This window comes from Streptomyces sp. NPDC043746, from assembly GCF_056436485.1.
The window spans coordinates 180264-236261 of the sequence record NZ_JBWKCM010000003.1; the positions used below are offsets into that span (position 1 = coordinate 180264).

General features: G+C 71.5%; 53 protein-coding genes (1 of these 53 cut by a window edge). 22 read left to right on the forward strand and 31 right to left on the reverse strand.

Features of this window, described 5'->3' with window-relative positions:
• Positions 1-148: 148 nt before the first annotated feature.
• The 7 genes from AC0682_RS04625 to AC0682_RS04655 form a co-directional block, all read right to left on the reverse strand.
• Positions 149-1051 carry a hypothetical protein gene (locus tag AC0682_RS04625; protein ID WP_478530905.1) on the reverse strand — a complete coding sequence of 301 codons (903 nt, stop codon included), beginning with the start codon at positions 1049-1051 and terminating at the stop codon, positions 149-151.
• Positions 1048-1581 (reverse strand): SigE family RNA polymerase sigma factor, encoded by a 534-nt coding sequence (locus AC0682_RS04630; RefSeq protein ID WP_478530906.1) that lies wholly within the window; start codon positions 1579-1581, stop codon positions 1048-1050. The genes AC0682_RS04625 and AC0682_RS04630 overlap by 4 nt, the downstream gene beginning before the upstream one ends.
• A gap of 29 nt (positions 1582-1610) precedes the next feature.
• The gene (locus AC0682_RS04635; RefSeq protein ID WP_478530908.1) at positions 1611-2765 is read right to left on the reverse strand and encodes a right-handed parallel beta-helix repeat-containing protein; all 1155 of its coding nucleotides are present in this window, start codon (positions 2763-2765) and stop codon (positions 1611-1613) included.
• A gap of 240 nt (positions 2766-3005) precedes the next feature.
• On the reverse strand, positions 3006-4376 hold the full coding sequence (locus AC0682_RS04640; protein WP_478530910.1) for a hypothetical protein: 1371 nt from the start codon (positions 4374-4376) through the stop codon (positions 3006-3008).
• On the reverse strand, positions 4366-4938 hold the full coding sequence (locus tag AC0682_RS04645; RefSeq protein WP_478530911.1) for a DUF6114 domain-containing protein: 573 nt from the start codon (positions 4936-4938) through the stop codon (positions 4366-4368). Before AC0682_RS04645 ends, AC0682_RS04640 begins: the two co-directional genes overlap by 11 nt.
• A 96-nt stretch (positions 4939-5034) precedes the next feature.
• Positions 5035-5676 (reverse strand): DUF6230 family protein, encoded by a 642-nt coding sequence (locus AC0682_RS04650; protein ID WP_478530912.1) that lies wholly within the window; start codon positions 5674-5676, stop codon positions 5035-5037.
• A 621-nt stretch (positions 5677-6297) separates the two neighbouring features.
• Positions 6298-7266 (reverse strand): tetratricopeptide repeat protein, encoded by a 969-nt coding sequence (locus AC0682_RS04655; RefSeq protein ID WP_478530914.1) that lies wholly within the window; start codon positions 7264-7266, stop codon positions 6298-6300.
• 501 nt (positions 7267-7767) lie between these two features.
• Here AC0682_RS04655 and AC0682_RS04660 point away from each other — a divergent pair.
• Positions 7768-8394, forward strand: a complete 627-nt coding sequence (locus AC0682_RS04660; protein WP_478530915.1) for a TetR/AcrR family transcriptional regulator — start codon at positions 7768-7770, stop codon at positions 8392-8394.
• A gap of 186 nt (positions 8395-8580) precedes the next feature.
• Positions 8581-9945, forward strand: coding sequence for a diacylglycerol/lipid kinase family protein (locus tag AC0682_RS04665; RefSeq protein ID WP_478530917.1), 1365 nt, complete (start codon positions 8581-8583; stop codon positions 9943-9945).
• Between the two features lie 96 nt (positions 9946-10041).
• Here AC0682_RS04665 and AC0682_RS04670 read toward each other — a convergent pair whose 3' ends face one another.
• The 3 genes from AC0682_RS04670 to AC0682_RS04680 form a co-directional block, all read right to left on the reverse strand.
• Positions 10042-11742 carry an acyl-CoA mutase large subunit family protein gene (locus tag AC0682_RS04670; protein ID WP_478530918.1) on the reverse strand — a complete coding sequence of 567 codons (1701 nt, stop codon included), beginning with the start codon at positions 11740-11742 and terminating at the stop codon, positions 10042-10044.
• An 89-nt stretch (positions 11743-11831) separates the two neighbouring features.
• Positions 11832-12158 carry a DUF3817 domain-containing protein gene (locus tag AC0682_RS04675; protein WP_254811653.1) on the reverse strand — a complete coding sequence of 109 codons (327 nt, stop codon included), beginning with the start codon at positions 12156-12158 and terminating at the stop codon, positions 11832-11834.
• A gap of 56 nt (positions 12159-12214) precedes the next feature.
• Entirely contained in the window at positions 12215-12724 is a 510-nt protein-coding gene (locus AC0682_RS04680) for a MarR family winged helix-turn-helix transcriptional regulator (protein WP_254811654.1), read from the reverse strand.
• 317 nt (positions 12725-13041) lie between these two features.
• Here AC0682_RS04680 and AC0682_RS04685 point away from each other — a divergent pair, with 317 nt between their 5' ends.
• Positions 13042-14082: a glycoside hydrolase family 6 protein gene (locus AC0682_RS04685; RefSeq protein ID WP_478530920.1), complete on the forward strand. Its 1041-nt coding sequence runs from the start codon at positions 13042-13044 to the stop codon at positions 14080-14082.
• 58 nt (positions 14083-14140) lie between these two features.
• Positions 14141-14428, forward strand: a complete 288-nt coding sequence (locus AC0682_RS04690; RefSeq protein ID WP_254811656.1) for a hypothetical protein — start codon at positions 14141-14143, stop codon at positions 14426-14428.
• A gap of 25 nt (positions 14429-14453) precedes the next feature.
• Here the strand turns inward: AC0682_RS04690 and glxA are convergent, their stop codons facing one another.
• The 4 genes from glxA to AC0682_RS04710 all read right to left on the reverse strand — a co-directional run bounded on the left by glxA (position 14454) and on the right by AC0682_RS04710 (position 19089).
• Positions 14454-16409, reverse strand: coding sequence for a radical copper oxidase GlxA (glxA, locus tag AC0682_RS04695; protein WP_478530921.1), 1956 nt, complete (start codon positions 16407-16409; stop codon positions 14454-14456).
• Positions 16410-16412: 3 nt separating this feature from the next.
• Positions 16413-18275, reverse strand: a complete 1863-nt coding sequence (locus AC0682_RS04700; RefSeq protein ID WP_254811658.1) for a glycosyltransferase family 2 protein — start codon at positions 18273-18275, stop codon at positions 16413-16415.
• 173 nt (positions 18276-18448) lie between these two features.
• The gene (locus tag AC0682_RS04705; RefSeq protein WP_018492224.1) at positions 18449-18742 is read right to left on the reverse strand and encodes an MTH1187 family thiamine-binding protein; all 294 of its coding nucleotides are present in this window, start codon (positions 18740-18742) and stop codon (positions 18449-18451) included.
• Positions 18739-19089, reverse strand: a complete 351-nt coding sequence (locus AC0682_RS04710) for a DUF3817 domain-containing protein (protein ID WP_478530923.1) — start codon at positions 19087-19089, stop codon at positions 18739-18741. Before AC0682_RS04710 ends, AC0682_RS04705 begins: the two co-directional genes overlap by 4 nt.
• Before the next feature lie 301 nt (positions 19090-19390).
• Here AC0682_RS04710 and AC0682_RS04715 point away from each other — a divergent pair, with 301 nt between their 5' ends.
• From AC0682_RS04715 to AC0682_RS04735, 5 genes are all read left to right on the forward strand, one after another.
• The gene (locus tag AC0682_RS04715) at positions 19391-20023 is read left to right on the forward strand and encodes an AIM24 family protein (RefSeq protein ID WP_254813188.1); all 633 of its coding nucleotides are present in this window, start codon (positions 19391-19393) and stop codon (positions 20021-20023) included.
• The gene (locus AC0682_RS04720; RefSeq protein ID WP_254811659.1) at positions 20023-20673 is read left to right on the forward strand and encodes an AIM24 family protein; all 651 of its coding nucleotides are present in this window, start codon (positions 20023-20025) and stop codon (positions 20671-20673) included. Before AC0682_RS04715 ends, AC0682_RS04720 begins: the two co-directional genes overlap by 1 nt.
• A 46-nt stretch (positions 20674-20719) precedes the next feature.
• A complete protein-coding gene (locus AC0682_RS04725) occupies positions 20720-21472 on the forward strand; it encodes an AIM24 family protein (protein WP_254811660.1) in 753 nt (250 codons plus the stop codon).
• 170 nt (positions 21473-21642) lie between these two features.
• Complete coding sequence (locus AC0682_RS04730) at positions 21643-22119, forward strand: MarR family winged helix-turn-helix transcriptional regulator (RefSeq protein ID WP_478530925.1); 477 nt, start codon at positions 21643-21645, stop codon at positions 22117-22119.
• A gap of 447 nt (positions 22120-22566) precedes the next feature.
• Positions 22567-22833, forward strand: coding sequence for a hypothetical protein (locus AC0682_RS04735; protein WP_478530926.1), 267 nt, complete (start codon positions 22567-22569; stop codon positions 22831-22833).
• A gap of 107 nt (positions 22834-22940) precedes the next feature.
• Here the strand turns inward: AC0682_RS04735 and meaB are convergent, their stop codons facing one another.
• On the reverse strand, positions 22941-23909 hold the full coding sequence (meaB, locus tag AC0682_RS04740) for a methylmalonyl Co-A mutase-associated GTPase MeaB (protein ID WP_478530927.1): 969 nt from the start codon (positions 23907-23909) through the stop codon (positions 22941-22943).
• 36 nt (positions 23910-23945) lie between these two features.
• The gene (locus AC0682_RS04745) at positions 23946-25151 is read right to left on the reverse strand and encodes an acetyl-CoA C-acetyltransferase (RefSeq protein WP_254811661.1); all 1206 of its coding nucleotides are present in this window, start codon (positions 25149-25151) and stop codon (positions 23946-23948) included.
• Positions 25152-25296: 145 nt separating this feature from the next.
• On the opposite strand from AC0682_RS04745, the gene mce reads away from it, so the two are divergent.
• The 7 genes from mce to AC0682_RS04780 all read left to right on the forward strand — a co-directional run bounded on the left by mce (position 25297) and on the right by AC0682_RS04780 (position 35224).
• Positions 25297-25725 carry a methylmalonyl-CoA epimerase gene (mce, locus tag AC0682_RS04750; protein ID WP_254811662.1) on the forward strand — a complete coding sequence of 143 codons (429 nt, stop codon included), beginning with the start codon at positions 25297-25299 and terminating at the stop codon, positions 25723-25725.
• Positions 25726-25922: 197 nt separating this feature from the next.
• Entirely contained in the window at positions 25923-29813 is a 3891-nt protein-coding gene (gene scy, locus AC0682_RS04755; protein ID WP_478530929.1) for a polarized growth protein Scy, read from the forward strand.
• A 304-nt stretch (positions 29814-30117) separates the two neighbouring features.
• Positions 30118-31056, forward strand: coding sequence for a coiled-coil domain-containing protein (locus AC0682_RS04760; RefSeq protein ID WP_018492210.1), 939 nt, complete (start codon positions 30118-30120; stop codon positions 31054-31056).
• A gap of 83 nt (positions 31057-31139) precedes the next feature.
• Positions 31140-32213: an ABC transporter ATP-binding protein gene (locus AC0682_RS04765; protein ID WP_254811664.1), complete on the forward strand. Its 1074-nt coding sequence runs from the start codon at positions 31140-31142 to the stop codon at positions 32211-32213.
• 5 nt (positions 32214-32218) lie between these two features.
• Positions 32219-32998, forward strand: a complete 780-nt coding sequence (locus tag AC0682_RS04770; protein ID WP_478530930.1) for an ABC transporter permease — start codon at positions 32219-32221, stop codon at positions 32996-32998.
• 223 nt (positions 32999-33221) lie between these two features.
• Positions 33222-34370 carry an ABC transporter ATP-binding protein gene (locus tag AC0682_RS04775; RefSeq protein WP_478530932.1) on the forward strand — a complete coding sequence of 383 codons (1149 nt, stop codon included), beginning with the start codon at positions 33222-33224 and terminating at the stop codon, positions 34368-34370.
• Positions 34367-35224 carry an ABC-2 transporter permease gene (locus tag AC0682_RS04780; protein ID WP_478530933.1) on the forward strand — a complete coding sequence of 286 codons (858 nt, stop codon included), beginning with the start codon at positions 34367-34369 and terminating at the stop codon, positions 35222-35224. The genes AC0682_RS04775 and AC0682_RS04780 overlap by 4 nt, the downstream gene beginning before the upstream one ends.
• A gap of 112 nt (positions 35225-35336) precedes the next feature.
• Here AC0682_RS04780 and AC0682_RS04785 read toward each other — a convergent pair whose 3' ends face one another.
• A complete protein-coding gene (locus AC0682_RS04785; protein WP_053559374.1) occupies positions 35337-35666 on the reverse strand; it encodes a hypothetical protein in 330 nt (109 codons plus the stop codon).
• A 236-nt stretch (positions 35667-35902) separates the two neighbouring features.
• Between AC0682_RS04785 and AC0682_RS04790 the strand changes: the two genes are divergently transcribed.
• Positions 35903-36937: an LLM class flavin-dependent oxidoreductase gene (locus AC0682_RS04790; protein ID WP_478530934.1), complete on the forward strand. Its 1035-nt coding sequence runs from the start codon at positions 35903-35905 to the stop codon at positions 36935-36937.
• Between the two features lie 131 nt (positions 36938-37068).
• Here AC0682_RS04790 and AC0682_RS04795 read toward each other — a convergent pair whose 3' ends face one another.
• Entirely contained in the window at positions 37069-37461 is a 393-nt protein-coding gene (locus tag AC0682_RS04795; protein ID WP_003966234.1) for an SCO5389 family protein, read from the reverse strand.
• Positions 37462-37732: 271 nt separating this feature from the next.
• Here AC0682_RS04795 and nucS point away from each other — a divergent pair, with 271 nt between their 5' ends.
• Complete coding sequence (gene nucS / locus AC0682_RS04800) at positions 37733-38404, forward strand: endonuclease NucS (protein WP_478530935.1); 672 nt, start codon at positions 37733-37735, stop codon at positions 38402-38404.
• Positions 38405-38468: 64 nt separating this feature from the next.
• Here the strand turns inward: nucS and AC0682_RS04805 are convergent, their stop codons facing one another.
• From AC0682_RS04805 to AC0682_RS04815, 3 genes are all read right to left on the reverse strand, one after another.
• The gene (locus tag AC0682_RS04805) at positions 38469-40997 is read right to left on the reverse strand and encodes an ATP-binding protein (protein WP_478530936.1); all 2529 of its coding nucleotides are present in this window, start codon (positions 40995-40997) and stop codon (positions 38469-38471) included.
• A gap of 345 nt (positions 40998-41342) precedes the next feature.
• Positions 41343-41666: an STAS domain-containing protein gene (locus AC0682_RS04810; protein WP_015611389.1), complete on the reverse strand. Its 324-nt coding sequence runs from the start codon at positions 41664-41666 to the stop codon at positions 41343-41345.
• A 237-nt stretch (positions 41667-41903) separates the two neighbouring features.
• Positions 41904-42752 carry a 3-hydroxyacyl-CoA dehydrogenase family protein gene (locus AC0682_RS04815; RefSeq protein WP_127469528.1) on the reverse strand — a complete coding sequence of 283 codons (849 nt, stop codon included), beginning with the start codon at positions 42750-42752 and terminating at the stop codon, positions 41904-41906.
• A 217-nt stretch (positions 42753-42969) separates the two neighbouring features.
• Between AC0682_RS04815 and AC0682_RS04820 the strand changes: the two genes are divergently transcribed.
• Complete coding sequence (locus AC0682_RS04820) at positions 42970-43542, forward strand: cob(I)yrinic acid a,c-diamide adenosyltransferase (protein WP_019762938.1); 573 nt, start codon at positions 42970-42972, stop codon at positions 43540-43542.
• Positions 43543-43550: 8 nt separating this feature from the next.
• On the opposite strand, the gene AC0682_RS04825 is transcribed toward AC0682_RS04820, so the two are convergent.
• A complete protein-coding gene (locus tag AC0682_RS04825) occupies positions 43551-44126 on the reverse strand; it encodes a hypothetical protein (protein ID WP_478530937.1) in 576 nt (191 codons plus the stop codon).
• Between the two features lie 160 nt (positions 44127-44286).
• On the opposite strand from AC0682_RS04825, the gene AC0682_RS04830 reads away from it, so the two are divergent.
• The 3 genes from AC0682_RS04830 (at position 44287) to AC0682_RS04840 (ending at position 48251) form a co-directional block, all read left to right on the forward strand.
• Positions 44287-45495 (forward strand): sensor histidine kinase, encoded by a 1209-nt coding sequence (locus AC0682_RS04830; protein ID WP_478530938.1) that lies wholly within the window; start codon positions 44287-44289, stop codon positions 45493-45495.
• Positions 45492-46154 carry a response regulator gene (locus tag AC0682_RS04835; protein ID WP_478530939.1) on the forward strand — a complete coding sequence of 221 codons (663 nt, stop codon included), beginning with the start codon at positions 45492-45494 and terminating at the stop codon, positions 46152-46154. The genes AC0682_RS04830 and AC0682_RS04835 overlap by 4 nt, the downstream gene beginning before the upstream one ends.
• A gap of 222 nt (positions 46155-46376) precedes the next feature.
• A complete protein-coding gene (locus AC0682_RS04840) occupies positions 46377-48251 on the forward strand; it encodes a glycosyl hydrolase family 18 protein (protein WP_478530941.1) in 1875 nt (624 codons plus the stop codon).
• Positions 48252-48623: 372 nt separating this feature from the next.
• On the opposite strand, the gene AC0682_RS04845 is transcribed toward AC0682_RS04840, so the two are convergent.
• The 9 genes from AC0682_RS04845 to atpB all read right to left on the reverse strand — a co-directional run.
• Entirely contained in the window at positions 48624-49070 is a 447-nt protein-coding gene (locus tag AC0682_RS04845) for a DUF2550 domain-containing protein (protein ID WP_030569125.1), read from the reverse strand.
• A 141-nt stretch (positions 49071-49211) separates the two neighbouring features.
• Positions 49212-49586, reverse strand: a complete 375-nt coding sequence (locus tag AC0682_RS04850) for a F0F1 ATP synthase subunit epsilon (protein WP_254811665.1) — start codon at positions 49584-49586, stop codon at positions 49212-49214.
• Between the two features lie 108 nt (positions 49587-49694).
• Positions 49695-51137 (reverse strand): F0F1 ATP synthase subunit beta, encoded by a 1443-nt coding sequence (gene atpD, locus AC0682_RS04855; protein ID WP_070202294.1) that lies wholly within the window; start codon positions 51135-51137, stop codon positions 49695-49697.
• Positions 51137-52054: a F0F1 ATP synthase subunit gamma gene (locus tag AC0682_RS04860; RefSeq protein WP_254811666.1), complete on the reverse strand. Its 918-nt coding sequence runs from the start codon at positions 52052-52054 to the stop codon at positions 51137-51139. Before AC0682_RS04860 ends, atpD begins: the two co-directional genes overlap by 1 nt.
• 3 nt (positions 52055-52057) lie before the next feature.
• Positions 52058-53629, reverse strand: coding sequence for a F0F1 ATP synthase subunit alpha (atpA, locus tag AC0682_RS04865; protein WP_254811667.1), 1572 nt, complete (start codon positions 53627-53629; stop codon positions 52058-52060).
• A gap of 134 nt (positions 53630-53763) precedes the next feature.
• Positions 53764-54579, reverse strand: coding sequence for a F0F1 ATP synthase subunit delta (locus AC0682_RS04870; protein ID WP_478530943.1), 816 nt, complete (start codon positions 54577-54579; stop codon positions 53764-53766).
• A complete protein-coding gene (locus tag AC0682_RS04875; RefSeq protein WP_019762944.1) occupies positions 54576-55112 on the reverse strand; it encodes a F0F1 ATP synthase subunit B in 537 nt (178 codons plus the stop codon). Before AC0682_RS04875 ends, AC0682_RS04870 begins: the two co-directional genes overlap by 4 nt.
• Before the next feature lie 41 nt (positions 55113-55153).
• Positions 55154-55384, reverse strand: coding sequence for an ATP synthase F0 subunit C (gene atpE / locus AC0682_RS04880; protein ID WP_006127588.1), 231 nt, complete (start codon positions 55382-55384; stop codon positions 55154-55156).
• Between the two features lie 87 nt (positions 55385-55471).
• Positions 55472-55998: the 3' portion of a F0F1 ATP synthase subunit A gene (atpB, locus tag AC0682_RS04885; protein WP_478530944.1), read on the reverse strand. The gene runs 307 nt beyond the window's last position; only the last 527 of its 834 coding nucleotides appear in the window; its start codon lies off the right edge, out of view; its stop codon occupies positions 55472-55474.

Sequence of the window (55998 nt, forward strand, 5' to 3'; positions counted from 1 at the left end):
ACGGATAGATTGGGCGGTTCCCCCCCGACAGTAGGGAACAATCACGAGGGGGAAAACCCCCCCCCCCCCCCCCCCCCCCCCCCCCGGCCTCCCCCCCCCCCCCCCCCCCCCCCCCCCCCCCCCTCGGGCGTCTCCCCCGGGCGAGAGGTCAGGGCGTGCGGGCGAAGTCGCCACCGACCTCGTACGTCGCCCCGTCGGCGGTCCGCGCCGTGGCCCGGTACGTGTCAGGTCCGGCGTCACGGCCGCCCGGGGCGTGGTCGTACTGCCCGGCGAAGACATGCGTCCCGGCCGGGACCGTGCGGCCCGCCCTGAGCGTCCAGCGGTGGACGAGGACGCCGTCCCGCTCGCGCACGGAGTGGTCGAACTCCCCGTCCGGCCGGGTCTGCCAGGTGCCGGTGGAGCGGACGCCGCCGTTCTGCGCCACGAACAACTCCACCGTGAGCGCGGTGAGCGGCTCCCGGGACTTGAGCGTGACCTCGCTCTGGGCCCAGTGCGGATTGTCCTCCGGGGCGATGGACCCGTCCGCCCAGAGCGGCCCGTCGGTGGTGGAGAGCCCGGTGCCGCCGGGGGCGGGCGGGCGGTCCCCGTCGCCGGTCCGGCTGCCGGGAGGGGCGTCCCCGTCGGCCGACGGGGAGGGCGGCGGGGCGGGCGAGGCGGCACGTGGCGCCCCGGAGGGCGAGGGGGCCGTGGCGTCGGGGCCGCCGGTCGGGGCGGGGGACGGCGGGGCGGGGTCCGGGGGTGACGGGACGGGGTCGACGGGCCTGGGTGCCGGGGGCGTCTCGCGCGGCGCCCGCTCCCCCTCCCGTACGACAGAGGACCCCGGTGCGCCGTCGGGCCCCTGGACCACCGAGGCCACGGCGAAGCCACCGAGCACGCACGCCCCGGCGGCGGCGAACCCGGCGAGCGCCACCCGTGGCCAGGCGAATCCGGTCCGGCGGGCTGGGGCGCCCCGGGTCTTCGGCCGGGCCCGCTCGATCCGGGCGAGCATCCGCTCCCGGTCCGGCCGGTGCGAGCGGGCCGCCTCCCGCAGTTCCTCGCGCAGGTCGCTCATCGTTCTCCCCTTCCCGCGAGTTCGAGCGAGGCCCGGCCCTCCAGCAGCCGTTCCAGCTCCGCCATCCCCCTGGAGGTCTGGCTCTTGACCGTGCCGACGGATATCCCGAGGGCCAGGGCCGTGTCCTTCTCCGACAGGTCGAGGGCGTGCCGCAGCACGACACACGCCCGCTTGCGGAAGGGCAGCTGCCCCAGCGCCTGCCGCACATCGAGGACCGCCGCCACGTCAGGGCCCTCCGTCCGCTCGCCGCCCCGGGGCCAGAAGAGGGCGATGCGCCGGCGCTCGCGGACGGCCGCGCGGGCCCGGCCACGCGCCATGTTGGCGACGACCCCGCGGGCGTACGCGAGGGGGTGCTCGGCAGCGCGGACCCGGTCCCAGCGGTCCCAGATGGCCACCAGCGCGTCCGCCGCCAGGTCGTCGGCGGCGGACGCCTCGCCCGTCAGCAGGTGGGCGAGGCGGGCCAGTTCGGCGTAGTGGCGGTCGAAGAAGTCATGGAACTCCGCGGAAGCGTCGTCAGCCACGCTCGGCACCCCTCACTCGTACGTGCGACTCCCGCCGCCTACTTCATCCCCGCGCCGATGTCCGGCGTGCCGGTGACCAGGAAGGTGGTGGCGGGGAGCGAGCCGTCCGCCCGGCGGGGCCCGTACGCGGTGGCCGGGTCGGTGTTCCGCAGACCGGCGGGGCGCGCCCCGCCGGTGTCCCAGGTGTTGGCGGCCGAGACCACACGGGAGGAGAGCTTCACGGCACCGGACGCGTTGTCCAGCGCGAGGTTGCGGGAGAGCCGGGAGGGCGAGGTGGCGAAGAAGTAGCCGGAGGCGCCGTTGGCGTAGGCGGTGTTGCGGTGCAGGCGCAGGGCACCGGGGTTGCTGTTCTCCGTGAAGCCGTGCTTGCTGTTGCCCCAGGCGGCGTTGTCGGTGACGACGTGCGCGGCGCTCGCCCCGCCGCCGCCGAGCTTGAAGCCGTTGCCGTTGCCCTCGAAGGCGGGATCCTTCCAGCGGTTCACCCCGTTCCCGTACGCCCAGCTGCGCTCGATCCGGACGGGGCTCGCCCACTGCCACAGGTCCACGCCGTCGTCGGCGTTGTCGTAGAGCCGCGCGCCGACGACCCGGTTGCCGGTGCCGGAGCCGAACTTGATGGCGAGGCCGTCGGCGTTCTGCCCGTGGTTCTTCGCGTCGTAGTTGCCGTACGAGTCAAGGTTCTCGATCAGGTTGTCCGTCGTCCCCTCCCCGCGCAGCGTGAAGCCGGAGTCGCCGTTGCCGTGGGTGGTGAGGTTGCGGAAGATCCCGCCGACGGACGAGGTCACGACGACCCCGTGCGCGCGCGAGTTGCGAAACGTCAGGCCGGACAGGGTCCAGTGGTCGCCGCCTATCGCGACCAGCCACTCCCCCGCGGGCAGCTTCGACCCGTCGACCACCGCCTTCTCCGACCCGTGGGCGGTGACGGTGATCCGGCGCTGCGCCGTCCCGTCCGCCTGGCTCTTGAGGCTTCTGGCCGGGTAGTACGTACCGCCGCGCAGCTGGATGGTGGTGCCGGGCCCGGCAGCCGCGAACGCCTTCTCCAACTGGGCCGTGGTCGAGACGACGACGCTCTCGGCGGCACCGGCGTCTTCGGGGGCCGTGGCCGCCCAGACGCCCACGCCCCCCGCGCCCACGGCGACGGCCACGGCGGCCGAGAGCGTACGGGTCCTGCGGTGTCGTCCTCTGCTGCTGCTCACGTGCGTGGTTCCTTCGCTCGGCCGGCCGGGGTGCCGGAATGGGGCGGGCGGGAAAGGCAAGTGCCTGTCCCTGTGCCCCTTGGTTGCCGCCGCTCGCGAAAAGGTTGCCGAAGACGGCGGGAAAGTCGGCACGACGTGGGGAGCGTGCCCGTGGCCGTACGACGCCGGTGGCCCGCCCCCTCGGTCCGACGGGGGCGGGCCTCCGGCTTGCGGCTCCCGGACGGGATCGGGGTGCGGGGCCTAACCTCGGCCCGGCTCCAGGTAGTTCTGCAGGCCCGGGACCCTGAGCGAGCCGCCGAACTGGCCGGCCTGGACCACCGTGACCTTGGTGAAGAAGGCGAAGGGGACGTTCAGCGGGGGCGGGGTCTGCGGGTTGAAGGTGATCGGGATGAGGCCGAACAGATTGCCCTTCAGCTCCTCCGTGTACATCGTCACCGTGCCGTTGCGGATGGTCGATGTGGAGCCGGGACGCGACTTCACGTGTCCGGTGGTGCCCGCCGGGCCGACCGTGAGCTGGTGGAGGTCCTTGATGTCGATCGAGCCGGCGGTGAACTTCAGCACCTTCTTGGTGGAGCCGTCCGCCTTCTTCACCTCGACGATGCCCTTGTAGTCCAGGCCGTTGAGGGTGAGCAGGGTGGACTCCAGGACCCACGGGTCGGCCGGGAGCAGCGGGATGCCGGGCTCCGGGGACGCGGCGGCGAGCGCCTCCGGGTCGGGTACGGGGCAGGGGAAGCGGGGCTTCGCGCCGTCCGGGATGTCCTCGTCCTTCTTGGGGTCGAGCCCCTTGGCGTCCTCGGGCAGTTCCTCGACGCTCCGGCCCGCCTTCTCGGCCGCCTCGCGGATGGCGTCGGCGGTCGGTCCGGCCGCGTCCCTCGCCGGGGACTCCTCCGGTGACTTCTCCGGGGACCTTTCGGCGGTCTCCCCGTCGGCCTTCGGCCGGTCCGCCGGCTTCGGGGATTCCGTCGTGGGGCTCGGCGACGGGCTCGCGGGTGTCGCGGGCTTCTCCTCGGGCTTCTCCTCCGCCTTGTCCCTGTTCGGGTCGAAGAAGCCCCTGAGGGCGTCGCCCAGGCCCAGCGGGTCGAGCGGGTTCGTCGACCGTGTGGGCGTCGGGGTGGGGCTCGGCTCCTCGGCGGGCTTCTGCGTGTCCGGCTTCTGTGCCGCGTCGGGCTTCTGCTCGTCCGGCTTTCCCGCGGCCGGGTCCTCGGTGGCCTGGGCGGTCTGGGTGGGCTTCGGGGCGGCGCCGTCGTCCTGGCCCGGCTTCCCGCCCTCGTCCGGCCCGTCCGTGGGCGTCGCCGACGGGGTCGGGGAGGCGGAGGCGGAGGCGGAAGGGGACGGGGACTCGGAGGGCTCCGGCTCGTCGGACCGGGTGACGCAGGGGCCCGGGGCGAAGGGGATGTCGGGGTTACCGTCGGCCATGGCGAGCTTGGGCGTGAGACCCATGCCCACGAAGACGGCGGTCGGCATCGCGGCGAGCGCGAGCGCCTTCTTGCCGCTCGGCATGTGCAACTTGGTCAGCAGTGACTTCTTGGGAGCCGCGTGACGCGGCCCTCTGCGGACGGGGAGGCCGTCGTCCGCGTACGCCTTCGGCTGCTGTTGCTCATCACCCCGCACGGTGTGTCCCTCCGTCGTGGCCGGAGGCCGCGTCGTGGTCACCCACCTGCTGCTGCGGAACGGTCGCGCCGTGCAGGACGGACCCCGTCCGGCCGCTCTCCGGGTGCCGCTCGTCCAGCGGGAGGGGGGCGGGGGTGCCCTGCGGGGCCTCCTCCTCGGCCTCCGGCTCGCCCGGCGCCCAGGAGACGGACAGGGCTCCGCCGATGAGCGCGAAGAGGAAGCCGAGGACGAAGCCGCCCAGGTTGGCGAGGGGTATGGAGATCAGCGCGAGGAGGATGGCAGCGACACCGGCGAAGACCCGCACGATGTGGTGGAACCACATGGTCAGGCCCAGCGTGATCAGCAGGGCCCCGATGATGAGGGCTGCGGAGCCGGTGGTGGTGGACATCGCCAGCGTCATATTGCCGAGGTGGAGATCGGCGTACGGGAAGTAGGCGATGGGCATACCGCCCAGCATGGTGAACAGACCCGCCCAGAACGGCCGGTTACCCCGCCAGGTACGGAATCCCCGCCGGTAGACGGTGAGGTTGTGCTTGTTCTGCCCTGTGGACTCGGGGCTCATGGAATACAGCTCCCTGGAACCGGTACTGCTGTGAGAGGAGAAGGGGTGGGCGGCCGGAATGCCCCGCCGGGGCGCCCCGGCCACCCGGGCGAGTGCCTAGAAGCACTCCTTGACGCCCTTGTGCAGCTTCAGGCTCAGGTTGCTGAGCTTGAAGGTACCGGCGGTGGTCGCCCACGCCGTCTGCTTCACGTCGGTCAGGGTGGCCGACTTGGCCCGCTGCGCGAAGCCCGCGCCGTTGACCCCCTTCTCGGTCCCGGGCTGGATGCCGGGCGCGCCGACGGACTCCGCCGCGACACCGATGTCGATGTTCTCGAAGTACGCGTCGGCGTCGAGCTGGGCGACGTCCAGGTAGAGGTTGGTCGCGACGACCGGGTTCTTCGGGTCCGTACCGGCCTTCAGTTGCAGGCTGACGTTGCCGATGCCGAAGGGCACCTTGGGCGTGACCACCGACTGGCACATGTTGTTGATCGTGGCCTTGCTGAAGCCGGAGACCGCGACCGGGTGCGCGGCTTCCTTGCCTTCAAGGTCCTTGCCGACGGCGACGCTGCCGTACTGGACGAAGTTCTCGCCCACCAGCTTGTCGGTGCTGACCTTGAAGCTCTGACCGGACACGGCGAAGGACGCGGCCAGGGCGCCCTGGGCGAGACCGACACCGACCGCCGCCGTCGCGACGACGCTCGGCACCATGACCAGAGCGAAACGCTTCCATCTCGTCCCACCGCGAACCTGGGAACTCATAACTTGCTCCTTCTTCTCGGACGTACATCTCCGGTCGGGTGCGAGACCCGGCCTGGGATGGGAGAAGTGCTACGTCCTCGGGAAGGAGAGCGCCCGCGGACGGAGGCGTCTACCGCATCCGCCGCACCGGCGTTCACCCCCGAGCGACAACCACCGGCCGCACGGTGTGCGCAGCCGGCCGGACAGGCCCCGTCTGTCGGCGGGAACCCCCCTGTCCACGGCCGGCGCCACTGCCGCCGGCCCACTCGGTGGGGACCCAACAGACCCTCCCGCACCGGCTGGCGGCCGGACCGGAGGTATGGGACCGAGCGTGGCCGATCGTGGTGCATTCGGGGCCGTGGCACAAGGGGGGTCGTTACTTGCCAGTAACGGCCCGATAACCGAGCCGCGACCGGACGGCACATTGCGGCCACACAGGGTGGCACGAAAGGGACATCCGAATACCGGAAAAACCAACAGAACCAGGACAGAGCAGCCACCTGGACTTACTCCGAGTAACAGCACGTCGCTTTGTTAAGATTTGGCAAAACGACGGTGCCGTTCGGCACCTTGACGTCAAAACGGCCGCGATACCCGAAGGGCATCACGGCCGTCCTGTCACATCGGAACAATCGGTCGGAATCAGAAGAGGACGCGCGCCAGCGCGGTGCGGGCCTGGGTGACCCGCGGGTCCTCCGGGCCGATCACCTCGAACAGCTCCAGCAGCCGCAGCCGGACGGTGTTCCGCTCGTCGCCCGTGGTGCGGCGGACCGCCTCGACGAGACGGCCGAAGGCGTCCTCGACATGACCGCCCACCAGATCCAGGTCGGCGGCGGCGATCTGGGCGTTCACATCGTCCGGCCTCTCCGCCGCGTCCTTGCGGACCGCCTGCGGGTCCAGGCTCTGGACGCGGCCGAGCAGCTCCGCCTGAGCCAGACCGAGCTTGGCCTCCGGGTTGCCCGGGTCGTCGGTGAGCACGTTCTTGTACGCCTGCACGGCGCCGCCGAAGTCGTTGGCGTCGAGCGCGGAGGCGGCGGCCTCCAGCAGGGCGTCGTACGGGCCGGCCGGAACCTCGGCCGGGGCGGCCTCCGCGGAGGCGGTCGGGTCGACGGCGATCCCGGTGAGGCCGAAGCGCTGCTCGCCGACCTGGATCAGCTGGTCCAGCGTCTCGCGGATCTGGGCCTCGGGGGCCGCTCCCTGGAAGAGCGGGAGGGCCTGACCGGCGACCACGGCGAAGACGGCCGGGATCCCCTGGATGCCGAACTGCTGCATCAGCATCTGGTTGGCGTCGACGTCGACCTTGGCCAGGAGGAAGCGGCCGTTGTACTCGACGGCCAGGCGCTCCAGCAGAGGGCCCAGCTGCTTGCACGGCTCGCACCACTCGGCCCAGAAGTCGATGACGACCGGGACCTCGGCCGAGCGCTGGAGGACATCGCGCTCGAAGCCTGCTTCATCGACGTCGATCACCAGGGCGGTGGGCGCCACGGCAGCGGTGCCCCCCGTTCGGGCGGCCTGTGCACGGGCCTGCTCCGCCTTGGCCTTGGCCTCGCCGGCCGCCTTGACAGCGGCGAGGTCGACGACGCCGCTCATGGACATGTTCCTAGGCTGCATATGTACATCCTCCCCCCTGGAGACACCGTTCCGGAAAGCGATACGGGAACCGGGCCTGTCCGCGACACCGGCCGGTGTGCCGGGCGGGCGGACAGAGGCGGTTCCCGGAGGCCCGAAGACCCCCGGCGGGGCTCCGGAAAGCCCCGGCCCCGCGCGGACCGGCCGGTCGGATCCCCGCGGACCCCTCCCCGGAGTCCGACGGACCCTGGCGGAGTCCGGTGGAACTGGTCGGGTCCCTGAAAGACCCGGTGGACCTGCCGGATCCCCATCCGGCCGGTCCGTGCGGCCCCGGGTCCCCACCCGGCGCCCGGGTCTCCGCAAAGACCCTGGTGGCTGTCGCTCGTTCGTCCGTGGCGCAGGGGGCGGGCCCGCCGCCTTCCTTACGCTACGACCCGTAGCGTAACTGCCGATCGCCCCCATGGGACAGGGCGTCCCGGTGATCTGCCTCACGGGCCCCGGGACGGAACGGTCATCCCTACCGGCCGGTATGGTCGCCGCATCATGAACCCCACCGACCCGCACCCCACCCGGACCGGCCGTCCGCGCTCCACCGAGGCCGACGCCGCGATCCTGGAGGCGACCCGCGCCTCCCTCGTCGATCTCGGCTGGTCGAAGCTGACCATGGGCGACGTGGCGGCCCGGGCGGGCGTCGCCAAGACGACCCTCTACCGGCGGTGGGCGGGCAAGAACGAGCTGGTGGTGGACGCGGTGGCCGTCCTCTTCGACGAGCTGGAACTCCCCGATCTGGGCAGTCTGGCCGCCGATGTGCGGGGCGTGGTGCTCCAGTTCGCCGCGCTGCTGGAGCGGCCGGAGACCCGTACGGCGCTGATGGCCGTGGTCGCCGAGTCCACCCGGGACGAGTCGCTGCGCCGCCGCATCCGCTCGGCCATCGTGGACCGCCAGAAGCGGCTGGTCCTCCTGGGACGGGAGCGCGCCCAAGCCCGCGGTGAGCTGCGGTACGAGGAGGACGCCTCGGTCGCCGCCCGCAACGCGGACCTGATCTTCGACGTGATCGCCGGAGCCGTGGTGCACCGGACGCTGGTGAGCGCCGAGCCGGTGGACGCCGAGTGGGCGAGCGGCTTCACCACGCTGCTGCTGCTCGGCCTGGCGGGCGCGCAGGACGCCTGACCGCCCCGGAGCCCCCGTAGCCCGCCCGCCCGCCGGTCGGCCGCTCGTGCCTCCTGGCCGGGGGGCCCTCGGGCCCCCCGGCCGGAACGCCCCCGGTCGGCCCGCCCGCGATGCCCTTCCGGCCGGAGGCAGGCAGCGTTGGAGGGTGAGGTGACGGGTGGTCCGGGAGCGGAGAGGGGTCGAGGCGTGGGAGACGGCGGAAGCGGCCGGGGCCGGGCGGCGGCCCCCGGCGGTGACGGGCTCGCGCGGCTGCTGGCCCGGCTGGCGGTGCTGGGGCTGGTCGCTGACGTGCTCGTCCTGGCGTTCGCCGTCGGGGAGGGCAGCCTGGTGGTCCTGGGCGGCGGGCTGCTCGGCCTGGTGCTCTGTGTCGTCGGGCTCTGGTGGTTCGTGGCCCACCGGGGGCTCGTACGGTTCCTCGGGGCCCTGCTGGCGGTCGCGGCCCCGGCCGCCGTGCTGGTCCTCCTCACCTTCGAGGGGCTGTGGCTGCTCGCACTGCTGCTGGCGGTGTGCTGGGCCGCGACGCTGGCCTGTGCCCGGGCGGCGCTGCGCAGGTCGCGGCCGGAGCGGCCGATGCGGGCGGTGGCGGCGGTACGGCCCGAGCGGCCGCTGCTGATCATGAACCCGGTCTCCGGGGGCGGGAAGGTGGAGCGGTTCCATCTCGTCGGGCGGGCGGAGGAGCTGGGCGCGCGGGTGATCCTGCTCGACCCCGATGCCCCCGCCGATGTGGCCGCCCTCGCCCGCCGGGGCGTCGCGGAGGGCGCCGACCTCCTCGGGGTGGCGGGCGGCGACGGCACCCAGGCCCTGGTCGCCGCGGTGGCCGCCGAGCACGGGGTGCCGTTCCTGGTCATCCCCGCCGGTACGCGCAACCACTTCGCCATGGACCTGGGCCTGGACCGCGCCGACCCGTCCCGCGCCCTGGAGGCGCTGGCCGACGGCGAGGAGCTGCGCGTGGACCTCGGTGACGTGGCGGGCCGCGCCTTCGTCAACACCGTCTCCTTCGGCGTGTACGCGGATGTCGTCCAGCACCCCGAGTACCGCGACAACAAGACCGGGACGGCCCTGAACCTGCTGCCGGAGCTGCTGGCCGGGGACGAGGGGCGGCGGCTGGACGCGCGCGTGGACGGCGACGCGCTCGACGGCCCACAGGCGCTGCTGGTCAGCAACAACCCGTACGCCTCCCCCGACGTCCTGAGCGGCGCGGGACGCCGTCCCCGGCTGGACGGCGGAGAGCTGGGGGTGCTCGCCGTCAAGGTCGAGGGGGCCGCGCACGCGGCGGACCTCGCCGTGTGGGGGACGCAGTCGCAGGGGCTGTCCGCCCTGACCGGCCGCCGGGTGGAGGTGACCGCCGACGCGGACGAGATCCCGGTAGCCGTGGACGGCGAGGCGCTGCGGATGGAGACACCGGTGGTGTGCGCCCTGCGCCCGGGGGCGCTGCGGGTCCTGGTGCCGCGCGACCGCCCCGGCACCGTGGCCCCCGCCCCGCCGATGGACTGGCGGCGGCTGCTGCGCCTGGCGTTCGGCCGCCCCGGGTGCACAGAGGCCGACGGATAGCGCGGAGGGGTGCCCGGCCCGCGCGCACGGAGGGGGTGCCCCGACCACCCGGGCCGGGCACCCCCTCCGCGTAACTCGCTACTCAGGACCTCGGCCTCAGAAGCCCGGCGGCTCCGTGTACGTGCCCCACTCCTCGCGCAGCACCCCGCAGATCTCGCCCAGCGTGGCCTCGGCCCGTACAGCGTCCAGCATCGGCCCGATCATGTTCGAGCCGTCGCGGGCGGCGACCAGCATCGCGTCCAGCGCGGCGCTCACCTTGGCGTCGTCGCGGGCGGCCTTGCGGGCGGCGAGCTGGCTCACCTGGTCGCGCTCGACCTCGTGGCTGACGCGGAGGATCTCCAGGTCGCCGGTGACCGAGCCGTGGTGGACGTTGACGCCGACGACCCGCTTGTCGCCCTTCTCCAGGGCCTGCTGGTAGCGGAAGGCGGACTCGGCGATCTCCCCGGTGAACCAGCCGTCCTCGATCCCGCGCAGGATGCCGGAGGTCATCGGCCCGATCGGGTGCTGCCCGTCGGGGTGGGCCCGGGTGCCGCGCTCCCTGATCTGGTCGAAGATCTTCTCGGCCTCGGCCTCGATCCGGTCGGTGAGCTGCTCGACGTACCAGGATCCGCCCAGCGGGTCGGCCACGTTGGCGACCCCGGTCTCCTCCATCAGGACCTGCTGGGTGCGCAGCGCGATCTCGGCGGCCTGCTCGGAGGGGAGGGCGAGGGTCTCGTCCAGGGCGTTGGTGTGGAGCGAGTTGGTGCCGCCGAGGACGGCGGAGAGCGCTTCGACGGCTGTCCGTACCACGTTGTTGTACGGCTGCTGCGCGGTGAGGGAGACCCCGGCGGTCTGGGTGTGGAAGCGGAGCCACTGCGCCTTGTCGGTCTTCGCGCCGTACGTCTCCTTCATCCAGCGGGCCCAGATGCGGCGGGCGGCGCGGAACTTGGCGATCTCCTCGAAGAAGTCCAGGTGGGCGTCGAAGAAGAAGGAGAGCCCGGGGGCGAAGGTGTCGACGTCCAGGCCCCGGGAGAGGCCCAGCTCCACGTAGCCGAAGCCGTCGGCCAGGGTGTACGCCAGCTCCTGCGCGGCCGTCGCCCCGGCCTCGCGGATGTGGTAGCCGGAGACGGAGAGCGGCTTGTAGGCGGGGATGGAGGCGGCGCAGTGCTCCATCAGGTCACCGATGAGGCGCAGATGGGGCTCGGGCTGGAAGAGCCACTCCTTCTGCGCGATGTACTCCTTGAAGATGTCGGTCTGGAGCGTGCCGTTGAGGACCCCCGGGTCGACGCCCTGGCGCTCGGCGGCGACCAGGTACATGCAGAAGACGGGGACGGCGGGGCCGCTGATCGTCATCGAGGTGGTGACGTCACCGAGGGGGATGTCCTTGAAGAGGGTCTCCATGTCGGCGGCGGAGTCGATGGCGACCCCGCAGTGGCCGACCTCTCCGAGCGAGCGCGGCTCGTCGGAGTCGCGGCCCATCAGGGTCGGCATGTCGAAGGCGACGCTGAGGCCGCCGCCGCCCGCCGCGAGGATCATCTTGTAGCGCTCGTTGGTCTGCTCGGCGTTGCCGAAGCCTGCGAACTGGCGGATGGTCCAGGTGCGGCCCCGGTAGCCGGTGGGGTGCAGGCCCCGGGTGAAGGGGTACTCCCCCGGCCAGCCGATCCGCTCGAACCCCTCGTACGTGTCACCGGGGTGGGGCCCGTAGACAGGCTCCACCGGGTCCCCGGAGAGCGTGGTGAAGTCCGCGTCACGCTTGCGGGCCTTGTCGTAACGGGCCTGCCAGCGGAGGCGGCCTTCCTCGATCGCGTCAGCGTCCATGAGTCGAATTTACTAGGACGTCCTACTAAATGTCGATGGCAAACCGCCCGGCGCTTGCGCGCGGGGCGGTTCGGAAGGTGCCGCGCCGGTCAGGCTTTCGCGGGCGCCGGGGCGGTCTTGTCGACCAGCGCCTGGGCCTCGCGGCTGACCTTCGGCTCGACGAAGAAGGAGGCGAAGGGGATGCAGCCGGCCGCCAGCACCCACAGGAGCTTGCCGAACGGCCACTTCGCCTTGGAGCCGAGGTCGAAGGCGAAGATGACGTAGACGATGAACAGGACACCGTGGACCTGGGAGATCAGCATGGTGTCGCCGACCTTGAACACGTACTTCGCGATGATCGCCACCGTGAAGACGAGGAGCCAGACGGCGGTGACGTAAGCCATCACCCGGTAGCGGGTGAGCACGTTCTGTTTCATGGACACGAGCGTAACCGTGCGGCCCGGGCGATCTTCGCGCACCCCCCGGCGGGTGCTCACCCCTCGTCGAAGTCGTGGGCCGCCACCCGCAGCGGCCGGAGCATGGCGAAGATCTCCGCGCACTCCTCGGCGTCGTACACCCCGAGCCCGAACTCCATCGCCATCAGCTCCTCGGTGGCCGACTCGACGACCTCGCGCCCCTTGTCCGTGATGGAGGCGAGCGTGCCGCGGCCGTCGTTGGGATTGGGGCGCTTGCTCACCAGGCCGGACTTCACCAGCCGGTCCACGGTGTTGGTGACCGAGGTGGGGTGCACCATCAGCCTCTCCCCGATCTTCGACATCGGCAGCTCGCCCGCCTTGGAGAAGGTGAGCAGCACCAGCGCCTCGTACCGGGCGAAGGTCAGCCCGTACGGCTTGACGACGGCGTCCACCTCGGCGAGCAGGATCTGCTGCGCCCGCATGATCGAGGTGATCGCCCCCATGGAGGGCACAGGCCCCCAGCGCTGCTGCCAGAGTTCCTCGGCACGGGCGATGGGATCGAAGGGAAGGCTGAGCGGCTTCGGCACGGCAATGACCTTACCGACTGGTCATATGCCGGTCAGCCCCGTCTCGCCTTTCGGTATCGGACACGTGTCCGGGGGCCGTCCGGCGGACCTCCGCGACGACCGCGCGGCGGCAGGGGCACCAGATGCCGTACGAGCGGACGCCGCCGGGAATCGCGCCGGCCGCCGCCACCTGAGCGGTGCCCGGGGGCGGATGGTGTGGCGACACCACTCCCGGTGACCGGTATGCCACGATTGCTGACGTTTCCGTGTGCGTTCCCGAACGCCGCCCGCAGCGCGGCGTCCCGTATCCGTGAGCCACCGCCGTCCGAGGGGGCTGGATGTCCGGCCGTAGAACCATGACAAGAGGCTTCGGCCTGCTCTCCGCCCTTGCCGCCGTCTCGCTCGCGGCCGTCCTCACCACCGGGTGCTCCGCACCGGGCTCCCCGAGCCCGACGGCCGCCGAGGCCGACCCCGTACGCGGCGAACCGGCGCCGAGCGCGGCCTCCCCGTACTGGGTCGACCCGGACAGCGACGCCGCCCGCCAGGTGCGCGCCTGGGACCGCGAGGGACGGAAGGACGACGCGAAGGCACTGCGGCGGATCGCGGAGCGGCCGGTGGCGCTCTGGCCCGCCTGGGACACGCCCGGGCCGGAGATCGTGGCCGCCGTGAAGGCCGCGGCCCGGACGGAGAAGACCGTCCTGCTCGTCGCGTACAACATCCCCCACCGCGACTGCGGGCTCTACTCGGCGGGCGGCGCCAAGGACGCGGACACCTACCGGTCCTGGATCGGGGAGTTCGCGGACGCTATCGGGGACGCCCCGGCGACCGTGATCCTGGAGCCCGACGCCCTCCCCCACATCGCGGACGGCTGCACCCCGCCCGAGCACCACGCCGAGCGCTACCAGCTGCTCTCCGAGGCCGTGGACACACTCAAGGCCGGGGCGCGGACCAAGGTCTACCTGGACGCGGGCAACCCGGAATGGATCGTGGAGCCGGAGAAGATCGCGGAGCCGCTGCGCCGGGCCGGGATCGACCGGGCCGACGGCTTCTCGCTCAACGTCTCCAACTTCCAGTCCAACGCGAGCGTGAAGAGGTACGGGACCCTCCTCTCCGACTCCCTCGGCGGCGCGCACTACGTGATCGACACCAGCCGCAACGGCGGCGGCCCCCTCACCGGCGACCGCGCCGAGGCCTGGTGCAACCCGCCGGGCCGGGCGCTCGGCACGCCCCCGACCACCGACACCCGCGACGACCGCCTCGACGCCTATCTGTGGATCAAGCGGCCCGGCGAGTCGGACGGCACCTGCCGGGGCGGCCCGGAGGCGGGCACCTGGTGGCCGGAGTACGCGCTGGGGCTGGCCACCCGCGCCAAGCCCTGAACGGCCCGGGACCCATCACACCGTAGTTCAAAGATTGCGCAACATCTAAAGTATTCCCATGGGATTCGAAGCCAGGGCACACACCACACCCCAGAGCCCGCGGCGGACGCAAGGACCGTCCGCCGCGGCCGGACCCGCGCAGGAGGCCGCCGTACTCGTCGGCGGCCCCGCGGACGGCACCCGGATACGGGTCGCCGGACGGCCCTCCGTCGTGCAGGTCACGTACCCCTGCGAGCTGGACGGACCGGCGGGCGGCGCCCGGGCGGACGCGCTGTACGTCTACCGGCGCGACCCGCGTGTGGAGAGCGAGCCCCTGCGCTACGGGGTCGACCCGGCCAGCCCCTGACCGGCGGCCGGGAAGCCCCCGGGGGTCAGGACGCCTTGACCCACTTCGCCACCGACGGGACGCCGTCGGTGTCCGTCACGAAGAGCATGTACCAGCCGGGCGGCACCAGTGTGGCGTCGTCCGGCACGGTCACGCTCACCTCGCCCTTCCCCTTCTTCAGCGTCAGCTCGATGGAGCGCTGCTCCACGTCCGTGGTGTGCGTGACCGCGCTCGGCCGCATCAGCCGGGCCGTCGCGATCCGGTCCGCGTCGGCGGTCTTGAAGGTGACCGTCTTCCCCAGCTCCACCGCCCGGGGCCCGGCCCCGATCACCGGCCGCCGGTCCTTGCCCCGGTGCAGGGCGGGCGGGGTGTAGACCTCCATGCGCTGCTCGAACCTGCCGAGCCTGGTGTTGTCCTTGTCGTCGTAGAGCGAGTCGGAGCCGAAGGTGGCGACCCGGCCGTCGGGCAGCAGCAGCGCCTCGGAGTGGTAGTTGCGGCCGATCGTCGGGTCGGCCGCCTGCTTGAAGGTGTTGGTCTTCGGGTCGTAGGACTGCGCCTTGAGGATGTTGCTGGCGCTGCGGCCCCGGTAGTCCTGCGAGCCACCGCTGGTGAAGACGGTGTCGTCCGGCATGATCACGCTGTTCAGATAGCGCGTGCCCTGCGGCAGGTCCGGTCCCGCCCTGAAGGCCGGGCTGGCCTCCTTGAGGTCGATGACCGCCGTGCGGGCGGTGGACTTCTTGGACTCGCCGACCCCGCCGCCGCCCAGCACCATCACCTTCTGGTCCTGCACGGGCGGCAGCAGCAGCGAGGCCGCCGTCTCCAGCTGGTCGGTGTCGGTCAGTCCGGGCACCTTGGTGAAGGTGTTCTTCTCGATGTCCCACATCCCGGGGTCCCGCCCCTTGTCGGCCGGCCCGTACCCGGCGTTGGCGCCCGGGTAGAAGAGCTTGCCGCCCTTGGTGAGGAAGAGCGCCGGATAGGTGGGGAAGTACTGGAAGGGGCCCTTGGTCCACTTCTTGGTCTTCGGGTCGTAGATCTCGTTGTCGCCGGGGAGGATCGCGCCCACGTCGTCGAGGCCCGAGACGGAGAGCACCCGGCCGTCCTCCAGGCCGACGAGCGTCGGATACCAGCGGGCCTCCTGCATCGGGTCGACCTTGATGTACTTCTCCGCCGTCGGGTCGAACTCGTAGGCGGCCTTGATCCCCTGGAAGTCCTGCTTGTCCATGGTGATCTTCTCGGCGAGCCCGTACGAGTTGTCCGCGTCCTTGCCCTTCAGCCCGACGATCTCGTACTGGGCGGCCTTCGTCGCCACCGCCTCGGGGCCGTCCTTCACCGCCTCCACGAAGACCCGCTGCTCGGCCGCCGTCACCTTCGTCTTCCACGGCTTCATCTGGCCGCTCTTGAAGTACGTGACCTCGAACTCGCGCTTCGCCTTGGGCACGGTGACGTCGAACTTGGCCACGTACTCGACGCCGGAGGGCGAGCGGAAGACCGTGCCCTTCTTCAGCTTCAGCGGCCTGTCCGGGTTCTCGTTCTTCACCCGCATCCCGCCGCCGGCACGCTGCACCTTGTCGTCCAGCACCTCGTAGCGGGCGGTGCCGCCGGCGATCAGCAGCCGCCCGTCCGGGAGCTGGGCGTGGCCGCTGCAGAAGAAGTCCTCCGGGGTGGGGACCTTCTGGAAGGTGTTCTTGGCAGGGTCCCAGAGCACGGTGTCGAAGGTGCCCGCGTCGAAGTTCTTCTGGTCGTTGCCCGAACCCGCGACGATCATCACCTTGCCGGTGTGCAGGAGCGCCGCGTGGATAGCGTTGGTGCGGTACTCCTTCGGGATCTCGATCCGCTCCCAGGAGCCGTACTCCGCCTTGTACTTCGGCTGGGCGATCTTGTACGCGTGGTACTGGGCCTCCGCGAAGGAGAGCGCCGCCGGAGCGTTGAGCCCCGCGAGCACGACGACCGCGCCGCCCCCCAGGAGCGTCTTCCTCATCTTCTTCGAAGGCCGGTAGGCCATGGGTCAGTTCCCTCCTGCGGTGGTGGCGGTGGTACCGGCCGCCGCGGTGCCGGGTGCCGGGGCGCCGGCCGCGGTCGTGGTCGTCGTGGTGACGAACGTGGTCTTCGGCAGCGGCTGTACGGGGGCGGGCGCGGAAGCGGCGGTGGGGGCGGGAGCAGGGGTGGCCGCGGGGGCCGTGCCGCGGGTGCGCCCGCGCCGGCCCTTCCACTCCGCCCAGGCCCACACGACGACCGGGGACAGGGCGATCGCGAGCCCGAGCGTGGCCCAGGTCCGCATCGCGACATGGGTGTGGTCCAGGTGGACGGAGGCGATGAGCGAGGAGAGCAGGACCGCGGCCCAGAAGAGGTGGATACGGAAGGTGAGCAGCCGGTCCGGGGAGACCTGGCCGCCCTTGGGGGTGACGACGAACCGCCCGTCGGTGCGCAGCACCGCCGAGCCGAGGGACTTGAGGTAGATCGGCGCGGAGAGCGCGGACATGGCCATCCCGGCGAGACCGCCGGAGCCCTCGGGTTCGTGCGGGGAGACGTTGTGCCGCCGGTTCCAGAGGTAGAGCCCGATCTGGAGGGCCGCCGCGTCGCTGTAGAGCATCAGCCAGATGGAGGCGGCGACCTGGGTGCCGGACGCCCCGAACCAGAGGAACAGCACGCAGCTGCCCACGCCGAGCAGCCAGTTCACGGCCGTCATGGGGTAGTAGACGAGCATCAGCGTGTAGCTGAGGAGCCGGCCCGGCGGCACCCGGAAGAGCATCTTGACGTACTGCTTGAACAGCGTCTCGTACGTCCCCCTCGACCAGCGCAGCTGCTGGGTGAAGAAGTCCGTCCAGGAGGCGGGCCCCTCACCGACGGCCAGCACGTCGGGGGTGTAGACGGAACGCCAGTAGCGCCCGGTGACGGGGTTGCGGCGGCGGTGGATCTCGAAGCCGGTGGCCATGTCCTCGGTGATCGAGTCGTACAGCCCGCCGACCTGCCGCAGCGCGGCGACGCGGACGACGTTGTTGGTGCCGACGAACATGGGGGCGCCGTAGCGGTTGCCCGCGCGCTGGATCAGGGCGTGGAAGAGGAACTGCTGCGATTCGGCGGCCTTGGTGACGGCCGAGTCGTAGTTCCCGTACACCTGCGGTCCGACGACGAAGGCGACGTCCGGATCGCGGAAGTAGCCCAGCATCCGCTCCAGGAAGTTGGGCATCGGCACGTGGTCGGTGTCGACGGAGGCGAAGAAGTCGTAGGCGTCGCCGTGCAGGGCGATCCAGGCGTTGTAGTTGCCGTGCTTCGTCTTCGCCTTGTGGGCGCCCTTCTCACGGTTCCACTCGGGCACCCCGCGCCGGGTGAAGTGGTGCACCCCCAGCTCCGCGCAGAGCATCCGGGCGGCGGGGTCGTCGCCCTCGTCCAGGAGCCAGATGTCCAGCGGCCCGGGGTGCGTGAGGCGCACCGCGCCCTTCAGGGTGGCGCGCACCATGGAGAGCGGTTCCTTGCCGGGGACGTACGTGGTGAGGAAGGCGACCCGGGTGCCCGGCTCGGGCGTCACGGGCACGGGGTCCCGGGCGACCAGCGTCGCGTGGGCGATGGAGACCACGTTGACCAGCATGAAGAACCCGATCAGGGCGATCGAGACCAGCATCACGGTGTCGGCGACGACGAGCCACCGCTCCCCGTTCTCCCGGTCGGTCCAGTGCGTGGGCCACACCAGGTAGAGCATCAGGGTGGCGGTGAGCACCGGGGCGAGCGTCATCAGCAGGACGGCCCTTATTCGGTGCTTCTCCGTCGAGAGCAGGGATCGGTACCGCACCCGGTATCCCTCGGGGTCCGGCTCGGTGAGCGGTCCCGCGAGCCGGCTGTAGGTGTCGTAGTCGTAGCCCTCCGACCGCACCGTGCCTCCCACTGTCGAACGGGGTGATATCCCCACAGAAGGGGACAGGCAACGGCGTGTCGACCTGGCAGGTCCGAGTGAGCGGTTTTCGGTCCGGGACCGGAAAAGCCCCCGGCCGTGTGGCGCCGGGGGCTTTTCGGGTGAACGCGGGGCGGTGGGCGGCGGACGGGCCGTCAGGGGGCGAGGTAGCGCTCCACGGTCTCGACCTTCGAGGTCAGACCGTCGGTGACACCGGGCCGGATGTCGGCCTTCAGTACCAGGGAGACGCGTCCCGCGCGGGCCTCGACGGCGGCCACGGCACGCTTGACGACGTCCATGACCTCGTCCCACTCGCCTTCGACGGAGGTGAACATGGCGTCGGTCCGGTTGGGCAGCCCCGATTCCCGTACGACCCGCACGGCGTCGGCGACGTACTCCCCGACGTCCTCACCCACGCCGAGCGGGGAGACCGAGAACGCGACGATCATGCGCTGACCGTGCCCTCGCGGCGGGCGCGGGCGGCGATGACGCCGTCGGCCTCGTACTTCTTGAGGAGCTTGTCGCCGTAGAGGCCGCCGAAGGGGATCAGCGAGAGGAAGAAGAAGAGGGCGACGCGCTTGAGCGGCCACTTCGCCTTCGTCCAGACGTCGAGCAGGAACACGGCGTAGATCACGAAGAGGATGCCGTGGATCATGCCGAGCGGCATCATCAGGAAGTCGATGTCCGAGACCCGGCTGAGGACCGAGCCGAAGAGGATCAGGGCCGGGAAGGACAGCGCCTCGGGGATCGAGATGAGGCGCAGCCGGTGCAGGGCGGAGGCGGTCTTGATGTCCACAGGGGCACCTTCGGTGGGAGGGGTCGTGTGGGCGGGAGGGGGCCGTACGGGCTTGTGAACGCGAGCACAAGCCGCCCCCATTGTGGCATCGTGCCGGTCCGCCCCGGCCGCCGGGGGCCGCCCTCCCCCGCGGGCGCGTACCGCCGCGCACCCGGTCGCGCGTATCGCCGCATATCAGGGCCGGTCCCGGTACGCATCACCAGGACCGGTCCAGGTGCGCATCAGGGGAGCATCAGGGGCGTAACGGTTCCGTAGGACCTGGTCCGGGCGGTGGGCGGGCGGCTACCTTCGTCGCGTGGCGATGTTCCGACTCCAAGGCAGCAAGACGCTCGCCGTCGATCTGACGGGCGATGCCGTCAAGGCGAAGAACGGTTCGATGGTCGCGTACGACGGCCGGATGACCTTCAAGAAGATGACCGGCGGCGGTGAGGGGCTGCGCGGGATGGTGACCCGCAGGCTGACCGGCGAGCAGATGGCCGTCATGGAGGTGTCCGGGCAGGGCACCTGCTATTTCGCCGACCGCGCGAGCGACATCAACCTGGTCGCGCTGCACGGCGACAAGCTGTACGTGGAGGCGAGCAACCTGCTGGCCACGGACGCCGGGCTGCGCACGGGAACGACGTTCACCGGCCTGCGCGGCGGGGCGAGCGGCAACGGGCTGTTCACCACCACGGTGGAGGGCACCGGCCAGGTGGCGATCATGTCGGAGGGCGAGGCGGTGCTGCTGCGGGTGACCCCGCAGTATCCGCTGATGGTGGACCCCGGCGCGTACATCGCCCACCAGGGCAGCCTGCGCCAGCAGTTGCAGAGCGGGGTGAACTTCCGCACGCTGATCGGCGAGGGCTCGGGCGAGGCGTTCCAGATGCAGTTCGAGGGCGACGGGCTGGTCTACGTACAGCCGAGCGAGCGCAACACCATCGGGGGCAACGTCTGATGCCGTTCCGCGAGATCAACTCCAAGATGGTCGAGGCTGCGGTGACCCCGGGCCAGCGGCTGTTCAGCCAGCGCGGCGCCATGCTGGCCTACCGGGGCGAGGTGTCCTTCACCCCGAACATCCAGGGCGGTCAGGGCGGCTTCGCCTCGATGATCGGACGCCGGGTGGCGGGCGAGGCGACACCGCTGATGACGGTGGAGGGGTCGGGCACGGTGCTGTTCGGCCACGGCGGCCACCACATCCAGGTGATCAACCTGGCGGGCGACACCCTGTACGTGGAGGCCGACCGGCTCCTCGCCTTCGACGGCTCCCTCCAGCAGGGCACGATGTTCATGGGCTCGCAGGGCGGGGTGATGGGCATGGTCCGGGGCCAGGTGACCGGTCAGGGCCTGTTCACCACGACGCTCACGGGCCACGGCGCGGTCGCGGTGATGGCGCACGGCGGGGTGATCGAGCTGCCGATCACCCCGGGCCGGGACATCCGCGTCGACCCGCAGGCGTACGTGGCCCACCACGGGGACGTACGCAACAAGCTCTCCACCGCGCTCGGCTGGCGGGACATGGTGGGGCGCGGCTCCGGGGAGGCGTTCCAGCTGGAGCTGAGCGGGAGCGGCGCGGTGTACGTCCAGGCCTCGGAGGAGAAGCTGTGAGCGCGCCGCCGGCCACCAGGGAGAAGAAGCCGATCGAGGAGACGTCGTGAGCACCCCTGTGATCTTCGATCCGATGACGCTGCCGTCGGACGACAACGTCAACTCCTACACCTTCTGCGTGGAGCTGAAGGGGAGCCGGTGGTTCCTGCAGAAGGGGAAGATGATCGCCTACTACGGGAAGATCGACTTCGACGGCATCGGGCACGGCCGGTTCGAGCGGCTGGTGCGCTCCAGCTTCCATTCGCCGCTGCACGCGAACGACTGGGTGGTGGCCGAGGGCAGCGGGAAGATGCTGCTGGCGGACCGGGCCTTCGATGTGAACTCCTTCGACCTGGACGAGGGGAACCTGACGATCCGGTCGGGGAACCTGCTGGCGTTCGATCCGGCGCTCTCGCTGAAGCAGTCGATCGTGCCCGGGTTCGTGACGCTGATCGGTACGGGGAAGTTCGTGGCCGCGTCGAACGGGCCGGTGGTCTTCATGGAGCCGCCGCTGCGGGTCGACCCGCAGGCTCTGGTGGGGTGGGCCGACTGCCCCTCGCCGTGCCACCACTACGACCACGGCTACCTGACGGGCGTGATGGGCGGAATCCGGTCACTGACGGGCATCGGCGGCACCTCGGGCGAAGAGCATCAGTTCGAGTTCGTGGGGGCGGGCACGGTGCTGATGCAGTCCAGCGAGGCGCTGATGGCGGAGCAGGCGACGGGCGCGGTACCGAGCGAACCGGGCGTTCCGGGCGGGGGTTCCGCACCGCGCATGCCCGGCCAGCTGGGGGACGTCCAGCGTCGCTTCGGCTTGTGAGCGGTAGGCTGCGGAGTGTGACGTCGAACGTCTGCACCCAGCCGTCGGTCCTTGCCAACAGGCCTGCCACCACTCCGGCCCCGCCTGTCGGCACTCCGGTATCCCCGGGGTGCCTCCCGTCGCACCCGTTAATTTCGTCCGGCTTTCAACTTCTTAGGTAGAATCCATATATGGAGACCGAGACGGCCACCCGCTGGCTGAGCGACACGGAGCAGTGCGCCTGGCGCACCCACCTGGACGTCAGCAGGCTGCTGATGCACCAGCTGGAGAAGGACCTCCAGCCGTTCGGCCTGACCATGAACGACTACGAGATCCTGGTCAACCTCTCCGAGTCCGAGGACCAGCGGATGCGGATGAGCGACCTCGCCGCCGCCACCCTGCAGTCCAAGAGCCGCCTCTCGCACCAGGTCACCCGCATGGAGACGGCGGGCCTGGTCCGCCGCACCCACTGCGAGTCGGACCGGCGCGGACTGTACGCGGTCCTCACCGAGCACGGCGCCGAGACCATGCGCAAGGTCGCCCCGCACCACGTCGAGTCGGTGCGCAACCACTTCATGGACCTGCTCTCCCCGGAGGCCCTGGCGCAGCTGCACGCGGCGCTGAACCCGATCGCGGAACACCTGCGGGGGCGGCGGGGCAAGCCCTAGCGGCGGGGCGGGGGCGTGGGCCGGTCGGTGCCGTACGGGACGGGACCGGGCGACTGCGACGCGGGGCCGTTCCGCGCTGTTTCCGGGCCCGTTCCGGCGTGTTCACCGTCGGCTCCCCGCCCCCGGAAACGCGTTCGAGCCAATCCCCGACATCGTGCGAACGCCCTGGTCAGGGCTGCGACGCGCTGGCCGACCTGGACGGCGAGGCGGCGGAAGAGCTGGCCCAGCAGCTCGCGGTCACCGGGATCGGGGGGCTGACGGGGTGGCGGCGGGCGGCGGTGGCTCCCGAGGGCGGAGCGATCAACGTCGGCAATCTGAGGTTCGGCCCCGGCGGCGGTGGGGTGACCCTCGGTCACGGAGGCATCGCCTACAAGACTCCCATCACGGTCAATCGGGACACGCCAATCTCTCGCCGTGGCGGAACTCCTCTCTCCTCAGGACGGACTGATGCTGGATATCGAAGAGGCGACGGTGTCGGCACAGAAGTCCCTGGACAGGGAGGTCAGTCACGAGGGCATGGCCTTCGGGCTCGCCGAAGGGGAACGAGTCCGGATCGGGGATGCCTTCTACTTCGACTGTCAGTCGGTCGCCTATCTCCGCACCGGGGACCCGCGGGACATGGCGGTCGGCACGGGCTATGTGCGTGTCGACGGCGAGACCGGGGAGTGCCGTCTTCTCGGTGCGGTCGAGTCCGCCGAGCTCGACCTCTTCTGACGCGTCCTCGGGGCCTGCGGTGACCCTTGCCGCAGGCCCCGAGGACCACAGCCGATGGCCCCCGGAGCGGGTGAGGTCACCGCTCCGGGGGCCGTATCGGCATCTGCTCAGTCGTTCCCGGTGACCCCCGCGACCAGCTCGTCCGCCGCCGCGTACGGGTCCAGGTCCCCCGCCACGATGCGTTCGGCCAGGGCGTGCAGGCGGCGGTCGCCGCGCAGGTCCGCGATGCGTTCCCGCAGCGCCGTGACCGCGATCGTCTCGACCTCGTGGGCCGCCCGGGCCGTGCGGCGGGCGGCGAGGACGCCGTGCTCCTCCATCCAGGCGCGGTGCTTCTCCAGGGCCTCCACGACCTCGTCGACGCCTTCGCCCCGGGCCGCGACCGTCTTGACGATCGGGGGGCGCCAGTCGCCGGGGGCGCGGGACTCGCCCAGGCCCAGCATGTGGTTCAGCTCGCGGGCCGTGGCGTCGGCGCCGTCGCGGTCGGCCTTGTTGACCACGTAGACGTCACCGATCTCCAGGATCCCGGCCTTGGCCGCCTGGATGCCGTCGCCCATACCGGGGGCCAGCAGGACGACGGAGGTGTCGGCCTGGGAGGCGATCTCCACCTCGGACTGGCCGACGCCCACCGTCTCGACCAGGACCACGTCGCAGCCCGCCGCGTCCAGGACCCGGATGGCCTGCGGGGCCGACCAGGCGAGGCCGCCCAGGTGGCCACGGGTGGCCATGGAGCGGATGTAGACGCCGGGGTCGGAGGCGTGGTCCGACATCCGGACCCGGTCGCCGAGCAGCGCCCCGCCGGAGAACGGCGAGGACGGGTCGACGGCGAGGACGCCGACCCGCTTGCCCGCCCGGCGGTAGGCGGAGACCAGGGCGGAGGTGGAGGTGGACTTGCCGACGCCCGGCGAGCCCGTCAGGCCGACGACGTACGCATGCCCCGCCAGCGGGGCCAGTGCGGCCATCACCTCGCGCAGCTGCGGGGACGCCCCCTCCACCAGCGAGATCAGCCGGGCCACCGCACGCGGCCTGCCTGCTCGCGCCTGCTCGACCAGCGTGGGGACGTCCACGTCCACGTTCACCGCTCCGTTCTCGCCTTGCCTCGTGTCGTTACGGTGTTACTTGCCCGGGACGCGGATGATCAACGCGTCGCCCTGGCCGCCGCCGCCGCAGAGCGCCGCCGCGCCCGTACCGCCGCCGCGCCGCTTCAGCTCCAGGGCCAGGTGCAGGACCAGACGGGCGCCGGACATGCCGATCGGGTGGCCGAGCGCGATGGCGCCGCCGTTGACGTTGACCTTGTCGGCCGTGACACCCAGGTCCTTCATGGACTGGACGGCGACGGCCGCGAACGCCTCGTTGATCTCGATCAGGTCGAGGTCGTCCACGGTCAGGCCGTCCTTCTTCAGGGCGTGCCGGATCGCGCCCGAGGGCTGCGACTGGAGGGAGTTGTCGGGGCCCGCGACGTTGCCGTGGGCGCCGATCTCGGCGATCCAGTCGAGGCCCAGCTCCTGGGCCTTGGCCTTGCTCATGACGACGACCGCGGCGGCCCCGTCGGAGATCTGCGAGGAGGTGCCCGCGGTGATCGTGCCGTCCTTGGTGAAGGCCGGGCGCAGCTTGCCGAGGGACTCGACCGTCGTCTCCGGGCGGATGCCCTCGTCCTGCGAGAAGAGGACCGGGTCGCCCTTGCGCTGCGGGATCTCCACCGGGGTGATCTCGGCCTCGAAGAGCCCGTTCTTCCGGGCGGCGGCGGCCCGCTGGTGGGAGAGGGCGCCGATCTCGTCCTGGGCGGCGCGGTCCAGGCCCAGGCGGCCGTTGTGCTTCTCGGTGGACTCGCCCATGGGGATGTTCTCGTACGCGTCGGTGAGGCCGTCGTACGCCATCGAGTCGAGCATCTCGATCGCGCCGTACTTGTACCCCTCGCGGGACTTGGGGAGCAGGTGCGGGGCGTTGGTCATGGACTCCTGGCCACCGGCGACCACGACGTCGAACTCACCGGCGCGGATCAGCTGGTCGGCCAGGGCGATGGCGTCGAGCCCGGAGAGGCAGACCTTGTTGATGGTGAGGGCCGGCACGTTCATCGGGATGCCGGCCTTGACGGCGGCCTGGCGGGCGGGGATCTGGCCCGCGCCGGCCTGGAGCACCTGGCCCATGATCACGTACTGGACCTGGTCGCCGCCGATCCCGGCCCGGTCCAGGGCGGCCTTGATCGCGACCCCGCCGAGGTCGGCCGCGGAGAAGCTCTTGAGCGAGCCGAGGAGACGGCCCATGGGCGTCCGGGCGCCCGCGACGATCACTGAGGTGGTGGTACCGGTCGTTGCTGGCATGGGCACGGCCCCTTGGGATCGGATGTGAACGAGGGTTTACCTGAATGTACTGAGCGCTCCCGCGCCCGTCATCCGGCTACCGGTGTGACGGCGCGCACGTTGCGTAACCGTGGCGGGAGCCGGGGCGTGGAGGGATGCTGACTCCATGCTGACGCGCATCGACCACATCGGAATCGCCTGCTTCGACCTGGACAGGACGGTGGAGTTCTACCGTGCCACGTACGGATTCGAGGTGTTCCACAGCGAGATCAACGAGGAGCAGGGCGTCCGGGAGGCCATGCTCAAGATCAACGAGACCTCGGACGGCGGGGCTTCGTACCTCCAGCTCCTGGAGCCCACCCGGGAGGACTCCGCCGTGGGCAAGTGGCTGGCGAAGAACGGGGAAGGCGTGCACCACATCGCCTTCGGCACGGCGGATGTGGACGGGGACGCCGCGGACATCCGCGAGAAGGGCGTCCGGGTGCTGTACGACGAGCCCCGGACGGGGTCGATGGGGTCCCGGATCACGTTCCTGCACCCCAAGGACTGCCACGGCGTCCTCACCGAACTGGTCACGAGCAACCCGGAGCACTGACCCGGCGCGGACCCGGCCCGGTAGAGTGGGCGGTTCCGGGCCGGGGCCGGGTCGGGGCCGTACCGCGTCCTCGTCGTTCGTCTGTCACCATTCCCCGGGGGGCCGCTCGCCGGCGGGCGGTCCTGTGCGGAGTTGCGACCAGGGTTGGTCCCCTGCTCGAACGAAGTTGAGAGCTCGGGGAAGGATGGGACCGCGCAGTGCGGGGCTACGAAAGCCAGGAGAGCCACCGGGCTGAAGTCGACCATCTCTCGCGGTTCGAAGCCGAGATGGACCGGCTGAAGACCGACCGGGAGAAGGCCGTCCAGCACGCCGAGGACCTCGGCTACCAGGTCGAGGTCCTGCGCGCCAAGCTGCACGAGGCGCGCCGCAACCTGGCCACCCGTCCCGCCTACGACAGCGCGGACATGGGCTACCAGGCCGAACAGCTGCTGCGGAACGCGCAGATCCAGGCCGAGCAGCTGCGCAGTGACGCCGAGCGCGAGCTGCGCGAGGCACGCGCCCAGACACAGCGCATCCTCCAGGAGCACGCCGAGCACCAGGCGCGGCTCCAGGCGGAGTTGCACAACGAGGCCGTCCAGCGCAGGCAGCAGCTCGACCAGGAGCTGGCCGAGCGCCGGCAGACGGTCGAGTCCCACGTCAACGAGAACGTCGCCTGGGCCGAACAGCTGCGGGCCCGCACCGAGTCGCAGGCCCGCCGGCTGCTGGACGAGTCCCGCGCCGAGGCCGAACAGGCGCTCGCCGCCGCCCGGGCCGAGGCGGCCCGGCTGGCCGAGGAGACCCGCCAGCGCGTCGGCTCGGAGGCCGAGGCGGCCCGGGCCGAAGCGGAAGCGATCCTGCTGCGCGCCCGCAAGGACGCCGAACGCATGCTGGGCGCCGCCTCCGCGCAGGCCCAGGAGGCCACCAGCCACGCCGAGCAGCTGCGCTCCACCACCACGGCGGAGACCTCGCAGGCCCGCCAGCAGACGGCCGAGCTGAACCGGGCCGCCGAGCAGCGGCTGCAGGAGGCCGAGACCCGGCTGCGCGAATCCCGGCTGGAGGCCGAGAAGGTCCTCGCCGAGGCGAAGGACGCGGCCGCCAGGAAGCTGGCCTCCGCCGAGTCGCAGAACGAGCAGCGCACCCGCACGGCCAAGTCGGAGATCGCCCGGCTGGTCGGGGAGGCCACCAAGAGCGCCGAGGCACTCAAGGAAGAGGCCGAGCAGGCGCTCTCCGACGCCCGCGCCGAGGCCGAGCGGCTGGTCGCGGAGGCCGCCGAGAAGGCTCGTACGGCAGCCGCCGAGGACGCGGCGGCCCAGCTCGCCAAGGCGGCCCGCGGCGCCGAGGAGGTCCTCACCAAGGCCTCCGAGGACGCGGAGTCGACCACGAAGGCGGCGCGCGAGGAGGCCGAGCGGATCCGCCGCGAGGCGGAGGCCGAGGCGGACCGGCTGCGCGGCGAGGCGGCCGAGCAGGCCGACGAGCTCAAGGGCGCGGCCAAGGACGACACCAAGGAGTACCGGGCCAAGACGGTCGAGCTCCAGGAGGAGGCCCGCCGACTGCGCGGCGAGGCCGAGCAGCTGCGCTCCGATGCGGTCGCCGAGGGCGAGCGGATCCGGGGCGAAGCCCGCCGCGAGGCGGTCCAGCTGCTGGAGGAGGGCGCCCGCAAGGCGGAGGAGCTGCTGACCGAGGCGCGCTCCGACGCCGACGAGCTGCGCACCAAGGCGAACGGCGAGGGCGAGCGCATCCGCGCCGAGGCCACCGAGCGCGCCGCCGCCCTGCGCAAGCAGGCCGACGAGACGCTGGAGCGCACCCGCGCCGAGGCTGAGAAGCTGCGGGCCGAGGCCGAGGAGCAGGCACAGGCCACCACCACCGAGGCCGAGCGGGCCGCGGCCACCCTGCGCGAGGAGACCGAGCGCGCGGTCGCCGCCCGGCAGGCCGAGGCCGCCGACGAGCTGGAGCGGCTGCACACCGAGGCCGAGTCCCGGCTCGCCGCCGCCGAGGAAGCCCTCGGTGAGGCCCGTACGGAGGCGGAGCGCATCCGCCGGGAGACGGTCGAGGAGACCGAGCGGCAGCGCACCGAGACCGCCGAGCGGGTCCGCACGCTGACCGAGCAGGCCGAGGCGGAGGCCGAGCGGCTGCGGGACGAGGCCGCGGCGGACGCCTCGCAGTCGCGGGCCGAGGCCGAGAGCGTGGCCGTGCGGCTGCGGAGCGAGGCCGCCGCCGAGGCCGAGCGGCTGAGGACCGAGGCGCAGGAGACCGCCGACCGGGTGCGCGCGGAGGCGGCGGCCGCCGCCGACCGGGTCGGTGCCGAGGCGGCCGAGGCGCTGGAGGCCGCCCAGGAGGAGGCCACGCGCCGCCGCCGGGAGGCCGAGGAGATCCTCGGCGCGGCCCGTACGGAGGCCGGGCAGGAGCGCGAGCGGGCCCGCGAGCAGAGCGAGGAGCTGCTGGCCTCCGCCCGCAAGCGGGTGGAGGAGGCGCAGGCCGAGGCGCAGCGGCTGGTCGAGGAGGCGGACGCGCGGGCGACCGAGCTGGTCGCGGCGGCCGAGCAGACCGCCCAGCAGGTGCGGGACTCCGTGGCCGGGCTCCAGGAGCAGGCCGAGGAGGAGATCGCCGGGCTGCGCTCGACCGCCGAGCATGTCGCGGAGCGCACCCGTACGGAGGCGCAGGAGGAGGCGGACCGGGTCCGCGCCGACGCGCACGCCGAGCGGGACCGGGCATCCGAGGACGCGAGCCGCATCCGCCAGGAGGCGGGCGCGGCGGCGGACCGGGTCCGGCGGGAGGCCCACGAGGAGGCCGAGGCGGCCAAGGCGCTGGCCGAGCGCACGGTCTCCGAGGCGATCGCGGAGTCCGAGCGGCTGCGCGCGGACACCTCCGAGTACAGCCAGCGGGTGCGTACGGAGGCGTCCGACGCCCTGGCGTCGGCGGAGCAGGACGCGTCGAAGGCGCGGGCCGAGGCCCGGCAGGACGCCAACCGGATCCGTTCGGAGGCGGCGGCCCAGTCGGACCGGCTCATCGGGGAGGCGACGACCGAGAGCGAGCGCATCCGCACCGAGGCCGCCCAGTCGTCCGAGCAGCTCGTCGTGGAGGCCACCACCGAGGCCAACCGGCGCCGCAAGGACGCGAACGACCAGGCCGACCGGCTGCTGGCCGAGGCGGGCGAGGAGGCCGAGCGGCTGCGCACGGAGGCGGCCGAGCACCTCGGCTCCGCGCAGGAGCACGCCGCCCGCACCCGCGAGGAGGCCGAGCAGCTGCGCGCCGAGGCGGAGTCGGCGGCCGAGGAGCTGCGCTCGCAGGCCCGCCAGGAGGCGGACCGGCTGCTGGACGAGGCGCGCGAGGCGGCGGCCAAGCGCCGGGCGGACGCGGCCGAGCAGGCGGACCAGCTCATCAACAAGGCCCGGGAGGAGGCGCTGCGTACGGCCACCGAGGCGGAGACGCAGGCCGACACCATGGTCGGCGCGGCGCGCAAGGAGGCCCAGCGGATCACCTCCGAGGCGACCGTCGAGGGCAACTCCCTGGTGGAGCGGGCCCGGACGGACGCCGACGAGCTGCTGGTGGGCGCCCGGCGCGACGCGACCCAGATCCGGGAGCGGGCCGAGGCTCAGCGGGCCCGGCTGGAGAGCGAGATCGAGGAGCTGCACGAGCGGGCCCGCCGGGAGACGTCCGAGCAGATGAAGACCGCCGGTGAGCGGGTCGACCATCTGATGAAGGCGGCGACCGAACAGCGCGACGAGGCCGAGGCGAAGGCCAAGGAGCTGCTGGCGGAGGCCAATTCGGAGGCGAGCAAGGTCCGGATCGCCGCGGTGAAACGGGCCGAGTCGCTGCTGAAGGAGGCCGAGACCAAGAAGGCCGAGCTGGTCCGCGAGGCGGAGAAGCTGCGGGCCGAAGCCGCGGCCGAGGCGGAGAAGACGGTCGCCGAGGGCAAACGCGAGCTGGACGTCCTGGTGCGCAGGCGCGAGGACATCAATACGGAGATCTCCCGTGTCCAGGATGTGCTGGAGGCGTTGGAGTCTTTCGAGACCCCCGGCGGGGGCGGCAAATCCACCGGCGGATCGGCGGGCGGCAAGGCTCCCGCGACGGCGGGCACGCGATCGGGGGGCAAGTCCTCGGAGAGGTAGGCGGCGGCGGTCGTACGGGGGAGGTCCGGCGGCGTCCGGCGGAACGCGGTGGAGACGTACGGGGGAGCGCACGGCGCACAGCAGACTTACGGGGGAGAAACAGAGGATGTCCGGCAGGGAGCAGGCGTTCGGGGGCGCGTGCTTCGTCATGGACATTCAACCCTTTGAGTGGCAAGCACTCTGGGGGTCAGCCACTCAAAAGGGGTGTCATTCTCCAGATCAAACCGGCATCTGCACGCTGACACGCCGCTATGGCCCCTAGGATTCCCCTATCACCTCACCGGTCTCATTCGACAGGAACCCCATGAGTGACCCTTCCTCCCCCTTCGGCTTCGAGCTCGTGCGACGTGGTTACGACCGCGGTCAGGTGGACGACCGCATTACCAAGCTCGTCGCCGACCGTGACAGCGCTCTGGCCCGCATCACGTCTCTGGAAAAGCGCATCGAGGAACTGCACCTCGAGACGCAGAACGCCCAGGCCCAGGTGAACGACGCCGAGCCGTCGTACGCCGGGCTCGGTGCCCGTGTCGAGAAGATCCTCCGCCTCGCCGAGGAGGAGGCCAAGGACCTGCGTGAGGAGGCCCGTCGGGCCGCCGAGCAGCACCGGGAGCTGGCCGAGTCGGCCGCGCAGCAGGTGCGCAACGACGCCGAGTCGTTCGCCGCCGAGCGCAAGGCGAAGGCCGAGGACGAAGGCGTCCGGATCGTCGAGAAGGCCCAGGGCGAGGCGAACACGCTCCGCGCCGACGCCCAGAAGGACGCCCAGCAGAAGCGCGAGGAGGCCGACGCCCTCTTCGAGGAGACCCGCGCCAAGGCCGCGCAGGCCGCCGCCGACTTCGAGACGAACCTCGCCAAGCGGCGCGAGCAGTCGGAGCGCGACCTCGCGTCCCGTCAGGCCAAGGCCGAGAAGCGCCTCGCGGAGATCGAGCACCGCGCCGAGCAGCTCCGCCTGGAGGCCGAGAAGCTCCGCACGGACGCCGAGCGCCGGGCCCGCCAGACGGTGGAGACCGCGCAGCGCCAGGCCGAGGACATCGTGGCCGACGCCAACGCCAAGGCCGACCGGATCCGCAGCGAGTCGGAGCGCGAGCTGGCGGCGCTCACCAACCGCCGCGACTCCATCAACGCGCAGCTGACCAACGTCCGCGAGATGCTGGCCACGCTGACCGGTGCCGCGGTGGCCGCCGCCGGCTCCCCGGTGGACGACGAGCCCGCCCAGCGCGGTGTTCCGGCCCAGCAGACCCGCTGACCTCCCCCCAGCGGTTTCTTCCGTGCGCCCGGCTCCCCCCTTTGTGGGTGGCGCCGGGCGCGCGGGCGTTCTAGCGTGTGCGCATGATCGAGCTTGAGGGACTGACCAAACGATTCGGCAGTAAAGTTGCCGTCGACCATCTGACATTCCAGGTCAGACCAGGCGTGGTGACTGGTTTTCTGGGGCCGAACGGGGCCGGCAAGTCCACCACGATGCGGATGATGCTCGATCTGGACAACCCGACCAGCGGTACGGTCCGCATCGACGGCAAGCACTACAACGAGTTGCAGGAACCGCTGAAGTACATCGGGGCGTTGCTGGACGCCAAGTCGATGCACGGCGGCCGCAGCGCGTACAACAACCTGCTCTGTCTGGCGCAGAGCAACCGCATCCCGCGCAGCCGGGTGGACGAGGTGCTCGACACCGTCGGTCTGAGCGCGGTCGCGAAGAAGAAGTCCAAGGGCTTCTCCCTCGGCATGGGCCAGCGCCTGGGGATCGCCTCGGCCCTGCTGGGCGACCCCGAGATCCTGATGTTCGACGAACCGGTCAACGGCCTGGACCCCGAGGGCATCCACTGGATCCGCAACCTGATGAAGGCGCTCGCCGCCGAGGGCCGGACCATCTTCGTCTCCTCGCACCTGATGAGCGAAATGGCTCTGACCGCCGACCACTTGATCGTGATCGGCCAGGGCAGGCTGCTCGCGGACACCTCGATGGCCGACTTCATCCACCAGAACTCCCGCAGTTACGTACGGCTGCGCTCGCCGCAGCAGGAGCGGCTGAAGGACGTACTCCACCAGGAGGGCTTCACCGCCGTCGAGGCGGAGGGCGGGGTGCTGGAGATCGACGGCGCCACCACCGAGGCGCTCGGTGAGCTGGCCGCCCGCCACCAGGTGGTGCTGCACGAGCTGAGCGCGCAGCGGGCCTCACTGGAGGAGGCGTTCATGCAGATGACCGCCGGTTCCGTGGAGTACCACGCGCACTCCGGACCGGGCGGGGCGTTGCCTCCGCCGGGATCCGCGGCCGTTGGAGCGGTCGGGGCCGCCGGAGCGGTCGGGGCGGGCTGGGGCGAGGGCTGGAACAAGCCGGGCTCCGCCGATTCCGGACCCACCACAGGCACCGAAGGCACCACCGGCAGCACGAACGAGGGGGCCTGACGACCATGGCTTCGGTACCCGCAGTCCTCAACTCCGAGTGGACCAAGATCCGCACGGTCTCCTCCACCACCTGGACGCTCATCTGCGCGTTCGCCGTCACCGTCGCCATGGGCGCGGCCCTGTGCGCCCTGCTGAACGCGACCTTCAGCGACCTCTCGGAGGCCGAGCAGGTCACCTTCGACCCGACGTTGGTCAGCTTCTCCGGGACGGTTCTCGGCCAGCTCGCCATGGTCGTGTTCGGGGTGCTCGTGGTCGGCACGGAGTACAGCTCCGGCATGATCCGGACCTCGCTGGCGGCCGTGCCGCAGCGCGGCACGCTCCTCTTCAGCAAGATCACCGTGGCCGGTGCGCTGGCGCTCGTGGTCGGCCTGCTCACGAGCTTCGTCTCGTTCTTCCTCGGCCAGGCGCTGCTGGGCGACCGGGGCACCACCCTCGGCGAGGAGAACGTCCTGCGCGCGGTGGTCGGCGCCGGGCTCTACATGGGGCTGATCGCGATCTTCTCCATGGGCGTCGCGGCGATGCTGCGCAGCTCCATGCTGTCGCTCGGCATCCTCATGCCGTTCTTCTTCCTGGTCTCGCAGATCCTGATCGCGGTGCCGTACGCGAAGGATGTCGCCCGGTACTTCCCCGACCAGGCCGGGTCGAAGATCATGCAGGTCGTCCCGGGCGCGCTCGACACCGATGCGGGGCCGTACGGGCCCTGGGCCGGGCTCGGGATCATGGTCGCCTGGGTGGCGGCCTCGGTGCTCGGCGGCTACCTGGTCATGAAGAACCGGGACGCGTAGGACCGCCGCGCAGCTCTCCGGCAGGCACACGAGCGGCCCGTCACGCACGACGCGTGGCGGGCCGTTCCGGCTGAGGGTCCGCGCGAGGCGTGACCGGTCGCTCGCAGCGTGTGCGGAACTTGGCCGGAACCGTCAAGCCCTGGTTATCCTCCTAACTCTTACGGGGGGTGTGCGGCCAGGCGGCCCCAGCCCCGACCACAGAGTGAGTCGATGGGGCTGGAGCATGATCGAGGCAGTCGGCCTGACCAAGCGCTACGGCGCGAAGACGGCCGTGGACGACCTTTCCTTCCAGGTGCGACCGGGGTTGGTCACCGGCTTCCTCGGCCCCAACGGGTCGGGCAAATCCACCACCATGCGCATGATCCTCGGCCTGGACCGCCCGACGGCCGGCCGCGTCACGATCGGCGGTCACCCCTACCGCAGCCTGCCGAACGCGCCCCGCCAGGTGGGCGCCCTGCTGGACGCCAAGGCCGTGCACGGCGGGCGGACCGCCCGCACCCATCTGCTCTCGCTGGCCCAGCTGGCCGGCATTCCGGCCCGGCGGGTCGACGAGGTCCTGGGGGTGGTCGGCCTCCAGGACGTCGCCAAGCGCCGCTCCAGCGGCTTCTCGCTCGGCATGGGGCAGCGGCTCGGCATCGCCGCCGCGCTGCTCGGCGACCCCCAGGTGCTGCTCTTCGACGAGCCGGTCAACGGGCTGGACCCCGAGGGCATCCACTGGGTCCGCAACCTGATGAAGACGCTGGCCGCCGAGGGACGTACGGTCTTCGTCTCCTCCCACCTGATGAGCGAGATGGCCCTCACCGCCGACCATCTGATCGTGATCGGGCGCGGCCGGCTGCTCTCCGACATGAGCGTCACCGACTTCATCTCGGCCAATTCCGCCGACTTCGCCCGGGTCCGGGTCCCCGAGAACGCCTCCGAGGAGCGCGAGAAGCTCACGTCCTCGCTGATCGAGGCGGGCGGCAGCGTGCTCCCCGAGCCGGACGGCGCCCTGCGCGTCACCGGCCTTCCGCTCCCGAGGATCAGCGACCTGGCGCACACCGCCGACGTACGGCTCTGGGAGCTGTCACCGCACCGGGCCTCGCTGGAGGAGGCGTACATGCGCATGACCCAGGGAGTGGTGGACTACCGGTCGACGGACGACGCCAAGGCCGGACTCGTGGAACTGCCGAAGGCTCCGTACGGGACCCACGGCGACCCCGCAGCCGGTCCTTACGGGGCCGAGCCCGGCTACGGGCGCCCCGAGCCCGCGCAGGCGCCCCAGCAGAACTGGTACGCCCCGCCGCCGCCCGGCGGGAATCCGTACGCGAAGCCCGCGACCGCCCCCGACCCCTCCCCGGCCGGGGAGCAGACCAGCGAGGACCCCCGATGACACCGCCGGCCGCCCCGCAGGCCCACGAGCACCCGCAGCCGGAGCTGCCGCCCGGAGTGCTGGGGTACTACGAGTCGCCCATCCCGATCCGCCGCGCCACGCTCGGCGACGCGATCGCGTCGGAGTGGACGAAGATCCGTTCCGTCCGCTCCACGATGTGGACCCTGGGCGTGATGATCGTGCTGATGGTGGCGATCGGGCTGATGTCCGCGCTTCTGGTCACCACCGCCGACAGCGATCTGGGCGGCGTGCCGGTCGTGAGCCTCGGCTTCTTCGGGGTGCTGCTGGGCTCGATCTGTGTGATCACCCTCGGCGTGCTGACCATCGGCTCCGAGTACAGCACCGGCATGATCCGTACGACGCTGACGGCCTGCCCCAGCCGGGCCCGGGTGCTGACGGCGAAGGCGATCGTCTTCTCCCTGCTCACCTTCGTCATCACCACCGTGACGGCCACCGTCGTCGCCGCGTGCCAGACGGTGATCCTGGGCGGCGGCGTCGACCCCGGGGAGGTGTGGCTGCGCGTCACCGTGGGGGTCGGGCTCTACCTCGCGGGGCTCGGCCTGGTGTCGCTGGCGGTCGGCGCGATCATCCGGCACTCGGCGGGCGCGATCACGGTCATGATCGCCGTGGTGCTGCTGCCGCTGGTCCTCGCGCTGTTCATGTTCGCCGACAGCCTGCGCGGACTGCAGCGCTTCTTCTTCGAGTACTCGATCCCCAACCAGCTCGCCGGGGTGTACGGCACGGGGGTCACCGAGACCGGGCCCTCGGGCTGGGAGCCGCTGCTGGTGATGCTGGGCTTGGCCGCCGTGGCCATGGCCTGCGCCTATCTGGTGCTGGACCGGCGGGACGTGTGAGGCGGCACGGCGTGTGACCCGGGACGACGTCTGACCCGGCGCGACGTGCGATCCGGGACGCCGTGGGACCTCGGCGCGGCATCCGAGCCGCCGTGCCGCCGCCGCCCGTCGCTCAGTGGCGGGGGGCGTTCCTGGACCGCTGCACCCGGGTGGTGCGGCGGTCCTTCGCGTTCCAGCAGGCCTTGTGCCAGTGCCTGCGGTCGTCGATGCCGCCGTACTCGGACCAGGCGACCAGGTGCGGGACCCCGGAGGGGATCTCCTGGTCGCAGCCGGGGCAGCGGTACCGCTTGCCCTGGGCGCTCGCGCCGCTCACCGGGCGCACCGACCACTCCTCGCCCTGCCAGCTCTCGGTCGCCCCTCCCCCGCCGTACCGTCCCGGCGCCGTACCGGGATGTTCGTCGGGACGGTCGCCGCCACGGGGGCGGTTGCGGCGCGGGGACACGGGACACCTCACGGGGGCGGTTCGGGCACGGTGCGCTCCCAGCCTAGAGGCTGCCGCCGGGGCCGTGGGGCGGGTGGGGAGGGGGCGCGCGACCGGGTGCGGCCGGGCACGATCGGGGCACGGGAGTGAGTTAGCGGAAAATCGCAACAACTTCGGGCCGGACCGTGCCTTTGGCACGTGTCAGACGTTGTTGCCAGTGGGGGAGACACGCGTCGGCCGCGAGGAGGCAACACGCGATGCGCATCGGAACGTTCGTTCTGGCAGCTCAGTTCCCGGGTCAGGGGCCGGGCGAGGCCCTGCACCGGGCCGTCCGGTCCGCCGAGGCGGCGGAGGAGTCCGGACTCGACTCGGTCTGGCTGGCCGAGCACCACTTCGTGCCGTACGGGGTCTGCCCGTCGGCCACCACGCTGGCCGCGCTGCTGCTCGGCCGCACGCGCCGGATCCGGGTCGGCACGGCGGTCAGCGTGCTGCCCAACCACCACCCCGTCGCCCTCGCCGAGCAGGCCGCGCTGCTCCATCTGACCAGCGGCGGACGGTTCTCGCTGGGGGTGGGCCGCGGCGGGCCATGGGTGGACCTGGAGGTCTTCGGGGGCGGTCTCGGCGCGTACGAGAACGGCTTCCCCGAGTCGCTGGGGCTGCTGCTCGACTGGCTGCGGAAGCCGCGGGTCGCGGGGCGCGGGGAGCGGTTCGGCTTCCGCGAGGTGGCGGTGGTGCCGCGGGCGGACGAGCTGCTGGCCGACGGTTCGGCGCGGGGGCCCGAGGTGATCGTGGCGTGCACCTCGCCGAAGACGGTGCGGCTGGCGGCGGGCCGGGGGCTGCCGATGCTGCTGGGCATGCACTGCGGGGACGAGGAGAAGGCGGAGATGGTCGCCCTGTGGCGGACGGCGGCCCGGGAGGCCGGTCAGCCGCCGGAGGTGGTCGAGGGGGCCGCACACGTGTCCGCCGGAGTGGCCCAGATCGAGGACGGGCCGGGGGCGGCGACGGAGACGCTGGTCAAGACGATGCCCGGCTGGCTGCGCCAGGGACTGGACGCCCATGTCACGGTGGACGGCCGGCACCGGGTGATGCGGGACCCCGTCGCGTACACGGAGCTGCTCTGCGGGCTGCATCCGGTGGGCCCGCCGCGCCTGGCCGCCGACCGGCTCGCGGCCACCGCCGAGCGGACGGGCATCACCCGCTTCGCGCTCCTGGTGGAGGGGTCGGGCGATCTCGCGGCGACCGAGGAGAACGTACGGCGCCTGGGCTCGGACGTGCTGCCGCTGCTCACCTGACCCGATGCGCCTGTGCATGCGAAAACGACCTCGCGCGGAACGTGGAGCATGGAAGCGTGGTGCGGTCGTGCGGGAGCTGCCGCCCCGGAGCCAGTTGCACCTCCCGCGGCCCGAAGCGGCAGCAGAAGCGTTCAGCAGTCCCGTAGTTCGGGCGACTGGTTGAGCAACTGGCCCCTCACCGAAGTGAACTTGGCCAGTCGGTCGTCGACCGAGGCGTCCAGCGGGAACACCGCGACGCGGTGGCAGTTCTGGAAGGCGATACGCACTCCGAAGTGCCGCTGGAGCGCGCCGCGTATCGCGTCACTCGCGAGCGCGCGCAGCAGCTGACCACGTGCCTGCTCGTCCGGCGGCGGCGTCTGGTTGTCGGCGAACTGACCGCCGTCGACCTTCAGCTGAGCCACCAGAGAGCTGATCATCTCCCACGCGAAAGGCAGGGAGGTCCGGACGCAGTCGACGAAGTCGGCTTCGTCGACCTCGCCTCGCTCGGCCTGTTCCAACAGCGCCGGTGAGACGTCGAGCGACATGGGTTCTCCTCTCGCGACCCCGGACGGTGACCGGGGCCTTACGGGCAGGGAAGAAGGGCGACGACGCAGCGTGCACGGGCGGCGACCTCCTGCATCCACGGTAAGCGTGCGGTGGGGGCCGCACCAGGAGATTGGGAACACAACCGGCCACCAACGAAGGTGCGCAAAGAGGGGCAAGCCCACTGCGCCCCTCCCGGTGAGGAGCGAGTGACAGGGGTGGACGGGTGGGGAAATCGCGTCGGGGCCCCGTCGTCGAGTAGCGTTGCCGACCATGCGTCTTGTCATCGCCCGTTGCTCCGTCGACTACGCGGGTCGGCTCACAGCCCATCTGCCCTCCGCCCCCCGTCTGATCCTGGTGAAGGCGGACGGCAGTGTCTCGATCCACGCCGACGACCGGGCGTACAAACCGCTCAACTGGATGTCCCCGCCGTGCACCCTGAAGGAGGGCGCCGGAGACGAGGCCGGCGTCTGGACGGTGGTGAACAAGGCGGGCGAAAAACTGATCATCACGATGGAGGAGATCCTCCACGACTCCTCGTACGAGCTGGGCGTCGACCCGGGGCTCATCAAGGACGGCGTGGAGGCCCACCTCCAGGAGCTGCTCGCCGACCGGATCGAGATCCTCGGCGAGGGCCACACCCTGATCCGCCGTGAGTACCCCACCGCCATCGGCCCGGTGGACATCCTCTGCCGCGACGCGAACGGCGGCACGGTGGCCGTGGAGCTGAAGCGGCGCGGGGACATCGACGGGGTGGAGCAGCTGACCCGCTATCTGGAGCTGCTCAACCGCGACCCGCACCTCGCGCCGGTGAAGGGCGTCTTCGCGGCCCAGGAGATCAAGCCCCAGGCGCGGGTACTGGCGACCGACCGGGGCATCGGCTGCCTGGTGCTCGACTACGACGCGATGCGCGGCATCGAGGACGACAAGCTGCGCCTGTTCTGACCCTTCCGACGTACGTACGGAGCCGGGTGCCCCCTCCTCAGCGGGGGCACCCGGCTTCCGTGTGTCAGGCCGCCACCTCGGTGGGGTCGGTGCCGTCCTCGGCCGGGGGCTCGCTGCTCGCGGTGGCACTGGCGCTCGCACTGGCCGATTCGGCGGGGCCGCTGGCGGAGGTGGAGGTGCTCGGCGGCTCCGGGGTCTCCGTGGGGGTCTCCGTCGGGGTCGGCTCCGGCTCCGACGCGGACTCGCTGGGCGTCGGGCTCGGGCCGGTCGTCCTGGAGGGCGAGGGCCCGGGCGAGGTCCTGGTCGGGCTGGGCGTCCCCGATGTGCTGCTCGGCCCGCCCGTCGGATCGTCCGTACCCGGCGGTGTGGCGTCCGGCGACGACGGGCCCGGGGAGGGCGAGCCGGAGGCGCTGGGGGCGGCCGGTTCCGAGGCGCTCGGGGTGGCGGAGGTCCCGCTGCCCGGGGTCCCGCCGGTCGGTACGGGAACGTCACCCGGCTCGTCGGCAGGGAACCCGTCGTCGGGGGTGGACGCGGGGGACGACTGCTCGGTGGTGACGTTGCGGCTGCCCGGCTCCTCGGGGTCGCCCGCGGTGAGGCCGAGGGTGACGACGGTGCCGAGCACGGCGACCAGCAGTGCGCCCGCGCCCGCGGCGGCCAGGTTGCGCCGGGCGCCGCCCAGGAGCACCCGCCCGCCGCCCTTCCCCGGTGCGGCCTCGGGGAGCGGGGCCACCACGGTCGGGGCCTCCTCCCTCGGATGCCGGGCGAGGAACTGCGGGGGCGGGTACGCGGCCGGCGGCGTGGCGGACCCAGGCTCCTGCCGCACGGCGGGCACCTCGTCGCCCGGCCGGGGCCGACCCGGGGGGACGAGCCCGCCGGAGCGGTCCGCGACCAGGGCGAGGGCACGGCGCCCGGCGACCGCACCGGACTTGTCGGCGAGCGCGCCGCGCATGGAGATCGACGTCTCCAGCTCCGTACGGGCCCGGTCGAGGTTGCCGGTGCAGAGCGCGAGGACGCCCAACTCATGGTGGAAGTAGGCTTCTTCGGCCACCTCACCGGCGATCCTGGCGGCTTCCTGGCCCACCCGGAGCGCCTTCTCCCAGGCGCCCCAGCTCAGCCCGGCGGCGAGGGCGGGAGCGGCGCTGCGGGCCAGCAGGACGGCCGCGCTGGCCCGCCCGGCCTCACCGTCGGGGACCAGGCGGCTCATCGCGGCGACGATCGCGTCGGACTCGGCGGCGGCCCGCTGCGGAGTGACCGAGGGGTGGGAGACCCACCAGGCGTAGTGCTGGGCGGCCGTCAGGGCGCGGGCAGCGGCCTCCTCCGCGTATCCGCCCGCCTCCAGCTGGGCCAGGACACCGGCGGCGAGCCGGTAGCGGGGGCCGGCCGGGGAGAGCAGTCCGCAGTTGGCCAGCTCCCCCAGCGCGGCGTCCGCGTGGGTGTCGCCCACGAGCGCCGGCAGATGGGCCTGGTGGGGTACCTCGCCGCCGAGCGCGACGGTGAAGCGCAGGGTCTCGCGGGCGGCCTCGCTGAGTCGGGAGGCGAGCAGGACGGCGGGCGCGGCCCCTTCACCCAGACTCGGGAGCGGCACGTCGAGGGTCTCGGGGGTGGGCGCTTCGGGGGCCGGGGGCGCGTCGTCCCGGCGTGGCTCGAAGTAGTCGTACTCGTCGAAGGCGGTGGGGTCGGTGTTGAGCCGGTCGCGCTGGCGCAGCAGCGACCCGGCCTGGACGAAGCGGAGGGGCAGCCCCTCGGACTCGAACCAGAGGTCGCCCGCCCAGTTCCTCTCGTCCTCGGTGAGGGGGCGCTCGACGACCTTGGCCAGCAGCTCCAACGAGGCGGAGCGGCCGAGGCCGGCGAGAAGGACCTCCTCCAGGTGGGCTTCGATGCCGGGGGCGGGGAGGTCGGGGGCGGTGCCGAGGAGGAAGGCGCACTCGGGGGTGGCTTCCAGGAGTTCGTCGAGGGCTGCCCCGCCGATCTCCAGGTCGTCGATGACGACGACGGCGCCGATCGAGCGGACGAGGGTGAGCAGTTCCTCGGGGTCCGGGCGGTGGAGCGGGGCGTGGTGGACCGCGTCGAAGAGGCCGTACAGCAGGTCGGTGGCGGTGCGCCGGTGGCCGTTGAGGCGGACGACGCCGTCGGGGGCCAGGCCGGCGCAGTCGGCGGCGACAGCGTCGAGCAGCGCGGTGCGGCCGGATCCGGCCTGGCCGGTGAGGCGGACGCTGCGGCCGCGGGCGAGCAGGCCGACGAGGCGCTCGCGCTCCTCCTGGCGTTCCAGCAGGGGGAGCTGGGCTGCGGGCGGGCCCGCCGGGACGGGGGGTGCGCCGGCGCGTTCGTGGTCGGCGCGCTCGGCGGGGGTGCGGCGGGCGGGCGGCTCGGGCTCCGCGCCGGGCGGGACGGCCTCGACCTCGCTGCCGTCGACGGGGTTGACCGTCAGCAGGAGGTCGCCGGCCGTCAGCCGGACCACGCGGGCCTGCTGCGGTGCGGGCTGGCCGAAGTCGGCGGCGCCGGCCTCGCGGGACGGCCTGCGAGGGCCCTCGGAGCGGTCGGAGTCGTCGGCGTTCTGCCCGTACTCTTCCGGCCCCTGGTGTGTCGGGTCCATCAACAAGTCCCCCAGACGCGTCGCGCTCGGTTCTGCCCCTCCGGCCTCGCACGCCCCGCTGTCGCTTCCGGTCCGGTGTCTGCCACGGGTGGGTGTCATGGGGCAGACGGCCGAACCCTAGACCTTCGCACAGTATCCACGCACGGGCGGGGTGCCGGGCCGTCCGGGACGTCACATTCCGGTGAGGATTGCACGTCTTCTGCCCTCTCGGCCCGTCCGTACTCCGCTGCGCGGCGGACGCGGCCCGTGAAGAGGCCCGGTCGCGGCACGTACGCGGCTCGGGCGCGACGCGGCGGCGGCTCGGGCACGACTGCGGGACAGCCCTCAGAGCCGCGCGGATGCGGCTCAGACGCGCGGCAGCGATTCGGCGGCGATCCCGCCCTCGATCGCCAGGATGCGGTGCAGCCGGGTGGCCACCAGGAGCCGCTGCATCTGCGGCGGGACACCGCGCAGCACGAGCCGGCGTCCGGCCCGGCCGGCCCTGCGGTGGGCCCCCATGATGACGCCGAGTCCGGTGGCGTCCCAGGAATTCAGCTCGGTCAGGTCCAGCACCAGATCGCCGACTCCGTCGTCGACGGCCGAGTGGAGGACCGTACGGGCGTCCGCCGCGCTTCGGACGTCGAGGCGGCCCCCGACGACCAGCTCGGCGTGGTCGCCCCTGATATGCATATGCGCTCCCCTGCGGTTGCTCCGTAGCGAGGTCCGTCTGTCTGCTTCTTCTCTTCCACAACTGACTGCCGCGGCGACAGGGAAGTTGCCGTATGTAAGCGAACCGATACCGAATTCACTCGGTGGAGTGACGTCGGTTCGCCGGAGACCGGGCCCGGCCGGGTACACTCCCCGGCTTCCCCGCCCCGGCGGCGGTGGGCCTGCGGGGCGGGGAGAGCCGGTGGGGCGCGGCCGGGATCAGTACGTGTAGAAGCCCTGCCCGCTCTTGCGGCCGATGTCACCCGCGTCGACCATCCGGCGCATCAGCTCGGGGGCGGCGAACTTCTCGTCCTGGGACTCGGTGTAGATGTTGCCGGTGGCGTGGAGCAGGATGTCGACGCCGGTCAGGTCGGCCGTGGCGAGCGGGCCCATGGCGTGGCCGAAGCCGAGCTTGCAGGCGGTGTCGATGTCCTCGGCCGTGGCGACGCCCGACTCGTAGAGCTTGGCCGCCTCGACGACGAGCGCCGAGATGAGGCGGGTGGTGACGAAGCCCGCCACATCGCGGTTGACGACGATGCAGGTCTTGCCGACCGACTCCGCGAACTCCCTGGCGGTGGCGAGGGTTTCGTCGCTGGTCTTGTAGCCGCGGACCAGCTCGCAGAGCTGCATCATCGGGACCGGCGAGAAGAAGTGCACGCCGACGACGCGCTCCGGACGCTCCGTCACGGCCGCGATCTTGGTGATCGGGATGGCGGAGGTGTTCGAGGCGAGCACGGTGCTCTCCCCGACGATCTTGTCGAGGGTGCGGAAGATCTCGTGCTTGACCTCCAGCTTCTCGAAGACGGCCTCCACGACCACGTCCACGTCCGCCACGGCATCGAGGTCGGTGGTCGTGGTGATGCGGGCGAGGGCGGCCTCGGCGTCGGACGCCTCCAGCTTCCCCTTGGCGACGAACTTGTCGTACGAGGCCTTGATGCCGTCCAGACCGCGGGTCAGCGCCGCGTCGGTGACGTCGCGCAGCACGACGTCCCAGCCCGCCTGGGCGGAGACCTGCGCGATCCCGGATCCCATGAGTCCGGCCCCGATGACGGCGAGCTTCCTGGCCACGTTCGCACCCCTTGTCCTTGGTCCGTGCCACATCCGCGCGCACGGCTTCTCGCGACGGTTCTTCCTATGCTCTCCGGCGGAGATTAGTACCCGCCGGGGGCCGTGGGGCCGTGAAGAGATGCGCGTCACGTCTCGAATGACGGACATCACACCGGGAGGCGTCATTGGGCTCCGCGCCACGCGTAGTTGGGGGCCGCGGCCTCACTACGCTGGCCCCATGGTCAATCTGACGCGCATCTACACCCGGACCGGCGACCAGGGCACCACGGCCCTCGGCGACATGAGCCGTACCGCCAAGACCGATCTGCGGATCGCGGCGTACGCGGACGCCAACGAGGCCAACGCGGTGATCGGGACCGCCATCGCGCTGGGGCAGCTCTCCGAGGACGTGGTGAAGGTCCTCGTACGGGTCCAGAACGACCTCTTCGACGTGGGCGCGGACCTGTCCACCCCCGTGGTCGAGGACCCGAAGTACCCGCCCCTGCGGGTGGAGCAGAGTTACGTGGACAAGCTGGAGGCGGACTGCGACCGCTTCCTGGAGGAGCTGGAGAAGCTGCGCAGCTTCATCCTTCCCGGGGGCACTCCGGGGGCCGCCCTGCTCCACCAGGCGTGCACGGTGGTCCGGCGCGCCGAGCGGTCGACGTGGGCGGCGCTGGAGGTGCACGGGGAGTCGATGAACGCGCTGACCGCCACGTACCTCAACCGTCTCTCCGACCTCCTGTTCATCCTGGCGCGGAGCGCGAACAAGGAGGTCGGGGACGTGCTGTGGGTGCCGGGCGGTGAGCGGTAGGGCACGGTCTAGAGGCGGTCGGCCGGCTCGCGTTCCACCGCGTCCGCGTCCCTGGGAGCCTGCTTCGGGAAGAACGTGTAGCTGCCGGCGATGATCAGGTTGATGCCGATCACCAGGCCCATCTTCTGCTGCCAGCTCTGGAGCGTACTGATGTCGCCGCCGGAGCCGACGTACCAGATCGCCGCCTGGAGCAGCCCCAGGGCGACCGCCGCGGCGAGGATCCAGCGGGCGGCGCTGCGCCACTCGTGGACGGCGCGGGCCCGGCCGTACTTCGGCGGCTTCACCGGCCGCGGGCCGCCGAACCAGCGGTGGGCGACCCAGGCGTCCACCTTCTTGACGGTGTGGTGGCCGAGGCCGACCGTGAAGCCGATGTAGACGGCGGCCAGTCCGTGCTTCCAGTCGGGCTCGGCGCCGCTCTTCAGGTCGATCGCCGTCACCACCAGCAGTACGACCTCCAGCAGCGGCTCGCAGAGCAGCACGGCGGCGCCGAGCTTCGGCTTCCGCGCGACGTACCGCAGGGCGAGTCCGGCGGCCAGCAGGACCCAGAACGCGACCTCGCAGGCCACGACCAGTAGGGCGATCACAGCTCTCTCCTCCCGTTTCCCTCCAGCCTTCCGTCCGGCGGCCCGGGAAGCGTCGTCGGCAGTGACGAAACGGGACTGCATCCTTCGATGTACCGCGGTGCGGTCGCGCCTCGCCGCACGACGGAAGACCCGGGGTCGGCGGTGCGTGTTGGATGGAGGGGTGCTCACCTCCCTCCGCCCCGACCGCGACGCGGTGGCCCTCGCCGTCTCCGGGCTGCTCGGGGGGCTGCTCCTGTGGCGACTGGGCCTCCACACCCAGGGGGGCCGCCCCTTCTCCGCGCCCTGGATCACCCTCGTACCGCTGTCCGTCATGGCCTCGGCCGAGCTGCTGCGCCGCGACGCCCCGCGCACGGCGCTGACGATCGGGGCGCTCGCGCTGGTCGCGGACCAGTTCACCCGGGGCAGCCTCGCCACCGTCCTGATGTTCACGGACGTCATGTACGCGGCCGTGCTGTACGGGACCCCGGCCGCCGCCCGCCGTCTCCCGGTGGCCACGCTCCTGGTCACCGTGGCGTCCACGATCGGGTTCCTGGCCTGGTTCCGGCGACCCGAGGCGCTGCTGATCGGCCTGGTCGTCGGACTGGTCACGTTCATCCCCGCCCTCACCGGGGTCAGTGTGCGCACCCATCGCACCGCCGCCGACACCGCCCGGCTGGCCGCCGCCCAGACCGCGCGGCTGGCCGAGATGGACCGGGTGCAGGCGGTGGTCGCCGAGCGGGCCCGGATGGCCCGGGAGCTGCACGACATGGTGGCCAACCACCTTTCGGCGGTGGCCATCCACTCCACGGCCGCCCTCTCCATCGACGACCCGGAGACCTCGCGGAGCGCCCTGAAGGTGATCCGGGAGAACAGCGTGGAGGGGTTGGCGGAGATGCGGCGGCTGATCGGGCTGCTGCGTGAGGGCGGGGAGGGCGGCGAGAGCGGGGACCCGGCCGCCGCGCCGACGCTGGCGTCGCTGGACGCGCTCGTCGAGCAGGCGAACGTCAACGGGGCGGTGGGCGGGCTGGTCTGCGTCCTGGAGGGCGGCCGGGCGGCGGAGGCCGGTCAGCTGCCGACGCCGGTCGAGCTGGCCGCGTACCGCATCGTGCAGGAGTCCCTCACCAACGCGCTCAAGCACGCGGCGCCCGGCCCGGTGACCGTGCGGCTGGGCCTCGCCGACGAGGTGCTGACGGTGGAGGTGACCAGCCGCTTCGGCAACCGTCCGGGGCCCACGGCGCCGGGTTCGGGGGCCGGTCTGGTCGGGATGCGGGAGCGGGTGGCGTTGCTGGGCGGGACCTTCGCGGCGGGGGCCGAACCGGACGACGCAGGGAAGAAGTTGTGGCGGGTCAGGGCGGAACTGCCCGTACGGGAAAGGGAGTCACGGGAATGACGATCCGGGTGCTGGTCGCGGAGGACCAGGCGGCGGTGCGGGCGGGACTGGTGCTGATCCTCTCCAGCGCCGCGGACATCGAGGTCGTCGGGGAGGCGGGGGACGGCGAGGCGGCGGTGCGGCTGGCGCGCGAGCTCCGGCCGGACCTGGTCCTGATGGACGTACAGATGCCGCGGCTGGACGGAGTGTCGGCGACCCGCCAGGTGGTGGCGGAGGAGCTGGCGGATGTCCTGGTGCTGACCACGTTCGATCTGGACGAGTACGTCTTCGGGGCGCTGCGGGCGGGGGCGTCGGGCTTCCTGCTGAAGAACACCGACGCCCGCGATCTGCTGGAGGCGGTACGGACGGTGGCGCGCGGCGAGGGGCTGATCGCCCCGGCCGTGACGCGGCGGTTGATCGCGGAGTTCGCCGGTGCCGGGCCCGTACGCCCGTCGGGGGCGGCCGATCCGGCGGTGCTGGACTCCCTGACCCGGCGGGAGCGGGAGGTGCTGGGGTGTCTCGGGGAGGGGCTGTCGAACGCGGAGATCGCGGCGGGGCTGGCGATGGCGGAGGCGACGGTGAAGACGCACGTCAGCCGATTGCTGGCCAAGCTGGGGCTGCGGAGCCGGGTCCAGGCGGCGGTGCTGGCGCAGGAGTTGGGAATCCGACCTCACCCCTGAACCGGGGCGCCGCCAGGGGTGGCCGCGGGCCGGATCCGGGTCCGGTTCCGCCCCGCGGCCGGCTTTCGATCTTTGGTCCAGACCTCTTGACGATTGGTCCAGACCTTCCTAATGTCACCGAACACACACTGCGGTGAGTACGAGAGCACCCGTACTCAGGGCGGCGCAGGGTTCGCAGTCCACGCCTTACCCCCGTTGCTGGACCTCACCCCAGGAGCACCGTTGAGTACTGAGACCCCCCAACGCCGATCCAGATTCCGATGGGCACCCACCCGCAGCGGCCGGTCCAAGGTCATCGCCGGCCTCACCGCGCTCGCCGTCCCGTTCGCCGCGATGGTCGGTCTGGCCTCCCCCGCGTCGGCCGCCACCTCGGCCACCGCCACGTACACCAAGAAGTCGGACTGGGGCAGCGGCTTCGAGGGCCAGTGGACGGTGAAGAACACCGGCACCACGGCTCTCTCCTCCTGGACCATCGAGTGGGACTACCCCACCGGGACCCGTGTCAACTCCGCCTGGGACGCCACCGTCACCAACTCCGGGAACCGCTGGACCGCCAAGAACCTCGGGTGGAACGGGTCCATCGCCCCGGGTGCCAGCGTCAGCTTCGGATTCAACGGCTCCGGCCCCGGCGCCCCCAGCGCGTGCAAGCTGAACGGCGCTTCCTGTGACGGCTCCACCATCCCCGGCGACAACCCGCCCTCGGCCCCCGGCACCCCCACCACCAGCGATGTCACCAACACCTCGGTGAAGCTCAGCTGGGCCGCGGCCACCGACGACAAGGGCGTCAAGAACTACGACGTCCTGCGCAACGGTGCCAAGATCGCCACGGTCACCGGCACCACGCACACCGACACCGGCCTGACCGCCGGTACGGACTACACCTACGCCGTCCAGGCCCGGGACACGATCGACCAGCTCGGCCCGGTCTCCGGCTCCGTCTCGGTGCGCACCACCGGAGGCGGCGGCGAGCAGCCGCCGCCCGGTGACAAGATCAACCTGGGCTACTTCACCAACTGGGGCGTCTACGGGCGCAACTACCACGTCAAGAACCTGGTGACGTCCGGCTCCGCGGCGAAGATCACGCACATCAACTACGCCTTCGGCAACGTGCAGAACGGCCGCTGCACCATCGGTGACGCCTACGCCGACTACGACAAGGCGTACACCGCCGACCAGTCCGTGGACGGCGTCGCCGACACCTGGGACCAGCCCCTGCGCGGCAACTTCAACCAGCTGCGCAAGCTGAAGGCCAAGTACCCGCACATCAAGGTCCTCTGGTCCTTCGGCGGCTGGACCTGGTCCGGCGGCTTCGGCCAGGCCGTGAAGAACCCCGCCGCCTTCGCCCAGTCCTGCTACGACCTGGTCGAGGACCCGCGCTGGGCCGACGTCTTCGACGGCATCGACCTGGACTGGGAGTACCCCAACGCCTGCGGTCTGACCTGTGACAACAGCGGCCCGGCCGCGATCAAGGTCATGGCCGACGCCATGCGGGCCAAGTTCGGTCCCAACAACCTGGTCACCGCCGCCATCACCGCGGACGCCTCGGCGGGCGGCAAGATCGACGCCGCGGACTACGCCGGCGCCGCCCAGTCGATGGACTGGTACAACGTGATGACGTACGACTTCTTCGGCGCCTGGGCGAACAAGGGCCCGACGGCCCCGCACTCGCCGCTGACCCCGTACACCGGCATCCCGCAGGAGGGCTTCACGACCGCCGAGGCGATCGCCAAGCTCAAGGCCAAGGGCGTCCCGGCCAAGAAGCTGCTCCTCGGCATCGGCTTCTACGGCCGCGGCTGGACCGGCGTCACCCAGTCCGCCCCCGGCGGCACCGCCACCGGCGCGGCGCAGGGCACGTACGAGTCGGGTATCGAGGACTACAAGGTCCTCAAGAACACCTGCCCGGCCACCGGCACCATCGCCGGTACGGCCTACGCCCACTGCGGCACCAACTGGTGGAGCTACGACACCCCGGCCACCATCGGCTCCAAGATGACCTGGGCGAAGAACCAGGGCTTGGGTGGCGCGTTCTTCTGGGAGTTCTCCGGCGACACCACCAACGGTGAACTGGTGAGCGCGATCAACAACGGTCTCAAGTAATCCCCACGCCGTAACGGCACGCACCACCCCCGGAAGACCGCCGGGGAGACGGGTCCGCCCCCCGTCTCCCCGGCTTTTCGCTGTGTACGTGGCGGCGTACGGATACGGGTACGGCGGGGGCTCTGCGGTCGGGTACGGCAGGGGCTCTGCGTGCAGGTCCGGGGGCGGCTCTGCGTACGGGTGACGGGTACGCGTGCGGCCCGGGTACGAGCGAGAGCCCGGCGCCCGCACACGTCGTCGGCGGCCCCGGTCCGAGGCCCGGCGCCCGCCGACGTACTCCGTGGGTGGTCCGTTCGCCGCTGGCCGCTCCCACGCGACGTTCACCCGCCCCCGGACTCCGTCCGGGGGACCCCCTTCCAGCGGGGCGGCTTCCTACGCGACGTTCACCCGCTGGCCGGGCGGTGCCGCCTCCAGCCAGGCGAGGAAGCCGGTCAGGGCGTCCTCGCTCATCGCCAGCTCCAGGCGGGTCCCCCGGTGGAGACAGCCGAGCACGACGGAGTCGGAGAGGAGCGCCAGCTCCTCCTCGCCCTCCGGGAGGCGGCGGGCGATCACCTCGATCGCAGAACGCTCCAGGCCCCGGCGGGGGCGAGGAGCGTAGGAGAAGACACGGAACCAGTCGACGCGGTCACCGCTGTAGCGGGCGACCCCGTAGACCCAGCCTTTGCCGGAGGGGTCCGGCTCCTCGGAGACGTCCCAGCGGAGGCTGCAGTCGAAGGTGCCTCCGGAGCGCTGGATCAACCGCCGGCGCAGACCGAAGACGAACAGACCCACCAGGACCAGCACGATGACGGATACGCCCACCCACAACGCGAGGACCATCTCCACCGACCTCCTCGCATCGTCGAGTAACGGGAAACGAACCGATTCGAACTGAACTGCACCTGCATCGCCTCAGCCGCGACACGGCTGGATTTCTCCAGCGCGGGCCGCGGCTGAGTAAGAACATCTGTCCGTGGGGTGCTAGCGCACCGCCACCGCGCGCAGACGGATCTCGGCGCGCCGCTCGGCGGCGGCGTCCGCGTCGGACTTCGCGCGCTCCAGCGCACGCTCGGCGCGCTGGACATCGATCTCGTCCGCCAACTCGACGATCTCGGCCAGCAGCGACAGCTTGTTGTCCGCGAACGAGATGAAACCACCGTGCACAGCGGCGATGACGGTGGCGCCTTCGCTCGTGCGGATCGTCACCGGGCCCGATTCCAGCACACCGAGAAGCGGCTGGTGACCGGGCATGATGCCGATGTCGCCGGACGTGGTGCGCGCGACGACCAGCGTGGCCTCGCCGGACCAGACGCTGCGGTCCGCGGCGACCAGCTCGACATGCAGCTCAGCAGCCAAGGGGACTCCTCGGGTCACCACCCGGCCGCCCGGCCGGGTGTCGGTTCAATTCTACGGGGCGTGGTGAGGGGGGCGGGACACACCCGCCCCCCTCGGTGAGCCGGGGGCTCAGGAGACGCCGAGCTCCTTGGCCTTCGCCTTGAGGTCGTCCAGGCCACCGCACATGAAGAACGCCTGCTCGGGGAAGTGGTCGTACTCACCGTCGCAGATCGCGTTGAACGCGGCGATCGACTCGTCGAGCGGCACGTCCGAACCGTCCAGGCCGGTGAACTGCTTGGCGGCGTGGGTGTTCTGCGACAGGAAGCGCTCGACGCGACGGGCACGGTGGACAACGAGCTTGTCCTCCTCGCCCAGCTCGTCGATACCGAGGATCGCGATGATGTCCTGGAGGTCCTTGTACTTCTGGAGGATCCCCTTGACGCGGCTGGCCGCGTTGTAGTGGTCCTGCGAGATGTAGCGCGGGTCCAGGATGCGGGACGTGGAGTCCAGCGGGTCCACGGCCGGGTAGATGCCCTTCTCCGAGATCGGACGGGAGAGTACCGTCGTCGCGTCGAGGTGGGCGAACGTGGTGGCCGGGGCCGGGTCGGTCAGGTCGTCCGCGGGGACGTAGATCGCCTGCATCGAGGTGATCGAGTGACCACGCGTCGAGGTGATGCGCTCCTGGAGCACACCCATCTCGTCGGCCAGCGTCGGCTGGTAACCCACCGCGGAGGGCATACGGCCGAGCAGCGTGGAGACCTCGGAACCGGCCTGCGTGAAGCGGAAGATGTTGTCGATGAAGAGCAGCACGTCCTGCTTCTGCACATCGCGGAAGTACTCCGCCATGGTCAGGGCGGACAGGGCCACGCGCAGACGCGTCCCCGGCGGCTCGTCCATCTGGCCGAAGACGAGCGCGGTCTTGTCCAGAACGCCCGAGTCGGTCATCTCGTCGATGAGGTCGTTGCCCTCACGGGTGCGCTCACCGACACCGGCGAACACCGACACACCGTCGTGCAGCTTCGCCACACGCATGATCATTTCCTGGATGAGGACCGTCTTGCCGACGCCCGCACCACCGAAGAGACCGATCTTCCCACCCTTGACGTACGGGGTGAGGAGGTCGACGACCTTCAGGCCGGTCTCGAACATCTCGGTCTTGGACTCGAGCTGGTCGAAGGCCGGGGCCTTGCGGTGGATCGGCCAGCGCTCGGTGATCTGCGCCTCGGCCTCGGGCTCGTTCAGGATCTGACCGAGGGTGTTGAACACCTTGCCCTTGGTGATGTCACCGACGGGGACGGTGATGCCCGCGCCCGTGTCGGTCACCGGGGCCTGGCGGACCAGGCCGTCGGTGGGCTGCATCGAGATCGCGCGGACCACGCCGTCGCCCAGGTGCTGGGCGACTTCGAGGGTCAGCGTCTTGCGGGCGCCGGCCTCGGCCGGGTCGTCCACCTCGACGTGAAGGGCGTTGTAGATCTCCGGCATCGCGTCGACGGGGAACTCCACGTCGACGACCGGGCCGATGACCCGGGCGACGCGGCCCGTGGCAGCGGCCGTCTCAACAGTGGTCGTCATTACTTGTCACTCCCCGCGGTCGCGTCGGCCAGAGCACTGGCACCGCCGACGATCTCGCTGATTTCCTGGGTGATTTCGGCCTGGCGGGCCGCGTTGGCAAGCCGGGAGAGGCTCTTGATGAGCTCCCCGGCGTTGTCGGTGGCCGACTTCATCGCGCGGCGGCGGGCGGCGTGCTCGGAAGCGGCCGCCTGCAGCAGTGCGTTGTAGATACGGCTCTCGACGTAGCGCGGCAGAAGGGCGTCCAGGACGTCCTCGGCCGACGGCTCGAACTCGAACAGCGGAAGGATCTCGCCCTTGCGGGTGGACTCCTCCGCGACCTCGTCGAGCGAAAGCGGCAGCATCCGGTTGTCGACCGCGTTCTGCGTCATCATCGACACGAATTCCGTGAAGACGATGTGCAGCTCGTCGACGCCGCCCTCGGCCGTGTCCTTCTGGATGGCCGCGATCAACGGGGCGGCGATGCGCTTGGCATCGGAGTACGCCGGGTTGTCGGTGAAGCCGGTCCAGGATTCCTCGACCTTGCGCTCGCGGAAGCCGTAGTACGCGACACCCTTGCGGCCGACGATGTACGTGTCGACCTCCTTGCCCTCGGAGGCAAGGCGCTCCCGCAGCCGCTCCGCCGCCTTGATGGCGTTGGAGGAGTAGCCGCCGGCCAGACCACGGTCGCTCGTGACGAGCAGGACCGCGGCACGGGTCGGCGTCTCGGCCTCGGTGGTGAGCGGGTGGTCGGCGTCGGAGCCGGCGGCCACCGCGGTCACCGCACGGGTGAGCTCGGTCGCGTACGGCATGGACGCCGACACCTTGCGCTGCGCCTTGACGATGCGCGAGGCGGCGATCATCTCCATCGCCTTGGTGATCTTCTTGGTCGCGGTGACGGCTTGGATGCGGCGCTTGTAAACGCGAAGCTGAGCGCCCATCGATCAGCCCTCGCCCAGGAGCTTGCCGTCCGAGGTCTCGAACTGCTGCTTGAAGGCGGCGATCGCGTCGGCGATCGACTGCAGCGTGTCGTCGGACATCTTGCCGCCCTCGGCGATGCTGGTCAGCAGGTCCTTGCGCTCGCGGCGCAGGAACTCCAGCAGCTCGGACTCGAAGCGGCGGATGTCCTCGACCGGGACGTCGTCCATCTTGCCCGTGGTGCCGGCCCAGACCGAGACGACCTGCTCCTCCATCGGGAACGGGGCGTACTGCGGCTGCTTCAGCAGCTCGACCATGCGCTTGCCGCGCTCCAGCGCCGCCTTGGAGGCCGCGTCCAGGTCGGAACCGAAGGCGGCGAACGCCTCCAGCTCGCGGTACTGGGCGAGGTCCACGCGGAGCCGGCCGGAGACCTGCTTCATGGCCTTGTGCTGGGCGGAGCCACCGACTCGGGAGACCGAGATACCGACGTTGAGCGCCGGACGCTGACCCGCGTTGAACAGGTCGGACTCCAGGAAGCACTGGCCGTCGGTGATGGAGATGACGTTGGTCGGGATGAACGCCGACACGTCGTTCGCCTTGGTCTCGACGATCGGGAGGCCCGTCATCGAACCGGCACCCATCTCGTCGGAGAGCTTGGCGCAGCGCTCCAGCAGACGCGAGTGCAGGTAGAAGACGTCACCCGGGTAGGCCTCGCGGCCCGGCGGGCGGCGCAGCAGCAGGGACACGGCGCGGTAGGCGTCGGCCTGCTTCGAGAGGTCGTCGAAGATGATCAGGACGTGCTTGCCCTGGTACATCCAGTGCTGGCCGATGGCCGAACCGGTGTACGGCGCCAGGTACTTGAAGCCGGCCGGGTCGGACGCCGGGGCGGCGACGATGGTCGTGTACTCCAGCGCACCGGCCTCTTCGAGCGCACCACGCACGGAGGCGATGGTGGAGCCCTTCTGACCGATGGCGACGTAGATGCAGCGCACCTGCTTGTTCACGTCGCCCGAGCGCCAGTTGTCGCGCTGGTTGATGATCGTGTCGACGGCCAGAGCGGTCTTACCCGTCTGACGGTCGCCGATGATCAGCTGACGCTGGCCGCGGCCGATCGGCACCATGGCGTCGACGGCCTTGTAGCCGGTCTGCATCGGCTCGTGCACCGACTTGCGGACCATGACGCCAGGGGCCTGCAGCTCGAGGGCGCGGCGGCTGTCGGTCTCGATCTCGCCGAGACCGTCGATCGGGTTGCCGAGCGGGTCGACGACGCGGCCGAGGTAACCCTCGCCGACGCCGACGGAGAGCACCTCACCGGTGCGCTGCACCGGCTGGCCCTCCTCGATGCCGCTGAACTCGCCGAGGACGATCGCACCGATCTCGCGCTCCTCGAGGTTGAGGGCGAGACCGAGGGTTCCGTCCTCGAACTTCAGCAGCTCGTTCGCCATGGCGGAGGGCAGGCCCTCCACCTTCGCGATGCCGTCGCCGGCAACGCTGACCGTACCGACCTCCTCGCGCGAGGCCGCGTCCGGCTGGTACGACTGGACAAAGTTCTCCAGTGCGTCCCGGATCTCCTCCGGCCGGATCGTGAGCTCCGCCATCTGGGTTCCCTGCTCTCCTTGTTGGGCCCGAAGTTTCTTAAGGGGGTCTGGGGGCCGACCCCCAGGAATCTTCTGCAGTTTCTGCACGGCCCAACCGGGCCGCTGGTCTTGCTTGTTCTCTTGCGCTGCGCTTGTCAGCCGGCCATGCGGCGGGTCGCCTCTTCGAGACGCTCCGCGACGGTGCCGTTGATGATCTCGTCACCGACGCGCACCGAGATCCCGCCGAGGACCGCGGGGTCCACGTCCAGGTTCAGGTGCATCTCGCGGCCGTACAGCTTCGCCAGGGCGGCGCCGAGGCGCTGCTTCTGCCGGTCGCTGAGCGGCACCGCCGAGGTGACGACGGCGACCGCGCGGTCGCGGCGCTCCGCGGCGAGCTTGGACAGGGACTCGATCCCTGCCTCCAGGCTACGTCCCCGCGGCTGGGTCACCAGGCGGACGACGATCCGCTCGGTGACGGGCTGCGCCTTGCCGCCGAGCAGGCTGCGGAGCAGCTGGCCCTTGGCGGCGGCGGTGGCCGTACGGCTGGTGAGTGCCGCACGCAGCTCCTGGTCGGAGCCGACGATCCGGCCGAACCGGAACAGCTCGTCCTCGACGTCGTCGAGGACTCCGGAGCGCTGGGCAGCGGTGAGGTCCGCGGTGTTCGCCAGCTGCTCGACCGAGTCCACCAGGTCACGCGACTGCGACCAGCGGGAGCGGACCAGCCCGGAGACCAGGTCGACGGCTTCGCCGCTGACCTGACCGCTGAGCAGGCGCGCGGCCAGCTCGGCCTTGCTCTCGCCGCTCTGGGCCGGGTCCGTGAGGACCCGGCGCAGGGAAACTTCGCGGTCGAGCAGCGCGGTGACCGATGCCAGGTCGTCGGCGAGGGCCGCCGCGTCGACCGACGTGCTGTCGGTCAGCGCGTCGAGCCGCTCGCGTGCGGCGGCCAGTGCCTCGCGGCTCGCACCGTTCATCGGGCAGCCTCGGCCTTCGCCTCGAGCTCGTCGAGGAAACGGTCGACGGTGCCGCTCTGCCGGGCGTGGTCCTGGAGGGACTCGCCGACGAGCTTGCCGGCCAGGTCGGTGGCGAGCTTGCCCACGTCCTGACGCAGCGCGGAGGCCGCGGCCTTGCGGTCGGCCTCGATCTGGGCGTGGCCGGCGGCGATGATCTCCTCGCGCTGCCGCTGACCTTCCGCCTTCATCTCCTGGATGATGACGGCACCCTGCTCCTGCGCCTCCTGGCGCAGACGAGCGGCCTCGTGACGGGCCTCTGCGAGCTGAGCCTTGTACTGCTCAAGAACGCTCTGCGCCTCGGTCTGAGCCGCTTCGGCCTTCTCGATGCCACCTTCGATCGCCTCGCGACGCTCGTCCAGGGCCTTGTTGATGGCCGGGAGGAGCTTCTTGTAGAAGACGAAGAAGACAATGCTGAAGCAGATCAGACCGATGACGATCTCGGGCCAGACCGGCAGCAGCGGTGACTGCGGCTCCTCGGCTGCCAGATGCAACATGGTGGACCTTTCGTCGAAAACGTATCGTCAGGTCGCCTGGACTACTTCGGGTAGATGAAGGGCGCGACGAAGCCGATGAGGGCCAGGGCCTCGATGACGGCGAAGCCGAGCAGCATGTTCTGACGGATCAGGCCGGCCGCCTCGGGCTGACGGGCGATGGCCTGCACACCGTTACCGAAGATGATGCCGATACCGACGCCGGGGCCGATCGCCGCGAGGCCGTACCCGATGGTGCCGACGTTGCCCACAACGGCTGCGAGAGTCTCAGACATGGATCTGTGATTCCTTCTCTTGGTTGGCCGGTGGAGATTGCGTCCACCGGACGTCTAGGGGGTGTCCGGGTGGTGGCCCGGGTGTCCTCAGTGCGCTTCTTCGAGTGCCTGGGACAAGTACGTGGCGGTCAGCACGGTGAACACGTAGGCCTGGAGCGCCTGGATGAACATCTCGAAGACGGTCAGGGCCAGAGTCACGGCGAACGACGCGCTGGCGTACACGGTGCCGAGCACGGTGCCGAGCATGTACCAGGTCGCGATCGTGAAGACCAGGATGAGGATGTGACCGGCGAACATGTTCGCGAAGAGTCGGACCGCCAGCGTGAAGGGGCGCACGAAGATGTTCGAGACGAACTCGATCGGCGTCAGGATCACGTAGATCGGCTTGGGCAGGCCGCTGGGTACGCACAGGTTGCGGATACCGCCGACGAAGCCGTTGTTCCGGAAGGTCACCGTCATGTAGACGGCCCAGACGAGCAGGGCCAGTCCGACCGGGTAGGCGATGAGCGAACTCACCGGGAACTGTGCGATCGGGATGATCGCCCAGAGGTTCAGCATCCAGACGAAGAAGAACAGCGACACCAGCAGCGGGACGAAGGGCTCGCCCTTCTTGC

Excerpts from the sequence above, each read along its gene's own strand:
- AC0682_RS04625 (WP_478530905.1), bottom strand. The coding sequence starts at position 1,051 with ATGAGCGACCTGCGCGAGGAACTGCGGGAGGCGGCCCGCTCGCACCGG.
- AC0682_RS04645 (WP_478530911.1), bottom strand. The coding sequence starts at position 4,938 with ATGAGCCCCGAGTCCACAGGGCAGAACAAGCACAACCTCACCGTCTAC.
- AC0682_RS04650 (WP_478530912.1), bottom strand. The coding sequence starts at position 5,676 with ATGAGTTCCCAGGTTCGCGGTGGGACGAGATGGAAGCGTTTCGCTCTG.
- AC0682_RS04655 (WP_478530914.1), bottom strand. The coding sequence starts at position 7,266 with ATGCAGCCTAGGAACATGTCCATGAGCGGCGTCGTCGACCTCGCCGCT.
- AC0682_RS04660 (WP_478530915.1), top strand. The coding sequence starts at position 7,768 with ATGAACCCCACCGACCCGCACCCCACCCGGACCGGCCGTCCGCGCTCC.
- AC0682_RS04670 (WP_478530918.1), bottom strand. The coding sequence starts at position 11,742 with ATGGACGCTGACGCGATCGAGGAAGGCCGCCTCCGCTGGCAGGCCCGT.
- AC0682_RS04675 (WP_254811653.1), bottom strand. The coding sequence starts at position 12,158 with ATGAAACAGAACGTGCTCACCCGCTACCGGGTGATGGCTTACGTCACC.
- AC0682_RS04685 (WP_478530920.1), top strand. The coding sequence starts at position 13,042 with ATGTCCGGCCGTAGAACCATGACAAGAGGCTTCGGCCTGCTCTCCGCC.
- AC0682_RS04690 (WP_254811656.1), top strand. The coding sequence starts at position 14,141 with ATGGGATTCGAAGCCAGGGCACACACCACACCCCAGAGCCCGCGGCGG.
- glxA (WP_478530921.1), bottom strand. The coding sequence starts at position 16,409 with ATGGCCTACCGGCCTTCGAAGAAGATGAGGAAGACGCTCCTGGGGGGC.
- AC0682_RS04705 (WP_018492224.1), bottom strand. The coding sequence starts at position 18,742 with ATGATCGTCGCGTTCTCGGTCTCCCCGCTCGGCGTGGGTGAGGACGTC.
- AC0682_RS04715 (WP_254813188.1), top strand. The coding sequence starts at position 19,391 with ATGTTCCGACTCCAAGGCAGCAAGACGCTCGCCGTCGATCTGACGGGC.
- AC0682_RS04720 (WP_254811659.1), top strand. The coding sequence starts at position 20,023 with ATGCCGTTCCGCGAGATCAACTCCAAGATGGTCGAGGCTGCGGTGACC.
- AC0682_RS04730 (WP_478530925.1), top strand. The coding sequence starts at position 21,643 with ATGGAGACCGAGACGGCCACCCGCTGGCTGAGCGACACGGAGCAGTGC.
- AC0682_RS04735 (WP_478530926.1), top strand. The coding sequence starts at position 22,567 with ATGCTGGATATCGAAGAGGCGACGGTGTCGGCACAGAAGTCCCTGGAC.
- AC0682_RS04745 (WP_254811661.1), bottom strand. The coding sequence starts at position 25,151 with ATGCCAGCAACGACCGGTACCACCACCTCAGTGATCGTCGCGGGCGCC.
- mce (WP_254811662.1), top strand. The coding sequence starts at position 25,297 with ATGCTGACGCGCATCGACCACATCGGAATCGCCTGCTTCGACCTGGAC.
- AC0682_RS04760 (WP_018492210.1), top strand. The coding sequence starts at position 30,118 with ATGAGTGACCCTTCCTCCCCCTTCGGCTTCGAGCTCGTGCGACGTGGT.
- AC0682_RS04765 (WP_254811664.1), top strand. The coding sequence starts at position 31,140 with ATGATCGAGCTTGAGGGACTGACCAAACGATTCGGCAGTAAAGTTGCC.
- AC0682_RS04770 (WP_478530930.1), top strand. The coding sequence starts at position 32,219 with ATGGCTTCGGTACCCGCAGTCCTCAACTCCGAGTGGACCAAGATCCGC.
- AC0682_RS04775 (WP_478530932.1), top strand. The coding sequence starts at position 33,222 with ATGATCGAGGCAGTCGGCCTGACCAAGCGCTACGGCGCGAAGACGGCC.
- AC0682_RS04780 (WP_478530933.1), top strand. The coding sequence starts at position 34,367 with ATGACACCGCCGGCCGCCCCGCAGGCCCACGAGCACCCGCAGCCGGAG.
- AC0682_RS04790 (WP_478530934.1), top strand. The coding sequence starts at position 35,903 with ATGCGCATCGGAACGTTCGTTCTGGCAGCTCAGTTCCCGGGTCAGGGG.
- AC0682_RS04795 (WP_003966234.1), bottom strand. The coding sequence starts at position 37,461 with ATGTCGCTCGACGTCTCACCGGCGCTGTTGGAACAGGCCGAGCGAGGC.
- nucS (WP_478530935.1), top strand. The coding sequence starts at position 37,733 with ATGCGTCTTGTCATCGCCCGTTGCTCCGTCGACTACGCGGGTCGGCTC.
- AC0682_RS04805 (WP_478530936.1), bottom strand. The coding sequence starts at position 40,997 with ATGGACCCGACACACCAGGGGCCGGAAGAGTACGGGCAGAACGCCGAC.
- AC0682_RS04810 (WP_015611389.1), bottom strand. The coding sequence starts at position 41,666 with ATGCATATCAGGGGCGACCACGCCGAGCTGGTCGTCGGGGGCCGCCTC.
- AC0682_RS04820 (WP_019762938.1), top strand. The coding sequence starts at position 42,970 with ATGGTCAATCTGACGCGCATCTACACCCGGACCGGCGACCAGGGCACC.
- AC0682_RS04835 (WP_478530939.1), top strand. The coding sequence starts at position 45,492 with ATGACGATCCGGGTGCTGGTCGCGGAGGACCAGGCGGCGGTGCGGGCG.
- AC0682_RS04845 (WP_030569125.1), bottom strand. The coding sequence starts at position 49,070 with ATGGTCCTCGCGTTGTGGGTGGGCGTATCCGTCATCGTGCTGGTCCTG.
- atpD (WP_070202294.1), bottom strand. The coding sequence starts at position 51,137 with ATGACGACCACTGTTGAGACGGCCGCTGCCACGGGCCGCGTCGCCCGG.
- AC0682_RS04860 (WP_254811666.1), bottom strand. The coding sequence starts at position 52,054 with ATGGGCGCTCAGCTTCGCGTTTACAAGCGCCGCATCCAAGCCGTCACC.
- atpA (WP_254811667.1), bottom strand. The coding sequence starts at position 53,629 with ATGGCGGAGCTCACGATCCGGCCGGAGGAGATCCGGGACGCACTGGAG.
- AC0682_RS04870 (WP_478530943.1), bottom strand. The coding sequence starts at position 54,579 with ATGAACGGTGCGAGCCGCGAGGCACTGGCCGCCGCACGCGAGCGGCTC.
- AC0682_RS04875 (WP_019762944.1), bottom strand. The coding sequence starts at position 55,112 with ATGTTGCATCTGGCAGCCGAGGAGCCGCAGTCACCGCTGCTGCCGGTC.
- atpE (WP_006127588.1), bottom strand. The coding sequence starts at position 55,384 with ATGTCTGAGACTCTCGCAGCCGTTGTGGGCAACGTCGGCACCATCGGG.